Source organism: Cytobacillus sp. EB106-05-05-XG126 (assembly GCF_058791715.1).
The window spans coordinates 2071168-2121945 of sequence record NZ_JBYTDU010000001.1; the positions used below are offsets into that span (position 1 = coordinate 2071168).

Sequence of the window (50778 nt, forward strand, 5' to 3'; positions counted from 1 at the left end):
AGCGCCACCTCCTCCCAAAAGCTGCCGCTTTCGGTCGTGCGATGTATCGCTGCCGTAGCTTTCCTTGTCCTGTGGCAACGTCTGCATGACCCCCATCATGGGGGCCTCAAGCACAAGACGAGCTTGTGACCTCGAGGGGTTTTGCGCTGGAGCTGGACAGTTATCTGAATTCAATGATGTACATTCTGATAAGAAAAGCAAAGGGCTCAGCTCTTTGCTTTTCTTCTATCAATCTTTATTTCCCCTTAAATACAGGCTTTCTTTTCTCAATAAAGGCCTGGATTCCTTCTTTGTGATCCTCTGTTTGCCGCATTTTATGCTGGCCAAGCTTTTCGAGCTCAAGCACTTTTAGCAGGAGCGGCCGGTTTTTATCAGCAAGAATTTTCTTTGTCTTAATCATTGCTTCTGTCGGTCTGTTCAGCCATTGGCTTAATTTTGCATCAACTGCTGTGCTTAAATCAGCTTCTGCTATTTCGTGAATCAGCCCCATTTGCAGAGCTTCATCTGCAGTCAGCACTTTTCCTTCCCAGATTAAATGCTTCGCTTTATCTTCACCAATGCGCTGCTGCAGGAAGAAGTGAGCCCCACCGTCAGGAATTAAGCCGATTCCAATAAAATTCATGGCAAGCTTGCTGTTCCTGTCTGCCAATATATAATCAGTGGCAAGGGCCAGGCTCAGGCCCAAACCGGCAGCTGCCCCTGTAACAGCACTAATGGTCAGCTTCGGCATGCTATAAAGAGTTACAGCCAGCTCGCTGATGCAATCCATCACATCCGGGAAATCGCTTTCATTTGTTTCCAAAAGCATAGTCTTAATATCCCCGCCTGAGGAAAATGCGCGGCCCCTTCCTTTCAATACAACAATATCAATCTCATCCATTTGGCCAATATCTTTCATGGCAGTCAAGAGCCCTTTCAGCATTTCCACATTCAATGCATTCAATGATTCCGGCCTGTTCATTTCAACTGTCGCCACACGCCCATCAAGCTGAACACTGACAGTATCAGTTACAAAATCTGTTGTCAAAATCTTTCCCCTCCTTTAAATGCTTCTTTTATTATAAAGAGTATTATTATATTTAAAAAGCTTTTTGTCTAAAAATTTTTAATTTTGTCACTTGTTGGTCACTTCCTCGATACGCTCTCTCTGAAAGAACTGTAATTTACCCATTTAGCTAAGCCAAAAACTAATTTGATGATATTAAAAACAGCATCCCAAAAGGATGCTGCGAATGACCCATATTTACTTTGCATGACCTGTATATTCTTTTTGGACCTGCTCTCTTAAAGCCATTTTGAGGAATTTTCCTACAGAGGTTTTCGGTATTTCCTCAAAGAAAAGTATTTCATCCGGAAGCCACCATTTTGCAAATTGCGGTTTCAGGAATTCATAAAGCTCTTCTTTTGTGGTCTGCCCTTTAAATGGCTCTTTCAGAACTACGCATGCCACCGGCCTCTCCTGCCATTGCTCATTCGGGACAGCAACAACCGCTGCTTCAAATACCGATTCATGAGCCATTAAGGCATTTTCGATATCAACGGAAGAAATCCACTCCCCTCCACTTTTAATTAAATCTTTTGTCCGGTCAACGATTTTCATAAATCCTTCTTCATCAATGGTTACGACATCTCCCGTGTAGAGCCAGCCATCACGGAATGCTTCATTGGTCCGCTCATCTTTATAATATTCAGAAGCAATCCATGGCCCTCTTATAGCGAGTTCCCCCATTTCCTTTCCGTCCCATGCTGCTTCCCCATCCTTGCCGGCAATCTTCATTTCCAGCCCAGGTACAAGAATGCCCTGTTTGGCTTTTATATCCAGCCTCTCTTCTGCTGATAGCTCTTCCTGATAGCTTTTTAAAGTCGAAATAACAACAAGCGGGCTTGTTTCAGTCATTCCATAGGCATGCATGAATGGAATTTTGTGCTTTTGCTCGAAGGCTTTAATCATGCCTTTTGGCGCTGCCGAACCTCCACATAGCACCGATCGGAGTGAGCTCATATCATATTTATTTTCATCAAGTTCCTTTAATAATCCGAGCCAGATTGTCGGCACTCCGGCTGTTATGGTAACTTTCTCAGATTGAATAAGCTCTGCCAGAAGTTTAGGTGTAAAATATGGCCCCGGCAATACAAGAGTGGTTCCAAACCAGACAGCAGCAAACGGCAGCCCCCATGCGTTTACATGGAACATCGGCACTACCGGAAGAGCAATATCTTTCTCGCTTACAGCTGCACTGTCTGCCATCCCAAGTGCCATACTGTGAAGGACAATCCCCCTATGGGAATAGACGACCCCTTTAGGGTTGCCTGTAGTTGCCGAGGTATAGCACATTCCCGCTGCTGAATTTTCATCCAGATCATCAGGATATTCATAGGCACCGCTTGCTTCATTTATAAGCTTTTCATAGTGGTATACCGGGGAAAGAGAAGTCTCAGGCAATTCTTCTTCATCTGTCATAATGATGAACGCCTTGACCGTCTTCAGTTCATCCTTTACCTTCTCAATTAGCGGTACAATGTCAGGATCAATCAGCAGCACTTTATCTTCGGCATGGTTAATAATATATGTTATATGCTGAGGTGACAGACGGATATTAATCGTGTGGAGCACAGCTCCGCTGCATGGGATGGCGAAATAAGCCTCCAGGTGACGATGATGGTTCCATGCCAGTGTCCCGACCTTATCCCCTCTTTCCACTCCCAGCTTTTGCAGGCTTTCTGCCAGCTTCCTGGTCCTTTCTGCAATCTCCTTATATGTCAATCTCTGAATTCCGCCGGCCGTTCTTGATACGACCGTTTTCTTTGGAAAATACTTTTCTGCCCGCCTGATCATTTGCGTCATAGTCAAAGGTGTCTGCATCATCATTATAATTCCCCCTTTTTAGAAAACGCTTACATTTAGAATCATAGAGATCTATGATCTTTTACCTATTCATTCTCTTTATTTTCATGAATTCCTTTAATATTTTTCTCAATTTTCCGAAATATTTTTTTAAAAAAATCCCCGCCTATTCGGCTAGGGATTCATATTTATTAAATAGCTCTTTTAATATTTTCAATTTCTCATCTGTATAATATTCAAAACTGTCATTATACGATTTTGGATCCTTCGGGTTTGCAAAATGAGTGATTTTTCCTGTCCCGGGATCAATGAACTTACTGGAAGCCCCGCATCCAAGCCCGATAATTGTCTGCTGTTCTTCCATAATCATAATGTTATAAATGCTTTCCTGGTTTGGAAGGGCATAACCGACATTTTCAAGATTGCCGAGAATATTCTTCTGGCGGTAGAGATAATAAGGATGGTAATTATGCACTTTCGTCCAATCCTCAGCCATGTCCATCATTTTTTCAATCTCTTCACGATCGGCAACTTTATATTTTTGCTTGTTCTTTGTCATTTCCGAAGCTCGTTTAAAGGATAAAGTATGAACAGTCAGGGATTCCGGCATTAGTTTCTCTGTTTCACCCAGAGTATGCGCAAATTCCGGAACACCTTCTCCAGGCAATCCAATGATCAAATCCATATTGATATTGTTCATGCCCATATTACGGGCCAAATGGAATTTATCCACGGTTTCTTCTACTGTGTGGTGACGGCCAATTGCTTTCAAGGTCTCCTGAATATAGGACTGAGGATTGATGCTGATACGGTCAATATTCCATTTTTTAAGCACTTCAAGCTTTTCAGGTGTAATCGTATCCGGACGGCCTGCTTCCACAGTGACCTCCCGAATGTTTTCTACATCTGGAAAAGATTCATACATTTCCTCATAAAGCATATCCATCTCTTCTGCCGTAATGCTTGTCGGGGTCCCTCCGCCATAATAGACAGTGGTGATTTTCACATTATTTTCTTTCAGCCAATCACCAATTTTGCGCATTTCAAAATGAAGGCCGCCAAGAAATGAGTTAACAGAACCCTGCCTGCCATTAATTGCATAGGCAGGAAAAGTACAATACGCGCACTTTGTCGGGCAGAACGGAATGCCAATATATATGCTTACCTCATTTTTTAAGTCATAAAGATCCGGCACAACAGCAAGCTGCCGGTCTACAATATTCTGCATAAGCTGAATTTTTTCATCTGTAATCAAGTACTCTTCCTTCAGCTGCTGATGAGCTTCCTGGAGAGGTGTCTGATTCTGCATGGCACGGTGAAGCAATTTTGTGGGACGTACTCCGGTCAGAATACCCCACTTCTGGGTAATGCCAGTCCATTCCTGCAAAACAGTCAGGTATACATGTGATACTGCATTCTTCACTTGTCTGAAAGTCTCTTTGTCTGACTCAGCCGGAACAAATTCCTTTTCAAAATTGGCTGTAAGGTTCCTGTTGTCTTTATCAGTAAGCTCTGCAATGGCTTTAATGCGTTCTCCCTGCTCAAGCTGAAAAGAAATGGTCAGATCTGCTGCAGCATTCTCACCCAGCACCACTTCACATTCTTCAAAAAAGAGGTTCCCGATCAGCCGAAGCGGCCGATGGAACCGTTCATCCTGTATGCCTAAAATTGAAATGTTCAAATCTATCACCTTTTTTTAGAAAATATAATAAATCTGCCGGTGTTTCATCTCACTGACGGCAGTTGCAGAGTCTATATTATTCATGTTGACAAACTCCTTTTAGTGTACAGAAATGGGGAAACAAGGTCAATATCAGGGAAGAGAATCCCATTGGATCGCTTTATTTAATTCCCTCTCTTTTTCACTTTCTCTTTATCCCATGCCTGAATCAAAAAGAGAGCCAATCTGCCTGACTGGACTCTCTTTCATTCATTTTATTTTAGCAGATTCATTTTCTTCAGGAAATCGATCGGATGCTGTTTGCGGAAATGTTCTTTAACCATGTAGCTTACGCCGCTCTGGTCATTGGATCGTGTCAGCCAGTCTGCTGCTTTTTTAACTTCTGCCGGGGCATTGCCCATCGCCACACCCAGACCGGCGGCTTCAATCATTTCCAGATCATCTTCAGAATCTCCTATGACGACCATTTGATTTCTGGAAATTCCAAGGTGTTCACATAAATAGAGCAAACCATTCAGCTTTGAAACTCCGGAAGGAACAATGTCCATCCTCAGATCATTCAGTTTAATGACTTCCACATTTTCAAACATGCCCCAAATGGCTGTCTTAGCATCCTCAAGGTCTTCTTTATCTTCAAAGTACACTTCAATTTTTGGCGGTGTGACCGGCTCATCTAATATGGTGTCACTTAATGAATCCACAAACTGCTGGGAATAAAAAATGGGATCGCCGGTTGTAAAAACAGTTTTAGCAAGCATGTTGGTATTGAGCTTCGTTTTGTTGGCAAGGGAATATTTTTCGTGCACCAGCCTGATTTGACAGGTAAAGCCTTCAAGCAGGCGCACGATTTCAAACGTTTCATCTTCCTGAATCCTTTTTACAAAAATCGGCTTTTCCTGAGAAGCTGCAATATATGCCCCCCTGTGTGTGACCAGCAAAGAATTGATTTTCAATGCTTTAGCCACTTTTTTCGCGGATGGAAAGCTTCTGGACGTAACAAGTGTTACATAGATCCCTTTTTGCTGCACATATTCAATCGCTTCTTTTGTTGATTTATGAAGTCTTCCATTTGATTGGAGTAATGTTCCGTCTATGTTTAAAGCAAGCATTCTGTATATCATCCAATTTGCCCCCTATTCTCGGTGTAAAATTGTCCTATTACACTTTTATGAAGAGAAGGACTGGAATAGAACATGACATGGACAATGCAGAAATTTTTTATAGCTTATCTGTGTTAGTGAAGGCGTTTATCTGTTTTCATAGATCAATTGATTTGAAGAATTATTAATTAGTCATTTACAATTTGGATGCTCCGTATTAAGATGGAGTCAATAAAAACTGCATATCTTATTTTGCACTAGGGGAGCTTTTTGGCTGAGAAGAACAATCCGTTCTGACTCTTATCACCCGATCTGGATAATACCAGCGTGGGGAAGTGCAGGTGAACGGCTATCATTTCTAGTGTATTGATATCATTCAACTGCATTTCCTTATGGGAATGCAGTTTTTTATTTTCATTAGGCTCTTTTCGAGTAAATTGTTGTTTTTCGCCTATTAATGTTGTCCGTTGATTTCCGCTCCAGGCTGCTCGCTTTCCGCGGGGCGGGCGGTGAGCCTCCTCGACGCTGCGCGTCTGCGGGGTCTCACCTGTCCCGCTACTCCCGCAGGAGTCTCGCACCTTCCGCTACAATCAACTCAGTAAATCATATACAAAAAGCAACAAACCTTGCGAAAATAGCCTTTCATTAAAACTAAACTAGGAGGATGGAAAAATGCAGGAAAATTTTCTATGCGGAACAAGCGAGATTACAGGGTGCAGGTTTTCAATTTATCCAATGACTGACAGGTTTGTGGATGTTATATTATCTGCTCTAAAAGAAGTGAATACAAGCAAGGTATGGATGGAAACAGATGATGTGAGCACTTGTGTGAGAGGCAGGTGCATTCATGTTTTTGATGTGGTCAAAGCTATTTATCTTGAAACAGTTAAGCATGGTGACCATGTAGTATTTAATGGCACTTTTTCCAATGGATGCCCTGGGGATACTGCGGGCGATGCTTATCTTGCTGAAAATGAGGAACGGGCGAATGAAGAATCAGCAGCAGGAATCAGCCAGGAAGTCGCTGTCCAGTTTGCCCTTTATCCGATGGGGATTCCTGATTACATGAACGTCATTATGAACCAGGTCGAGCTCGCAAAGAATCGGGAAACTTTTACTAAAGGAGTGCATTATGCTTCAAGACTGGATGGAGATGCACACGCTGTTTTTAAAACACTGGAGGATGCTTTTGAAAACTGCAAGAAAAGCGATTCTACACATATTGTTATGACAGTGAATATGTCTGCCAACAGTCCATCCAAAAAGGAGACTGAGTAATATGCTTGAAAAGTGGAAGCTTCGAGAAGTCATAGTCCTGTCTGTACTCGCTGTCGTGTTTGCAGTTGTATATCTGGTATTCCTGCAATTTGGCAACGTGCTATATGGAATGTTCGGCTTAATTGGATATGATCTTATTTTTGGCATTTGGTTTATTGTTTCAATTATCGCAGCTTACATAATCAGAAAACCCGGAGCAGCCTTTTTATCGGAAACCATCGCTGCAGCCATTGAAGTCATGATCGGCAACGCAGTTGGTCCCCGCCTGATACTGTCAGGGATGATTCAGGGGATTGGAGCAGAAGCTGTTTTTGCGGCCACGAAATGGAATAATTACCGGCCATGGGTTTTAATTGCTGCCGGAATGGGCTCATCTGTTACTAGTTTTATTTGGGGCTATTTCATTTCCGGCTATGCTGCCCTCTCACCCGGTTATGTTACGGCTATGTTTTTTGTGAGGCTGATCAGCGGTGCTTTATTAGCTGGATTGCTAGGCAAATGGCTAAGCGAAAGCCTTGCGAAAACAGGGGCATTAAACAGCTTTCCTATTGGAAAAGAGCTAAAAAGGGGAAAACCGGAAAATGGAATTACAGCATAATAGGCACATATTAAAAACTGAACAGCTTTCCTTCAGGTATGAAGATGTGAAAAAACCTATTTTAAAAGATGTGCAATTCAGCCTTTATCCAGGGGAAGCAGTTCTATTGCTGGGCCCAAGCGGCTCGGGAAAAAGCACACTTGCTTTCTGCTTAAATAAATTATATCCGGAGGCCGTTGATGGCAAATTGGACGGGACCATTTCATTCAAGGGAAAGATGCTGGAGGAGTTCGGCCCTGGCGAAATTAATCAGCACATTGGCATTGTGTTTCAAGACCCCGAAAGCCAATTTTGCATGACCACAGTCGAGGATGAGCTGGCATTTGGGCTTGAGAATATGAAAACACCTCCTGAAGAAATAGAGAGTAAGATTGATGAAGCATTGGAGCTTGTTCATCTTTTGCCGTATAAACATTCCTTGATCCACACCCTTTCCGGGGGCCAAAAGCAAAAGCTTGCACTGGCATGTGTTTTATCATTAAAACCGGATATCCTGATTTTGGACGAACCGACAGCAAATCTGGACCCGGCTTCAAGCTATGAACTTACACGCATAATCAAAGAGCTTAAACAGAACCAGGCATTTTCCCTGCTAATAATTGAGCACAGGCTGGATGATTGGATTGATTTGACCGACCGGTGCTTGGTCCTAAACAAGGAAGGTGAAATTTTATTTAATGGAAGCACGGCAGAATGCTTTAATCAATATGCAGAAGAACTACTGCATGAGGGCATCTGGCTGCCAAGCGCGGTTAGAGCCGGCCTATTAGGAAAAAAAGAAGGTATTTACAAAGGGGAAAAGCTCCCGTTGTCTGATCGGGAATTAATCGCCGGATTAGCAAATCCCTTTTGTGCACTTCAGATTTTAGACAACCGGAAGAAAAAACACCAAGCTCATGAAGAGCAGATTATCCTATCAGCAGAGAATCTAACGTTTAATAAAGCTGGTAAGGACTTGCTAAGAAATATTAGTTTTTCTGTAAAAAAAGGCGAATTTGTGGCAATTGCCGGTTCAAATGGGTCAGGAAAAACAACACTTTCCAGACTGCTGGCTGGACTATATCCTCCTTCAAAGGGCAATATACTATTTTATGACAGCTCCCTTTCCCAATGGAAGGAGAAGGAGTTAAGACAGAAATTAGCTTACGTTTTTCAAAATCCCGAGCATCAATTTATTGCAGACTCTGTCTATGATGAAATAGCCTTCAGCCTAAAAATACAACAAATTCCTGATGCCGATATTCAAAAAACAGTTCAGGCTGCTCTGCTTCAAGTGGACTTGCTCCAATGTGCTGACTTGCATCCTTTTTCCTTAAGCCAGGGACAAAAGCGGCGGCTTAGTGTCGCATCGATGCTTGTGAATGATCAGGAGCTGCTCCTCCTTGATGAGCCAACATTTGGACAGGATGCCAGGACGTCCGGGGAGCTTATGAAGCTATTGGAAACAAAGATCCAAAGTGGAGGTTCCGTGGTGATGATCACGCATGACATGGAAATCCTCCATTCCTATGCGGACAAAGTGATTGTTCTTTCAGAAGGAGAGAAGATTTACGATGGTTTGCCAGATGCATTATGGAAGAAAGATGAGATTATGAAGATTGCTTCCCTAAAGGTTCCTTACCTAGAAAAACTCAGGAACGATATCGGGTCCATTACAAGGGGGAAAAAGGTTGTTCTTACATGAATTTAACCCAAGCATTAAAGCATTCACTGTCATAGTCTGTGTGTTAATTCTATCGGTTTTCTTTGATCCGGTTACACCTTTTCTGACCTTAGTGATGACTGCAGCAGCCACCTTTATTTTTGGAAGAGTTTCATTCAAAAGATGGATACTGCTTTTCACGCCATTTATCTTTATGGCTGCAATATATATTTGGTCAGCTCTGATTTTTTCTAAAACGATTGAAGGAGAAACCATCCTTTGGTCATGGGGGATATTCACATTGACTGAGGAGAGCTTTCTGCGTGCCCTCTCCCTTGGAATGAGAGTTTTAAGCTTTACCTCTCTGTCTCTTCTTTTCATTTTAACCACAAAGCCGACAGAGTTTCTGCTCAGTTTAATGCAGCAATGCCGGCTCTCTCCAAAGCTTGCATATGGAATCATGGCAGGCTATCGGTTCCTGCCATTAATGAAAGAAGAATTTGAGATTATCCGAAGCGCCCACCGGATCAGGGGAGTACCCAAAGCGCGAAAACTCTCGGAAAAAATGGCTGAGCTTAAGAGGTATGCAGTTCCTCTCCTTGCCGGAGCGATCCGTAAAGCTGAAAGGACAGCGATGGCTATGGAATCAAAAGGGTTTACCGGAGATAAAAACCGGGATTTTTATCATAAAATCTCTGTTTCCTGGAAAGATTGGGCATATTTTACCTTCTTTATAGGAGCAGTACTTGGCAGTGCCTATATTTCATGGCTATTCGGGTTTCTGCAGCTTTACAATGGCGAACTTTAGCAGACAATTCTTGATTTCCGTGCGGATAGAATCTTTTTATGTGCGGTAGGAGCAATTTTATGTGCGCGTTTAGCTCCATTTTATATGCTCAAAGATGATTTGGAGACATACCAGCAAATTTCTTGTGTTTAAAAATACCATAAAGTACCATAAATAACTATGAATAAATCTTATTTACTCTCCTAAAGCTATAATTGTAACAATCAAGAAAACTACACCAAGGAGATGATTTACATGGCAAGAAACAGCAATTCTAATCAGCTTTTAGTATCAGGAGTCAGTCAGGCAATTGATCAAATGAAGTATGAAATTGCAACAGAATTCGGTGTGAACCTTGGCCCGGAAACATCTTCAAGAGCAAATGGATCAGTAGGCGGGGAAATTACGAAGCGCCTTGTGCAAATGGCTGAGCAGCAGCTTGGCGGAGCACGCTAGTCCAAAAACGAAATCATAGTAAAATAAAATGCCGCTTCCAGCTAATCCCGGAAGCGGTTTTTCACCCTATTTAAGCATATTCAATATATCATCCACTGCCTCAAAAAGAGATAACGCCTGAATATCTGCACTTGTTGGATCAGAGCCGATAAAAACAGTTTTACAGCCTGCCTTCTTACCCGCCTCAATGTCCCGTTCATGATCGCCTACCATAATGCTTTTAGTCAGATCAAGATTGTGCCTCCCAGCCAAATCCACCAGCATGCCTGCATTTGGCTTGCGGCATTCACAGCCTGCTTTCGGCTTATGAGGGCAATAGGCGACCTCTTTAATATGTCCCCCTTTTACTGAGACAAGCTCCTGCAGCCTTTCATGAATTCTCTTTAGCTCCCTTTCTTTCAAAAAACCGAGTCCCACGCCGCCCTGATTGGTCACAACGAAAATTTCATAACCGGCTTTGGTCAGTTCTGCCACAGCTTCTGCTGCCCCTTCAAGTAAATATAACTGCTCAGGCTTGTTAACGAATTTCACCCTGTCTGATAGAACCTCGTTCAAAACGCCGTCCCGGTCCAAAAAAATGGCTTTTTTCAATGTGCTGCCCCTTTCATTAAATCGATATCTATCATAAAGGTACCCAAACCTTGTTCAGTTTAATATCGGAAGATGCTTTTTTCGTATAAAAAACTCCCGGATCAATTTCCGGGAGTTTTCTCATGGTATTATTCAGCTGCACCATAAAGGTCTTCAAGAGGCTTCATGATGATTTTGTTCATTTCTGCAATCATCATGCTCATGCGCTGTTCTGCTTCCATAAGCTTTGAAATCTGGGCGTGCTGCTGTACAAGCGCGACTGTCTTTTGAGCCTGTTCTACTTCTTCCTGTGTAATATCCTGGCCCATCATTTGTTTTTGCTGAAGTTCCATCTGGATTTTGCGGAAGTTATCAAACATTGCTTTTGCAGACGGATCTGCATTCACATCATCATATGCCTGCTTTAGAGCCTTATATTCATCGCTTTCCCGCACTGCTTTTTCTAATTCATAGGCTGAGTCATATAAATTTACTGCCATTAAAAACACTCCTTCCGATTCTTGTTCAAAATGGACAATTCACTCTCCGTTTCGAACATCCACTACACTATAACAAACTATGACAGTAAACGCGAGGCGATACCCTTTAATTAATCAATATAGCAATGATTCCCTGTACGAGACCAATAATACCCCCAAGCAGAAAACCTAAATTTGTAATCATGGCTAACTCGCTTTTGATGATGGAAAAGACCATATCTTCTAATCTTTCAACCGAAAAATTGCTGACCTGCTCCCGGACAATTTCTGCCAGACGAAGCCGTTCCATAACCATTTCTGTCTTTCCTGAAAGCCAATCAGAAAGCATCTGAACACTTTTAGGAGCCAGCTCTTCTATCAGTACTGTCCTATAAGGGTCCATAAAAGATGAGATAGGCTTTTTAAATACATTTTCCAGATTAATGACTCTGTGTGCAATATTCTTTAATACTGAAAGAATCTGTTCCTTTTCGAGCTGCTCTTCAATAACTGCAGCTTCCATCTCAAGGATTTTACGCCACTCTTTTTGTAAAAGGGTTGTAATCAGGTCGGCCGTACCCTCATTACTTAAAAACCTAACAATTTCCGGCTGAATTTTATCCGCAAGATTAATGTTGCCCATGAACATCTGCAGCATATTGCTGAGCACGCCGCTGCGTTCACGAACAAAATCATCAGCCATTCTTTGTATCCTCATTTTGCCTTCAATGCTGGAGAAATAATCAACCCCCTTTTGAAGGATCATTGAACTGATAGCCGGAATTTTTTCATCCGCTTTATCCAACAGGCCCTGAGGAATAACATTTTTAAGAGGCAGGCCTCGATATTCACTTATAATCTTTTCATATTTCTGCTCAATTAATAAGTTTATGCGGTACTCCGTTTTCGATTGGCCATCCGTGATTCCAAACGCTGCAAGAATGTCCTCTGCTGATTTTTCTGATTGCAGGATAGTTTCCATCTCTTTCTGAACAATCCCGGTCATATCATGCAAAAATTGATCATTGATGAACTTTTTCTTAATGCTTTCCGGTGTCAGAAGATGATTAACAACCAGCTTTCCCATCTGATCAGCCATTTCATCTCTTCGTTTAGGAATCAGCCCAGGGGTAAATGGAACCTTCCATTTACCTATGTACACGGCATTATAAGGTTTAAAGAGCATTTTAATAGCCAGGTAGTTAGTAAACCCGCCAATGAGAGCCCCAATTATCATCATTAATATTATTGTCATTGCAATTTCCATAGATATCTCTACCTTCCTTAAGTTACAGGCGCCTCTTGACGCACCATTTAATTGCCCAGAACATACGATATGGTATCAGCTTTTGCCTATTTTTTCATTATACAGTGAAAACTTCATCAATGGGAGTTTTGCACATTCTGCGGAATAAATTCAGCATTCAATTTGCAAACTGCATGAGGTTGTTCAGAATAGGCTCAAATAAAGATAAGCAAATGAGGAATGATCATGACAGTTTCTTTATTGCCTATTACGATTGTTCCGGTAAAAATGTTTCAGGAAAATCAATTTCGCATTCAACTTAGCCATTCTCTCGTACATTACTGGAATATTGATTTGCAAATGCCCCATTTGCTGCGGATCGGCATGCATGCCATTCAGGTAACCATCGAAGGAGCAAACATTACAAAAGATGAAATTATGTTCTGTGAACGGCTTTTTCAGGAATGCTGCCTGCCAATGGAAGATCTCCATTTTGTCGCCAGTTACTCCAGAAAGGACTTTACTATTACTGCCGGGCCGGTTATTGGACTGATGACGGATTTTAATGAAAGTGGCGAAGAGCCTGATTTCCGATCAATTCATTCTTTTTGCGAAGAATTGCATGAAGTTGTTTCCGGCCTGCGCGGATATTTCTATGTATTTCATTTTCGCGACTGCATTGAAGGAAAGCTGCAGGGTTATTGCCTGCGTGAGGGAAAATGGATAAAACGTCCCGTTCCTTTGCCTGGTGTGATTTATAACCGGATCCACTCCCGGATGCTTGAAGCAAGTTCTGCTTTTCAATCATTTAAAAATAACTTGATAAACTTTAACATCCCAATGTTTAATGACCGTTTCTTATCAAAAAAGGAAGTTCATAACCTCCTCTTTTCTGAGGACCATATGCATCCCTATCTGCCTGATACAGCCATTGCAGATGAACAAACCATCAAGGAAATGCTGGCCAGACACAGGGTAATATTCCTTAAGCCCATACATGGCAGCCAAGGACGGAATATTATCAGACTTAGTATACAGGACGAAGAAATCATGACAGAAGTATCGACCGGAAACGGCAGGGAAAATACGCTCACATTCAAAAATTATGACCGTTTTGCACAATGGTTCAAGCAGTACCAAAAGAAAACAATTTTTCTGGCACAGCAGGCCATACCTCTGCAAACTTATAAGAACAGGCAGCTTGATTTCCGCGTGCTCTGCCATAAAAACTTTCAGGATATCTGGAGGGCCACTTCTGCAGTGGCAAGGATTTCTGCCAAGCAGCAATTTGTTTCCAATATTGCAAGAGGCGGGGAAATTATGAAGCCCCTAAGAATCTTCACGATGCACTCTGATCAGAAAACAGCGGTTCAGCAGCTGGCGTTATTGAAGGAGCTTGCAGTTGAAACAGCAACCATCATCAGTCAGAAATGCGAAGGCCTTGTTGGAGAACTCGGGATTGATATTGGATTGGACTCTAATGGAAAACTCTGGATCATTGAAGTGAATTCTAAACCCTCCAAGAACTTTGAAGACAAAGAAAAAAGAATAAGACCCTCTGCCAAGGCACTGATCGAATATGCAACGGCTTTATCATTTATCCAAAAAGGAGGACTACAAAATGCTTTCATTCGGAATCATGACTTTAAACAAACGGAGTGAACAGCCATACTTTACGGAATTGGCGAAGAGAGCTAATGAATATAACATTAATTGCTTCAGGTTTGTGCCTACAGATATCAATCCTGTTTCAGAAAGGATTGCAGGTGATTCCTATAACCCTTCTTCAGGGGAATGGGAGCCGGCAGAATTTCCAGTGCCGGAGATTCTTTATGATCGCTGTTTTTACAGAAATGACTCCCGCTCGAAACAATGTATATCCATCGTGAATTGGCTAAAGGCAAGAAATGACATCCAATTCCTTGGCTACGGATTGCCTAATAAGCTTGAATTATATGAAATTCTCTCCTGTTCAAACATATCACCTTATTTGCTGAAGACGGCTCCATTTACCGGAGCTGACAGTTTCATAAACAGCCTCATTACTAATCAGCCCTGCATTTTAAAACCGGCAAGCGGGTCACAGGGACATGGAATCTATTATATTGAGAAAACGGGCAAAGATATTCTTGTTAAAACAGATAAAAGGAATGCCCAGGTTTCACGCAGCTTTGAAACTGAAGAAAAGGCAGCTGGATGGCTGAATAAATTGACCGCAAAACAGCAATACCTCATCCAGCCATTTGTGAATCTATCAAACAAGGACGGTCAGCCCTTTGATATAAGAATATTGCTTCAAAAGGACAGGAATGGTGCCTGGAAGGAGATGGGCCGGGGCATTCGCACAGGAAGAAAAGGAGGCATCGTCTCCAACTTAAGCGCTGGCGGCAGCAATATTTCTTTTAAGGAGTGGGTCACTCAATACCCACCTTCATTAAAGAGTTTTCTTTCCGATGAGCTTTATGACATTATCGATACACTTCCTGCTGCACTTGAACGAAAGCTTCCCCCGCTATTTGAGATGGGAATCGATATCGGAGTGGAAACTAACGGCTCTATTTGGATTCTGGATATTAACTCAAAGCCAGGAAGGAAAACCATCCTGAACAGCCAGCCTGAGAAGGAGGAAGAGTTATATACCGCTCCCCTTCTCTATGCCAAATTCCTGGCAGCCAATAAGGAAATGGAAAGGAGAACGAATCATGAGAAAACAATATCAAATTGAAATTTCCGATTCCGCCTCCAAAACAGTTTATATTCCAAATGAGCTGAACCTTCATACTCATTTGACGAAACTGGCATTTGGCACTCATTCGGCAGATTCTTCTTTCTTACTCCAGAAGACAAAGAAGAACTCGATCATCATAAGTAAAGATGTTGCCGAAGCACTGCATTTCCCTGATCTCAAGATTCCTCTGCATGCATTTGCCAATAAGGGTACTCTGTACCTCGGCCCGCTCGTAGGTATCTTCACATCAGGATTCACCTCTTTTCCTTTAAGGCCTGTTGGGGATCGGACCCTATTTTTTGCCAAACTGCTTTCGGTCAAAAAAACGGTAGGTGCCATTCCGTTTTTATTCGGTGACCAGCAAATTAACTGGGAAAAAGAAACCATCCATGGGCTTTTTTATCATGAGGAAGGCTGGGAAACCTTTGAAGTCCCTTTTCCGAATGTTGTTTATGATCGGCTTCCCAACCGAAGAAGTGAAGGGAGGAATGAGCTGAAGGAAGTTCGCGCCCGCCTTCAGAAAGACTATTTAATTCCCTGGTATAATCCTGGTTTCTTTAATAAATTAGATGTTTATGAAAGACTGCAGAACGATGATAATATTAGTCATTACCTGCCTGAAACCCACCCTTTTTCTTCTTTTTCTGTAATTGAAAGAATGCTGGCTGATTATGGCCATGTTTTCCTGAAGCCTATTAATGGAAGCCTTGGGCTTGGGATTCATCAAATTATTTATGATAAAAGGGATGGGAATTATTATTGCCGATATAGAGTTCGGGACGAAAATCGGCTGAGAAGATTTAACACTTTGGAAAATTTAATGCGGAATGTTTTTGCAGGACGAAGTTTAAGCCGGATGCTTGTTCAGCAGGGAATTCATTTGCTCCGTCATGAACAGAGAGCGATTGATTTCAGGGTTCATACCAATAAAGATGAGAATGGGGAATGGAAAGTTACCGCCGCAGCGGCAAAAATGGCGGGACCCGGCAGTGTTACAACTCATGTGAAAAGCGGAGGTGAAATCAAAGTCCTTGAAGAAGTATTTGAATCGGATGCAGAAAAAAAAGAGGCAATGGCGAAGTTAAGTGAGGCGGCACTTAATATCAGCAAGGCACTGGAACGGAACATGGAAGGTATCATCGGTGAAATCGGCTTTGACTTTGGATTGGATCGAAATGGCCATGTATGGCTGTTTGAAGCAAATTCAAAGCCCGGAAGATCCATATTCAAACACCCTCAGCTCAGGGAGTTCGACTTTCTTACCCGCAAGCTATCACTTTCATTCGCCGTTTTCCTTGCCGAAGCATCTATTATGAAGCCTCAGGAAATTGTGAGATGAAGGTTTATTATGACTGGGCCAGCAGGACCTGGTTCGGCAGCAGCAGTTGTACCCTTGGAAGCAGCCAACACCCTTTAAACATTATTAGCCCGCAGGCGGCACGAGATTTGCTTTCCTTTTCATTATCCTTGCGGAACGGTAATGCCGGACCGGTGATTGGCATTCTTACCGGAAAAGGAAAGGATCAGGCTATTGCCGGCAATGGTCCTATATTTAAGGCCCTCCAGAATAGCATATTGCAAAAGAGCGGGGTTTCCTATGTATTTACCCCAGAGAACCTGAAGGATAATTCCGTGAACGGCTATATTTATATTCCCAGTCAGGATAAGTGGATTGAAGCCATGTGCCCTCTTCCGCATCTTGTCTACAACAGGGTGCCATTCCGGAAACTTGAAAAAACAGAAGCCTTTCATAAAGCAAGCCGTTTTTTTAACGAGCAGGCTATTCCACTTTTCAATCCTGGCTTTCTTGATAAATTCGACATTTACCAGCTATTAAAAGACCATCCGCCATTAAAGGATTATATTCCTGAAACCATTCTTGTCACCGGACCAAAGCCTCTAAAGGAATTTATCCACAGTTATAATAATATCTACTTAAAGCCGGCAAACGGTTCCAAAGGCAAAGGAATATACCAATTAATCCAGCTGGAAAAAAGTATCACATTAAACGGTCTGCACGATTCATTCAGTTACGCTGATTTTGAACATTTCTGGTGCCAATGGGAAACTCACCTGATGGATAAACCTTATTTAGCACAGAAAGCGATCAGCCCTGCCAAATTAGAAGGCAAGCGGTTTGATTTTAGAATCTTAGCCCATTTCAGCCGAGGCAGCTATTCGGTTACAGGGATTGGCATTAGGCAGTCTCAGGACCAGGACATTACAACCCACATTCCGAATGGCGGGGTGATGATTCCATATGAAAGTGTCCGCACAAAAGAACATGATGCGTTTATTCATACTGCAGCATCGGAGGCAGGAAAACTTCTTGAGAAAACGAAAGGTTTTCATGGAGAATACTCTATTGATGCTGGATTAACTGATCAGGGCAACTATGTGATTTATGAAATAAATTCAAAGCCGATGAGTTTTGATGAAACCTGGATAGAAGAAAAAAGAATTGAAGAACTGACCCGCTTATTTCTCTCATTGTCCGGGTTCTAGAATGCTGTTAAAAATAGCCGTGCACCCACAGCGTGCACGGCTATTTTTATGCTATTTTTTTACAAGTGTCCCTGACAAAGAATTAATAAGTCGTTACAGGGCTTTTCGCTGTCTTAACCCGATTTTTTTTAGAGGCACTTCCGGCAAAAGATTTAAACTGGTCTTTAAGCTTTTGTCGTGACTCCGGGTTTCTCATTAAATAAGCTGCTCCAAGGGCCATGGCTGACATCATAAATTTGTTATTTCTTTTCATCCTTTTTGCCTCCTTTTAATGTTAAAATGTTTCTACATCTGTTCCATTCCCTTTTTCAGGAACGTTAAACGGGATATTACAACATCTGGAGGAATCCTAATGCTGACACACTTTCAATTCAAACCTTTATATGAAAACAAACAATTGCCGGGATGGACATTTTCTTTTTACTTCAAAAAGCAAAAAGTTACCGGCATCTATCATCCAGACGGAAAAATTGAATGGACATCCGGAGATCCTGCCGGACAGGAGGAGGACCTGAAATCCCAAATTCATGAATTGATGTTATTTCATGTGTATGAATAAGCATTTTTCACAAAGCTTGTTGCTTTTTGCAGATATAATGAGTTGATTGTAGCGGAAGGTGCGAGATCCTCGAAAATGCTCTCGCATTTTCTTCGTGCGGTGTTTTTTCAGGGAAGCTTATTCAACGTCCTGCGGGAGTAGCGGGACAGGTGAGACCCCGCAGACGCGCAGCGCCGAGGAGGCTCACCGCACGCCCCGCGGTTCGCTGAGCGGAAATCATCGGGCAGCATTTATAGGGGAAAAACAGCAATTTATACGAAAAAAAGCCAGGAATAAGAAAAAAATTAGAGAAATCATGCATGACGATAAAGCTCTTTTGGAAAAATAATCCCGCCAGGATATTACATCTAAAGGAGCGATTGACACATGGATAAAAAACGCAGGATTTCAGAGGACGTCCATTATGAAGGCAGGGACAAAGCTTATATGGATATAGACAGGATCATAAACGAGGGTCTTTCCGGAGGCTCCGTCCATGGGCGCGGCGGTGATGTTAATATCGAACAAGCCAGGGAACTGCATGAGGAAGAACCTCCATATGAGCCTGAGTAAAAATAAGAGGCACCTGAATTCAGGTGCCTTTTATAGAGATTAAATTGAATTTATTGTGCTGTTAGATAACTATCTAGCTCCAGGCGCCGAAAAGCGGGCGCCTGGAGCTTTTCTATTTATCTGCTTTTCACAATCATATTCACAGCTTCCTGGATTGCATCCTCCGCATTTTTGCCTTCATTGTTTGCTTCACGGATGCATGTCTCCAGGTTTTTAGCTACAATATATCCCATTGCACGGTCAACAGCAGAACGGACAGCAGATAATTGTGTAACAACATCCTTGCAGTGTTTTTCTTCTTCCATCATTCGGATCACACCCCGCACCTGGCCTTCCAGCCTTTTCAAGCGGTTTTTCATTTCAGGTGTATATTCCATGAGTCTCACTCCTCACACTCTCAATTCCCTTTATAGAAACATTCACAGATTAAGTTAATTTTTTCAATTAAATTATAACTGCTATAATATAAGAAACACAAAAAATTATCAAACCAAAGGGTAAAGATATGTTAAACAAATTACATGACCGGTATCCGGGCTCTCAACTTCAATTTAAAAAACCTGATTTTAGCTTTAATTCTGATTTGTACTGGTTTCATCATGAAGAGTCAGGCCAATGGCTTGGCATTCCAGTTCAAGAGGTATCTGGGGATAGTCTGATGGTATTGAAAACTTTGTTTGAATTCCATGACAGTTCCATTCACCTTGCCCCTGCTGCGCAAGCCTGGTTTCAATACTTATTTTTAAATGGGGATCACCCATCATACGCAAAAGATGTTCCATACAGGCTGGTTCAGTTCAAAATGTCTGAGGGCGAATGGATACGTGAGGATATGGAAGCTGCTTTTAGAGGTTTTTTCGAAAAGGACATAACGATTTTATGGAACGGGGAAGCCACAGGGGTCATCATTGAAGAGGGTAAAGACTCTCTTGCCGAAGAAGAATTCCTTGCTGTTTCCAATGCTTTAGAAAGTGATTTTTTTGTAAAAACAGCCTTTTACATTGGCATTCCGAATAAGGCGGGGACACAATTACACAAGTTTTTTAAAGAAGAACAGCTTCTATTCGCGCAGGCTTCCTCATTGCTTCCAGCTGAAAGAGTGCTGAATTTTGAAAAGCTCTTCCCCTCCCTTATCACTGGGCATCTGGATGTATTTTTAAAAAAGAGCCTGCTTTCACGCCTTTCTTTACTGGAAGAAGACCCTGAACTCCTGCACACCATAAAAGTGTTTTTACAGAACAGCTCCAACGTTTCATTAACGGCGAAAAAATTGTATATCCACCGGAATACTCTGCAGTACAGGCTTGATAAGTTCACAGAGAAGACCGGCATTCAGTTAAAGGACTTTAACAGCGCGCTGACTGTTTATTTAGCCTGTTTGCTGATTGAGCAAACCTGACTTGAGCACATTGCATAAAAACGCTTTCAGTTTTTTGTGCAGTTTGGCCATATGGGAAAACCCTCGTATCCATTAAACTGTAATTAAGAAAAAGATTATTGGGAGGTTACCCTGATGGCAGAATTAAAACTCGATAATATTTATAAAATTTATGATAATAAAGTAACAGCTGTAGAAGATTTTAACCTTCATATTAAAGATAAGGAATTTATTGTTTTTGTCGGCCCTTCCGGCTGCGGTAAATCCACAACTCTCCGTATGATTGCAGGTCTTGAGGAAATTTCAAAAGGCGACTTCTATATCGATGAGAAGCGTGTCAACGATGTTCCTCCAAAAGATCGTGATATTGCAATGGTTTTCCAGAACTATGCACTTTATCCGCATATGTCCGTGTACGATAATATGGCTTTCGGCCTTAAGCTTCGCAAGTTTCCAAAAGATGAAATCGACCGCAGAGTAAAAGAAGCAGCAAAAATTCTGGGGCTGGAGCCTTACCTTGACCGCAAGCCAAAAGCATTATCTGGCGGACAGCGCCAGCGTGTAGCTTTAGGCCGTGCGATTGTCCGTGATGCAAAGGTATTCCTCATGGACGAGCCTCTATCAAACCTTGATGCAAAGCTTCGTGTTCAAATGCGGGCAGAAATTGCCAAGCTTCACCAGCGTCTTCAAACAACTACTATCTATGTAACACATGACCAGACAGAGGCTATGACAATGGCTACCCGCCTTGTTGTAATGAAGGATGGAGTAATTCAGCAGGTTGGCGCACCAAAAGAAGTTTATGAAAAGCCTGAAAACGTTTTTGTAGGCGGTTTTATCGGCTCACCTGCCATGAACTTCTTTAACGGTACGCTTGAAGACGGCAAATTTATTATTGGCAAAACTCAGATTGCAGTCCCTGAGGGTAAAATGAAGGTTCTTCGGGAACAGGGATATACAGGCAAAAACATTATCCTTGGCATTCGTCCGGAAGACATTCACGATGAGCCGGTATTTATTGATGCATCTGCCGGTTCAAAAATCAATACCCGCATTGACGTTTCCGAACTGACTGGTGCTGAAACAATGATTTACTCAAGCATAGAAGGCCAGGATTTCGTAGCACGCGTAGATTCCCGCACAGATATTAAGCCGGGCCAAAACCTTGAGCTTGCTTTCGATATGAACAAAGCGCACTTCTTTGATGCAGACCATGAAAGAAGAATCCGTTCTGAAAAAGAATAACATTGAAGCCCCGTCAAAGCTGACGGGGTTTTTTAATACTGTCAGCATTCGCCAAGCCGTCACCAGGTGCTGCCGCCATCTATTTTCGTTCTACTCTTTGATAAATTTCACCGAATCATGGCCGCATGATGGACACTTCAGCAAGTGGGGACATTCCTCCTGCTGATAATCCCGGGGATAGCCATCTTCCATTTTCATCTGGTCAATTGGCATATAGGCACTATAATCATCGTAAAAATCCATTACTCTTCCACTGTCCTCCATCCTGCTTCCGCAGGAGCTGCAGGCTGATTCGATTTTTTCAAAGCCGTTGCAGACTGGGCAAATAGCCATTCCAATCCTCTCACTTTCGTTTTCTTTGCTGATATTTATTATGATTTGTCTGTTTAATCTTCGTTATGTAAGACTCTTAATCAGTGAATTTTATCAGGAAAAAATTCCCGATTTCTTGAAAGAATAAACTTTTATAAATCAAACATAATAGAGAGTAAACACAGCGGCATCAAGCATCCGCAGTAAAAACCGATGGGTTACGCCAGGCAGTGGAGCAGGATAAAATCCTTGCGCTGGTGCAATTCCAGCTAACCCAGCCAAAAACCAATACACTTATATTTCGAGGAGGAAATCACATGAACAACCAATCATCTAGCAGAAGCAATTCCTCAAACCAGTTACTAGTACCTGGAGTAGCTCAAGCGCTTGATCAAATGAAGTACGAAATCGCTACTGAATTTGGTGTAAACCTTGGTGCAGAAACAACTTCCCGCGCTAACGGATCTGTTGGGGGAGAAATCACAAAACGCCTTGTTCAAATGGCTGAACAACAGCTTGGCGGCGGTTCTTTCTAATAAAGCAAGATAACAATTGAATAAATATGGCTTTGGCCCTCCTTCTTGAAAGGGGGGCCATTTTATTTAGACCATCTTTTCGGGCACAACCCAATTCTCATATTGTTCTTCCGTGATATACCCTGTTTTTAAGGCTGCTTCTTTCAAGGTTGTATTCTCTCTGAATGCGAGTTTGGCAATTTCCGCTGCCTTTTCATAACCTATATGCGGATTGAGTGCCGTTACAAGCATTAGTGATCTCTCAACATGGCCATTAATCACTTCTTTATTAGCCTCCAGTCCCATCATGCATTTTTCATTAAAAGAGGCCATTCCATCTGCAAGAATACTGATGCTTTGAAGAAGATTATAGATAATAACAGGCTTGAACACATTCAATTCAAAGTTCCCCTGACTTGCTGCGAATCCAATGGATGCATCATTTCCAAATACCTGGCAAACCACCATTGTAAGGGCTTCGCTTTGTGTCGGATTTACTTTGCCAGGCATGATTGAACTGCCTGGTTCATTTGCCGGGATCGATAATTCCCCAATTCCGCTGCGCGGCCCGCTTGCCAGCCAGCGGACATCGTTGGCTATTTTCATCAAATCTGCTGCCAGCCCCTTCAATGTCCCATGAACATGGACAATTTCATTATGGCTGGTCAGGGCCTGAAATTTATTGTCAGACGAACGGAATGAATAGCCTGTAAGTCTGGATATTTCGTTTGCCATTTCAGGTCCAAATGACTTCTCTGCATTAATGCCCGTTCCGACTGCTGTACCGCCAATGGCTAAGTCAAGCAGATACTGCATTGCGTCCATCAGCATCTTTTCATTCTTTTCAAGCATGGCACGCCAGCCGCTGATTTCCTGACCCAATGTAAGAGGTGTTGCATCCTGCAAATGAGTCCTGCCTATTTTGACGATTGATTTGAAGGCCTCTTCTTTCGATTTAACCGTCCTTATTAATTCCTTTAATGACAGAAGCAACTTTTGCTCCGCCTCCGTATAAGCAGCGATATGCATGGCAGTCGGAAATGTATCATTAGAGCTTTGAGACATATTGACATCATCATTTGGATGCACTTTACTATCCCGTACCCCTTTCTCGGCCAGTAGTTCATTCGCCCTTTTGGCAACAACCTCATTTACATTCATATTTGATTGTGTGCCGCTCCCTGTCTGCCATACAGCCAGAGGAAAGTGGCTGTCAAACTTATGGTTTAGAACTTCATCACAAGCTGCTGTGATAGCTTCCATCTTGTCATGGGAGAGCTTCCCAAGCCTGTTGTTGACTACTGCTGCAGAACGCTTTACCTTGGCAAAAGCATAAATTACTTCCATCGGCATCTTTTCAATGCCGATTTTAAAGTTATCCTTGCTCCGCTGTGTCTGGGCTCCCCAATATTTATCAGCTGGCACCTTCACTTCGCCTAGAGTATCTTTCTCAATTCTAAAATCAGCCAATTTCATACCTCCTTAAATGATTATTATGATTCCTTTATATTCTTTTCCCTTATTTTCAAAATTTAATGATAAAAATGAGCAAAACAAAAGCGGAAGCTCCTTGCTCACCCCCGACATGCACAAGACGAGCCGCTCGGGAAGGTGTTCTTTACCTTTCTGCGCGGCTCGTCTTGTGGCCCCGAGGGGGTAGGCGCTGGAGCTAGATGCAAACACTCTTCCACAGAGTTATTCTCACCGTTCAATCTTATAGTTTCCTCTACAATAAAAAAACTGCCTGGCTGGATCAGCCGGCAGCTATGCTTTTACAATTGTATACCCAATAAAGTATCCAAGCACCATAATACTTGCTATCACTAAGGTAATAGAAAATTCCTCCATAAAAATCTCCTCCAGATATGTGTGATAGCTTAAGATTATCATGAATACCGGATTACAATTTCTTTATACCAGTACTATTGTGTGTCTGAGTAATGAATTTTTTTTGAACAAAATTCCTAGTGGGATAAAACCATTAATAAAAAAGAAGCGCCATCCGGCGCTTCCCTCTATCCTGCAAGTGTTGACCCCTGCTGAAGCTGATACATTTGATAATATTTGCCCTTTTGCTCCATTAACTCATCATGGTTACCTTTTTCAACGATCCTGCCCCTATCCAGAACGAGGATTTGATCAGCATTTCGGATTGTCGAAAGCCGATGGGCGATGATAAAGGTGGTTCTTCCTTTTTTCAGCACGTCCATGGCTTCCTGGATAATTAATTCTGTCTCAGTGTCTATGCTTGATGTTGCTTCGTCCAGAATCAGGATGGCCGGATCAAAAGCAAGGGCACGAGCAAACGAAATGAGCTGCCTCTGCCCGCTGGAGAGCGTGCTCCCCTTCTCGATAACCGGCTCATCAAAACCTTTTTCAAGATGCTGAAATATCTTATCTGCTCCGACATCCTTCAAGGCTTTTTCCACTTTCTCCCGCGATATTTCAGGATCATCAAGGCTGACATTGGAAGCAATGGTCCCGGTGAACAAAAATGGATCCTGGAGGACGATGCCCATATGCTTTCTGAGCTCCTGCCTTGGAATCTGTTTTATGTCCATTCCATCGATCCTAATCTTCCCTTCCTGGCAATCATAAAAACGGAAAAGAAGATTCATGATCGAACTTTTCCCTGAGCCGGTATGGCCAACCAGCGCAACTGTCTCCCCGTGCTTTGCTTCAAAATTAAGATCCTTCAGCACATATTCCTTCTCCTTATAGCCGAAGTGAACATGATCAAAAGTAACATTCCCTTTATAGCGGGATATTTTATTATCACTGATATCAATGCCTTCTTCATCAAGCAGTTTGAAGACTCGTTCACCGGCAACCAATGCCTGTTCGAGATTGGCCAATTGGTTGACAATGCCCTGCACAGGCTGAAACAGGCGGTTAATATAGTCAACAAAAGCATATAGCATCCCAAGTGAAATGACAGCTGCCGCATTGAGCGACTCTCCTCCGAAGTACCAGATAAATGCAACAAAAACCACATTTCTCAGCACACCCACTAAGTTATGCGATGTAAGTGAATTCAGGCTCAGAAGTTTATTTTGGAAGGTAAAATGCTCTGTATTCAGCTTTTCAAAATCCTTCTGTATATCTTTTTCGCGGCCAAACGCCTGGATAACATTCATTCCCTGAATCGATTCATTCACCATGCCATTTATATCACTTACCCTGGAACGGATTACATGATTGTATTTTGATGCATACTTACGGTACACAATCGCCCATACATATAAAATCGGGAGCAGGATTAAACATATCGCAGCAAGCTTGGCATTTAAAATAAACAAAGCGATATAAATACCTGAAATATATATGGCACTTGTAAAAAAGGTTGCCAATACGGTCACATAAAGCTCACGGATGGCTTCGGTATCATTGGTTATGCGAGCAACCACCTTGCCTGCCGGAAGATTATCAAAATAACCGATTGGAAGCCTTTGAATCTGCCCGAAGACATCCTCTCTCATTTGCTGGATAATCCTATTTGCTGACTTTTGCAGAAAAAAACGCTGGCCGTACTGAAAAAATGCAGCGATAACCAGTAATCCAAAGTAAAAGGCCAAAAGCTGAACAATCTTAGGAATCTCGGGTGAATAGAATAGCATTAATTCTTCACCAGTCAATGCCTTCCCTGCATAGGTTTCGGTTTGGCCGCTTTTTTCAATATAGAGTTTGCCCTCTTTGAAGGTTCGCTCTCCATCAAAAGCAATATCACCCCTGATAAAGACGAATTGGCTGCCAGCCTGCAAGATGCGGGCCTGATCAATTTTCCGCTCACCCTGATCAATATTTTGCTCCTTTTTGTAAAACTGGCCATCATACTCCACAGCATCTTTTCCGCCTTCTGTCTGATACCAGACAGATTCTATGCCAAGGATATGGTCATCAATCATCTTCTTCGCGATGAAAGGCCCTGCCAGATCTGCTGCCACAGCGACTGTAAGCATCAGCAATGCCGCAATAATCGTTTTTTTATAATGAAGTGCATACTTGAATAACCGCTTTCCTGTGGTCATGAAAGCACCTCCTCTTCAGCAGATGTTTGAGCCTGCTGCCTCAAAAATTGTTCCTTGTACCATCCATCCATAGCCATCAAGTCCTCATGAGTGCCTTCTTCTGCTATCATGCCTTCATCAAGGACGATAATATGATCGGCGTGCTGGACTGCTGACATTCTGTGTGTCGTAATGATTGTCGTTTTTCCTTTGCGCTCAGTCCGGATATTATCAATAATTTTCTTCTCTGTTTTAGCATCAACGGCTGATAAAGAGTCATCAAGTATCAGAATTTCCGGATCCTTCACAAGGGCACGTGCAATCGAAATCCGCTGTTTTTGCCCTCCTGATAAGGCCACTCCTTTTTCACCGACCATTGTTTCAAGCCCTTCCGGCAGAAGTTCAAGGTCTTTTCGAAAAGCTGCCAAATCAATCGCTTTTTGCATATCCTCTTCAGTTGCATCCTCTTTTCCAAAAAGGATGTTTTCTCTAACAGTCCTCGAGAAAAGAACATGATCCTGTGGAACATACCCGATCCATCCTCTCGTTCTTTCAAGCTCCTGTTCTTCAATCGGAACATCAGCAATCGCAAGCTTCCCTGTGCCTGACGGATATTCTCTTAATAGCTGCTTTATAAAAGTGGTCTTTCCGCTTCCTGTTTTTCCTACAATGCCCAGCGTTTCCCCGCGTTCAATATGCAGCTTAATCCCTGTGAGATTAGCCGTTTTTGAGGAAGGATATTGGAAATGAACATCCTTGAAGATAACATTCTCAGGGACTTCAACGATAGACGGGTTTTCAGGATTCACAATATCCTGTTTAGCGGACAATGTTTCCTGTACACGGTCAAGGGATGCATTTCCCCTTTGCATGACATTAATTAATTCTCCAATAGCAAACATTGGCCAAATCAGCATGCCTAAATACACATTAAAGGACACGAGCTGGCCCAGGGTGATGGTTTGGTGGAAAACAAGAAAAGCACCGTATCCAAGTCCTATCAGATAGCTTAGGCCCACAATCACCTTTATCGTCGGCTCAAATAGTGAATCAATTTTGGCCACTTCAATATTTTTGCTGTATACATCTTCAGTGAGTTCATGGAAACGCTGCTGATCCGCTCTTTCCTGAACATAAGCGCGCACCACCCGAACTCCCGAAACAGATTCAAGAACCCGGTCATTTAGTTCCCCGAAGGCATCCTGTGCGCTCATAAACCGCGTATGAATCTTCTTCCCGTAAATTTTTATCAGATAGGCCATGATAGGCAAAGGCAATATTGCTGCAAAAGTTAGTTTCCAGCTTACCAGAAATCCCATCGTAAACAATATTGTCAGCATGAAGACGCTGGAATCCACCAGTGTTAATATTCCGAAACCGGCCGTTACCGAAATAGCTTTTAAATCATTTGTTGCCCTGGCCATTAAATCACCGGTCCGGTTTTTCTCAAAAAATGTTGGAGTCATTTTCAATAGGTGACCCATAAACTGTGAACGCAGTTTTCTTTCTACCAGGAATGCCCCTCCAAAAAGCTGGTACATCCAGATATAAGTGATTGCATAGGACACGATTGTGATGATTGCCAATAAACCAAGGTACTCCATTATTTTAGCACTGCTCATTTGACCAAGATGAATATCATCAATTGCCATTCCTACAAGCCTTGGAGGCATAACATCAAGGATTCCGACAATGATCAGCAGAGAAATGGCAATTGTATATCTTTTCCAGTTCTCTTTAAAAAACCAGCTTAATTTTCCTAAAATCGAAAACAACGATCTCTCCCCTTTCCGGTATGAAGCTCACGTTTCTAAAAGGAGCTTTCATACAAAAACCAGCAGCAAATACATAACTAGCCTCCATCCAGATCCTCCGGCAAAATTGTTTTTCTCTTCATTCTTAATGCATTCATAAAATTTTCCTCCCTTTTTTATGGCTGCCGACAACAGCCGCTATTAAAATATATGGAAACAGGCAATGCCTGAATTTCCTATTGGTGATATTTGAGAATTAGACGAAAAAAAGACATACCGCGGCATGCGATATGTCTTAAGAGACAAAAGAGCCCACGTTACGAAATGTAACCTGTGCTCCTTCAAAATGTGCAGGCAAATCCTGTTTACATTTTAATATTGTTCTAAAGGAGAGGTTACAGATTTTAATTTTTGTGTTGTTGTTTGATGATGATGAATTAAGATCATTTTGTAGCCCTCCTTTTCATTTTTTTCCATATTGGTAAGATTATCACCGCTTACACTAAAAGTCAATCAGTTTTTTACCTACTTTTAAAAATTTTCTGTTATTTATTATAAAGGCTCTTTTCGTATAAAGTGCTGTTTTTCCTCTATCAATGTTGTCCGTTGATTTCCGCTCCAGGCTGCTCGCTCCAATCAACTCAGTAAATAAAATACAAAAAATCAATAAACCTTGTAAAACAGCATTTAAAAAAAGGATCCGCCGGGATCCTTTATGAAGCCAATCTTCTTTTTTGCCTGTTGATGAAGTCGATGGTTATCCTGTTAAAGGCATCAGGTTTGTCGATGTTGCATACATGTCCTGCATCTGTAATGATTTTGACTGTAGCTGTTTTAGCTTTTTGGGCAATGCTTTTTACAGACTTAATAAACAAGTGGTCTTCCTGTCCCATAATAAAAAGCGTAGGAATGTGAGAAATGCTGGATTGGATTCTTCCCAGGTACGGATTAACCGATTTTGTTAAGGACAGCCAGTTGATGAATTCTTTTTGGCACATTTTTGCTGCCTGCCTTACAAAGGCATGTCTTGATTCAAGGTGGTTTCTTTTTGGCATGATAATCCACGCAAAAAGCTTATAAAGCAGCATATATGGCAGGATATACTTAGTCAAATTCGCAATGGCTATCAAAAACCTTGTGCGCCAATTCAATTCAGTAATGGCACCGCCCAAAATCATGGAAGCTACTCTTTCCGGATGATTCTGCGCGATTGTCTGGATCACTATAGTCCCCAGCGAAATTCCGACAAAGTGGGAGTCTGTAATATGAAGATGATCGAGCACATCCACTATATCCTGAGAAACCTCTGTAAAATGATCTCCTTCTTCCCAGGTGCCCTTTCCTGATTGACCATGTCCCCGCAGATCTACCAGCAGAACATTGAAATGCTTTTTGTACTCTCTCATTTGTTTATACCAAATTGCAGAGCTGCCCCCTGCACCATGAACAAAGGTAACCCATGGCAGGGACTCATCTTTCACATACGTACGGTAATATAGCATATATACTCCAATCCACATTCAAGTGTCATTTTTCTTAGTTTTGTTTTTAAGAAGTTTCATTCTATTGTAAAGGATTTCAGCGAAAAATGCTTATAATATCACAAAAAATTCACTAGTTTCTTTTCAAGTATTTTCTGCCAAATATTCATCCTTTCCCTATTAAAGACATTAAAAAACCAGCTAACTATGTCAGCTGGTTCTTCTCCTGCTATTCTTCAATTATTGCTGCAGTCCCATAGGCTATGATTTCTGCAGCATTCTGCATAACCGCTGAGGTTTGCAGCCGCATTCCAATGATTGCGTTGGCCCCTTTTGCCTTTGCATCTTCAACCATTCTGCCAATTGCCTTCTGTCTGGCTTCATCCATCATTTCAGTATATTCGCCAATTTCTCCGCCTACAATTGTTTTTAATCCTGCCAGAATATCTTTTCCTATATGCTTTGTCTGGACGGTACTCCCCCTTACAAACCCTTTAATCTCTTTAATCTCTTTTCCGGATACCGTATCAGTAGTCACGATAATCATTTTGTTCTTCCTCCTCTTTTTCTCTTTTTCTCTCAGCTATCAGCACAATAAATAATGCAAAAATCATTAAAGCATATAAAATATAAAACATAATTGCAGCCTTCATATTAATAAACAGCATGACAATCCCGAGAAGCTGGCCGCCACCGGCTGCAAGAAGCAGCATCTGTTTTAATTTTTTCATCCTTCCATCCCTCAATTAATCTTTTTTCTGCCAGATCTTTCTGACGAAAATCAAGTAAAACAGCGTCGGCATTGGCGCCTGAATTAAACCGATAATTCCCCATAGCCAATAATTGTGGCCGTGCTTTCTTGCATCAAGAAATAGGAACGTACTCTGTGCTATTAAGATGACTCCCACAATAATCAGCAACGGAAGAGATATTTCTTCGCTGTTCATGTGCCATTCACCTGTTTCACGAAGCTGACTGTGCTATAGGCCATAATAAAAACTGTGACAACTCCCTGCAGAATAAAAAATACAGACGGAACCTGATACAGCATGAATAATACAGAAGTTACAATGAGGAGTGCTGCAACAGTGAAGATAGCTAACTCCCTGATCAATTTCCTTTTCATTTCCTGTTTTTGCTCTGCAACTAAGTTTTCAAAAAATTGCAGATCAGGTGTATATACCGGGATGTTTTCTTCCAGCATTTCCCATCCGTCTTCAATTTCCTTAACTGCAGCCAATAATTGCTCATCTTGATGATCTTGTTCCAGCTGCAGCACTTTCCTGTTCACCATGTAGCTTCAACTCCTCTCTTACAGACATGATTCCATTGTGCACTCTTGATTTGACAGTGCCTGAAGATATGTTCATCATTTTTCCTATTTCCTCATACGAGTAGCCATAATAATGTTTAAGAACAATAGGTATCCTAATCTCGTCTTTTAGTTTTCCCAAAGCAGATAAGACATCATTCCATTCTTCATTTCGGCTTTCAAGATGCCATTTCAAGCGTCTGAAAACCTCTTCCTGTGCTTTCCAGCTCTTCTCTCTTTTCGACTTTCGCTTCTGATCAATATACAAATTTGTCGCAATGGTTATCAGCCAGGAGGAAAATTTTGATTTGCCATTAAAAAGTCCGATTTTTTCAACACATTTGGCCATTGTTTCCTGAGCAAGCTCTTCAGCTGCATCGGGATTCATTGTAATTTTGATTAAGTATTTAACCAGAAAGGGATAGTTATTTTTAAAAAGCATGGCAAAAGCGAGCTGATCACCTCGTTTGGCACTTGCTATAAGGTCTTTCTCCTCCATCAGCTTCTTTCCTCTCTTCTTATCATCCCATTGTTTCCTGTTTATTTCACTCATAAGACGTTCAAGAGATGAAAAGGTTCATTATTCTTTAAATTATTTTTTATACATAAAAAGCCCCTGTTATAGGGGCTATTCTGCCTTTTATTACATTATACTGCACCAGTCTGTTCCAAAGAATGTGCTTCACCTGTTTTTTCTGATTTTTTCGTTAATCCCGGGAGAACGATGCTGTAAAAAACACTGACAAGTGCTAAACAGCCGCCTACCATCCAATAAAGCATTTCCACTCTGAGGAACCCCGGAAAGCTGACAGCAATAAATCCGAGTGTTATGGATTGTGAAAGCATCATCAGCGGACTTATCCATCCCTGTACTCTTCCCATCATCTTCGGATCAACAATACTTGGCATCCAGCCGCCAATTGCGATGTTCACTAAAGGGAGTCCGAAAGCTGCAGCAAATAATAAAGATAGGAAAATAAACGTGTTTTCTGCAAAAGAGGCAGCAATGATGAAGCTTCCGGATAACAGCAATCCGGCAATGATCAGCTGATAAAGTTTGAATTTTTGAGTAAGCAAAGAGGCCACAAAGCTGCCAATAAGAACGCCAACCCCAAATGTTATTCCGAGCAGGACTGAGTATTCCTCATATGATTGCGGCTCGAGTTTGTATTTCAGCATAAAAATAGGCATGACTGAAAATCCGCCGTTTACCACTCCGAAAACGAAGAAGCCAACAAGTAAAGCAGATAATAATTTGTGCTGGAGAATATATTTTATCCCCAGATTAAAGTCCTTGAAGACAAGCGGAATATTCAAGTCTTTAAGCCCATGTGCGCCATTTGGCAGACGGACCTCTTCGGGTATACGGCAGGATCTTATTAATATTGCACTGATGATAAAGGTAAGTGCATCAGCCACAATCGCACCGTATACTCCCACTGTCCAGTATGCAAAAATGCCAAGGCCGTTTCCGAACAGCATGAAAAGACTCATCACAACCTGATTAAGGCCTGCAGCAGTTGTATAATCTTCACTTTTCAATATGCCTTGAATCATTGCATGTTCAGCGGGAAAGAAAAACTTCTGAATGGCACTCCTCAGGAACAATACTGCAAATACCAGGGGCATCCAGCCAATAATAATAGTCAGTAAAAGCACAATTGATAATAATGCGCTGACCCAATCACAATGATAAGCTATTTTCTGGCGATCCATTCTATCCGCAAACACTCCAACTAAAAAAAACACCGCCAGGGTCGGAACAGAGAACATCAATTCAGTTAATGTGGCATAAAAAGGCTGTTCCGAGAAACGATCCAGCAAATAAAACATAAATGCTGTTAAACCAATCGTGCTGCCCATCTGAGAAGTAAAGTTGGCGAAAAATAATTTCACATAATTGGCATTTTTAAAAATTCCTTTGAATTTCTTCATCCCTTTTACCTCAGTTTCCCTGTTTATATCTCTACTATAGATTGCCACAAGCAGTTGATAAAGCGGCTTTTGATGGTTTTTATCTCCTTCTGCAGACTGATGGTGCCTCAACCCCTAAATACGTATGAATTAAAAAGGTAATTATTCACTCTTGAAACCCGGGTGGTTTACGGTTGTGATTACCGGGGTAATTCCATAGTACAACCACATCATTAATCCATTAATATATAAAATACTTTTTTAAAAGGAGATTTTTAAAATGAAAGAAATTATTTCTAGTAATGTATTAGTTCGAAACAAGTTCACTATGAAGAAAATGCTTGAAATTTACCAGGCGTCAAAACAATTTGAAGGCACCACTTATCTCTACAGCAAACACAAAGCGGTGGATGCCTCAAACCTTTCTAAATTAGTGTCTTTCCTTTTAACAGTGAAACCGCAAACGAGTCTGAAAATCATTGTGGAAGGAACTGAAGTCCAGAACCATCTGGAGCATATCAAAGACATGTGCAGCAACCATGTTTCTGTACTTCGCATGTCAGAAAAACGTTTAATCAATACAGCTGAAACAATTCAGCTATAATTGACTATTTTATTGCAGAGTGAATGGAGTGAAAATAGATGATACGTACAATTTTTATGGTAGTTGGAGCGATTGTGGTAATTGGAGCACTAATCAGCTGGTTATTCTAAATTATTTCTTTTAAAAAAGGCCGATTGGCCTTTTTTTTGGCTCTTTTCGTATATATTACTGTTTTTCAGCCATCAATGTTGTCCGTTGATTTCCGATCCAGGCTGCTCAGCGAACCGCGGGGCAGGCGATAAGCCTCCTCGATGCTCCGCGTCTGCGCTCCCGCAGGACTTTGAATAAGCTTCCTTGAGTAAACACCGTACGAAGAAAATGCGAATGCATTTTCGAGGATCTCGCACCTTCCGCTCCAATCAACTCAGTAAATAAGAGGAAAAAGCAACAAACCTTGCGAAAACAAACTTTATTTATATGCAATGGCAATTGGCTGATAAAATCCAGACTCTTCAGGGAGGAGCCATTTGACCTTCCGAAAACCAGCTCTATGCAGAAAATTATTTAACTCTTCTCTTCGATATGCCTTATACTGAGAAAGTCTTTCTGACACAGACCAGGTCCCGTCTTTTTCAATCATTGTAAAATGCCTCAAATTATATATTTCAGAATTCTGATGCCAATCCCAAAGCTGAAAGGTTATGGTGTGATCCCTTTTTGCAGGCAATGTGGATGTTGGCCTTTCTTTATGTATTTCATCATAATTCCTGATAGAAAAGAGAAAAATGCCTTTCTCGCTGAGTATACTGTAAACCTCTTTAAGTGCCTTGATGCATTCTTTTTCGGTGATAAGGTGCGGCAAAGCGTTATCCATCGAGATAATGGCCTGAAAAGATTCACTGTGCACAGATGACAATGCCCTCATGTCTGCCTGAAAAAATTGGATGTTCAGCTGTCTCAGCTCTGCTTCTCTTTTTGCCCTTAAGATAGACTTTCCGCTAATGTCTGATGCAGTTATTTTGTACCCCTTTTTGGCGAGAGCTAATGCCTGAGTCCCTATTCCGCAAGAACAATCCAATAAAGATGATGTTTTTTTTATGCCTTCTGCCGATAAAAGATGATCCAGTACATCACCCTGTCTGGCAATGGAACGATCCCAATTCTCAAATATTAAGTGATACTCTTCCGCTAATTCATCATAAAATTGTTCTGCCATGATAGATGACCTCCTTAAAAAAAAGAGTACAGCTTTTCACTGTACTCGTAAAATGTATTAATCATGCTTCTTTTCTTCATCTTTCTTATTATCTTTATCTTTTCCTTTCCCTTTTTCCCATTTCTCTTTCCATTTCTCTTTTTCTTTTTCAATTTTTTCTTTTATCTTCTCTGTTTCTTTTTTTATGTTGTCTTCCCATGCTTTTCTTTGCTGCTCCCTTTGCCTCTGTTCCATCAGGCCGGCAATATGAGGGACATTAAATGACTCTGCTTCCTGATTTTTCAGGGCTTTCGACATGATTTCCCGGAATATCGGAGCCGTGCCTTCACTGCTGGAGGTAGTAAGATAATTATTCGCATCTGTCTTATCATGGCCTACCCACACAGCACCAACCAGCTGTGGGGTGTAGCCGACAAACCATTGATCCTTAACTCCGTCAATGCCTTCGATGGTCATTTGTGTACTGCCTGTTTTCCCTGCAACTTCTCTGCCAGGTATTTGGGCAGCCTTCCCTGTACCATGCTGAACTACCCCGAGAAGCATGGTTGTCATTTTATCTGCAACATCCTTGGAAATGACTCTTGTATTCTCACCTTTCCACTCTGCTACTGTGACTCCATTTTTATCAACTATTTTTGTAATGGAGTGTGCTTCCGGCCTCTCGCCGCCATTTGCAAATACAGCATAGGCCTGTGCCATGGTCAGAGGTGAAACTCCAACACTTGTGCCCCCAAGAGCAAGTGCAAGATTTTGATTGATGGCTTCTTCAGGTATGCCAAACCTCTTCGCCGCATCTACCCCTTTGTCCACACCAATCTCATCCAAAAGCCATACAGCAGGCACATTCAAGGAGTCCTTGACTGCTTCATACATTGGCACATTTCCCCGGAACTGGCCATTATAGTTATTCGGCTCATAATCTTTCCCGAATGTCATTCTTTCATCTTTAAGTTCATCGGTGATCTTCCAGCCCGATTCCAGTGCTGCTGTGTATGGCACAATCGGCTTCATTGTCGATCCCGGCTGGCCTACTTTATGAACGGCACGGTTATGTCCAAGAAGGGTATGTTCACCTCTTCCGCCTGCAAGGGCACGGATTCCGCCATTCTTTGGATCCAGAAGTACGGCTCCGCTTTGAACCTGCTGATCTCCAGTACCTTTAGGAAATAATTGATCATTTGTGTAGGTTTCTTCTACACTGCTCTGCATATCCTGATCAAGCTCAGTATATATTTGATACCCTTCACTTAAAAGCTCATCAAGCGAAATATTATATTTATTAATCGCCTCTTCCAGAACCACGTCTACATAATATGGGTATTTCCCTTTAAAGGGATCACCGCCGCTGTCTTCAAAAACAAGCTTTTCATTTTTTGCCTTTTCCCATTCCTTTTCAGTAATAAAGTTGTGTTCCTTCATACGATCAAGGACGGTATTCCTTCTCTCAATTGCCTTTTCTTCATTTTGGTAAGGATTGATGGCTGATGGGGCTTTAACCAGCCCTGCCAGCAATGCTGCTTCACTAATGGAGAGATCCTCAACATCTTTTCCATAGTACTTCATCGCCGCACGTTTGATCCCCCATGCGCCTTCCCCGAAATAAACCTGGTTTAAATACATTTGAAGAATTTCGTCTTTGCTGTATTCCTTTTCAATCTCAAGGGCCAGGAAGAATTCTTCCAGTTTTCTTTTGTATGTTTTTTCTGCAGACAGCAGCGCATTTTTGGTCAGCTGCTGGGTAAGTGTACTGCCGCCCTCGACTATTCCGCCTGCTTTCACGTTTGTAAAGAAGGCCCTGCCTATTCCTTTTAAATCGATGCCCCCGTGTTCATAAAAACGGTGGTCTTCAATGGCAATAACTGCATTTTTCATATGATCAGGAATTTGATCTATGGAAATGCCTTCATTTTTATTTGCTGAGATCTTGCTGGCTACTTCCCCATCAGCGTCATAAATGACTGTGGATTGTGCAAGCCCTGCTTCGAGTGCACTGATATCCGCATCCTTATATGAAAAATAGACGAAGCTTAAGAAAGCCAGGACCACAGTAGATGCAAGCAATATGGATACTTGTGTCAAGTGAAGCTTATTCCAAGTTGACTGAAACTTTTTAATAACTGAAGTTTTCTTTCTCATATTTCCTCCAAATTCTTGCTGATGATTAATTTGCATTTGTGCGGAAGTCTTCAGATTACACCGATATCAGCATAACTTCAAAGAATATGTTTTTATATAGTATTTGTTACCATGCAAATTTCTGAAGTTCATATAGAAATACCCTGAAATTCCCAATGTTACTCTTCACTATGCTGAAAATGTGCATTAGAATTTACGGAGTCCGGTCATTTTTTATGGGGGTATTGTGTTTTCAAGCTGTATTTTTATGATTTACTCTTCTCAGCAAAGGGTATAGAACCAATAAGTTTCCTTACCATAAGAAGGAGTGAACACTGATGAATTTTAACAAAATTGTATTGGGCTATGATGATACAGACGGAAGCAGACAGGCTTTGAATATGGCAATCGGATTAGTTAAACAAAACCCTGATGCTCAGCTGCTGGTTGTTCAGGTCTTTGAAGAAACAGTTGAAAATATTCCCATAAACAATGAAAAAGCGGTAGAGCCTGTAAGAACGAATGGCTATCTGCTTGAAGGAATTCAGATCCCTCCTCTTCCTGTTTATCATGATGAATCCTCTTCCAATACACACGCAAGAGTAAAGCATAGCGTAGACAATACTTTTTACAATGCAAGGGAAATTCTTGAGCCTTACAGCATTAATGCGAAGTTCGATGTTATTGAGGGAAATTCTGCAGAAAGCATTTGTGAATATGCAGCGGCCGAAAACGCAGATTTAATTATTGTGGGAAGCTCAGGCAAGGGCGGAATTAAAAAGATGTTCCTGGGCAGCACCAGTTCAAAAATTGCCAGGAATGCTCCTTGCCCCGTGCTTATAGCTAAGGATAAGGAAAGTCCGCAAATCCCTTAAAATAGAAAAGCAGCCCGGAGGCTGCTTTTTTATGTGAATTCAGCTATTATTGGCGAAGGTCTTTATTCTCTGCTGCCAGCTCCTCAAATCGTTCTTTAGAAGACAATTCATCGAAACTGCTGTAAATTCTGAAATGGTCCTGATCAATAATCCGGTAGTGCTGGCTGATGATATTCTGCTGAAGGATCAGACCGTTGCTTCTCTTCAATTCCCTCCACCAGAGTTTTCCGCCAAGAGTCTTTTCCTTCCTGTAATCAATTCCTTCTCTTGCAATAGTCTCCAGAACTTCTAATGGTTCATTTCCAAACAAAAACCGGACCGTTTCCGTTTCTCTGAATAAAGCACAAACGGCTACCACTGTCGACCAGCCTGCCTCTGCCCGCCCTTTCTCAATTTGAACAAGCGTCTTTTTTGAAACACCAATAATTTCCGCCATTTTATCCTGTGTGTATCCTGCCTCTGTACGTATAAGACGGATCTTATCTGAAACTTTCAGTATAATTTCATCTCTAGTCAATGCAGCTTCATTCCCTTTTTGTTGTTGGTGTAAATTTACACCTGCCTCTATATTATAAAAGAAATAATAACCATTTTACAAATAAAAAACTGCCTTTTTCTTTAACTATACCAATTATCACAAAATAATGACTGTGCTTTTAGTCACAAGTTGGCCTTATTCCTCAGGGTAAAAATTACTGATATTTTCCATTAAATTAACAGAGGATTTTGCCGGATTCTATCGAAATCTATTGGTTAACTGTTATTATGCAAAAAAGTGGAGGATAAAATGACGATTGAAACAAATAATGCCATATTGGAACTTCTGCTGACGGAAAAAGAAAACCTTTTAAGTGAATGGAATGAGAAAATCCTCATAAATAAGGATGACCCTTTTAAAGATAAAATTAAGGATAATGGCGATGCCATGTTCCAATTAATTATTCAAATCTTAATAAAAGACGGGCAAGAACTGGAAAACTATATTCAGAAACTGGCCTACACTGTCGCTGAACAGCGAGTAAAAGCAGATATTAATATTGGAGACTTTGTTTTTAATGTCAACTTGGGAAGAACAATCGTCCTCAATATATTTAATCGTTCCGAAATACATTTTCATGAACTCCAGAGACAGTACGAAAGAATCGGTTATTGCTTCGATAAATTCTTATATCATGCTGTGTCCAGATATACGGATGCCAAAGATCAGATTATTAAGGAAAAAACACAATTTATTGATTCCACCCATAAAGATAGATTAACTCTTCTGGGCCAAATGACTTCAAGCTTTATTCATGAGTTCAGAAATCCGCTTACCTCTGTACAAGGGTTTATTCAGCTTTTAAAATCCGAAAATCCCTCCATGAAGTATTTGGATATCATTTCAAATGAACTTGAGCAGCTGAATTTTAGAATTTCACAATTCCTTCTCCTCTCTAAAAAGGAACTGATCGGAAAAGAAAAAATTACATTCTCTCTAAATGAATTAATAGATGAAGTCCTGATATTCTTATATCCCAGTATCCTGGATGGAAAGGTTACAATCCTTCAGGATATAAAAGATGATATCTTTTTGGTTGGCTATGCGGATGAAATCCGCCAAGTCTTCATTAATATTATCTTCAATGCCATTGATGTGCTTACACAGTACCGCAGCGACCCTGTCATCCATATTAAAAGCAAATGGACTTCAGATGGGCACATAAGATTGGATATTTCGAATAATGGGCCAAGAATTCCTGATCATCTTATCAATTCCATTTTTGAGCCATTTGTTACAACAAAAACACTCGGAACAGGGCTGGGTCTATTTGTCTGCAGGGAGATAATTGAAAAACATCAAGGGACTCTGACATGTGATACCGAATCAGACTGGACCGTTTTCAGCATAACTTTGCCAACTGAAAAGCTGACTGAAGATATGAGCTGACTCCGAATCCTGGGAACAGCTTTTTCGTCTTCCATACTAAAAATGCTTATATGATTTAAACAATAAATTATTATATTTATAGTTTGCCGGAGGGGGTTTGTCACTTGTTTTCTTTAAAGGTAGATGAGGATATAGAATTGCAATTGTTCCAGCTTCATCATTCAGAAGAGCTTTTCAGCTTGGTGGACCGGAACCGCAGCCACTTAAGAGAATGGCTTCCATGGGTAGATAATATGGCTTCACCTGTTCAGTATCATTCGATCATTCCTATATGGCTGAAACAGTTTGCCGATAATAACGGATTTAATGCCGGAATCCGTTATCAGGGAAAACTTGCAGGCTCTATTGGTTTTCACCATATAGACTGGAACAACAGACAAACCAGCATTGGATACTACCTTGCTGAAAATTTTGAAGGCAGAGGAATTATGACACGAAGTGTGCAAGCCATGGTCAATCATGCTTTTTTTGATTTAAAACTGAACCGCATCGAAATACGCTGCGGAATCAGAAATGGAAAAAGCCGTGCGATCCCTGAACGGCTTGGCTTTCGGCAGGAAGGAATCATCCGGGATGGCGAGTATCTTTATAATCGATATCACGATCTTGCCGTATATGGACTTCTGGCAAGAGAATGGAATGTTTAAACAAAAAGCCTGCTCAGGCTTTTTTATTTTTCCCTGCATACAAGATCTTGGATTAATTATTTCTCCTGATTACATCTCTTAAATAAGGGTAATTTCAATTAAAGTAAATCCTTTATTCATGGTTTATTTGTAAAATTCATGAATAAGGGAAAAGTACTTATTATAAAGGAGGTGCCGGCCCCTTACATATCGTGTAAGGGATAATATGATCACCCTTAACCTTTTCTTATTATTTTTATTAATCGCATTAACTGCTTTTTTTGTTGCATCTGAATTTGCCATTGTTAAAGTGAGGACTTCACGAATTGACCAGCTTATGCTGGAGGGAAATCCTAAAGCCGCTTCTGCAAAACAAGTTATAAGCAGTCTGGATGAATATTTATCTGCCTGTCAGCTTGGAATTACAATCACCGCACTGGGTCTCGGGTGGCTGGGTGAACCGACTATTGAGAGACTGCTTCATCCTGTATTTGAAAGTCTTAACTTGCAGGCTTCCCTAACTCATTTCCTATCCTTTGTCATTGCTTTTGCTGTTGTGACATTTCTCCATGTGGTCATTGGAGAGCTTGCGCCAAAGACCTTTGCGATTCAAAAGGCAGAAGCTATTACTTTAACTTTTTCAAAGCCATTAATATTATTTTACAGGGTTATGTATCCGTTTATCTGGGTTTTAAATGGTTCTGCCAGAGTTGTTACAGGATTATTCGGACTGAAACCAGTTTCAGAGAGTGAAATGGCCCATACAGAGGAAGAACTGCGGATTATCCTATCTGAAAGCTTAAAGAGCGGTGAAATTAATCCCTCTGAATACCAGTATGTGGACCGGATATTTGAATTTGACAATAGAATCGCCAAAGAGATTATGGTTCCCCGGACCGAAATTGTTACCATTCCGGAAGATTCATCACTGGAAGAAACCCTCGATCTCATATTAAATGAGCGTTATACCCGCTACCCGGTTACGGCGGGCGATAAGGATAATATTCTCGGAATCATTAATGTTAAGGAAATTTTAACTGACTGTGTAAGAAAAAAATGTGAAGGCAAACACCCCTTACTGCAATATATTAAACCTGTCATCAGGGTGATTGAAACCATTCCCATTCACGATTTGCTCCTTAGAATGCAAAAGGAGCGTTCACATATGGCGATTCTTCTTGATGAGTACGGCGGAACAGCTGGAGTGGTCACAGCAGAAGATATCCTGGAAGAAATCGTAGGTGAAATCAGGGACGAATTTGATGCCGATGAGCTTCCGCTTGTTCAAAAGACAGGGGAAAACCATTATATCCTTGATGCAAAACTGCTGATTTCAGAAGCAAATGATCTCCTGGGAACAACATTATCTGATAATGATGTTGACACTATCGGCGGTTGGATTATGACGAAGAAGTATGATGCTGTTCAGGGAGACTTTGTTGAAGAAGAAGGATACAGATTTATGATTAAAGAAATGGATGGACACCATATTTCTTATATAGAAGTTGTGAAAATATAAACTGCATTTTCTTAGAACCGGGAGCGCACTTTTTGCTCCTGGTTTTTACTGCCAAGGCGTGCTTTTGCTGAAACTTTTCTGCCTCTATAAAAATTTTTATTTTTCCGAATCTTTTTACTTCATATTTAATGAATAATTTCATAAAATAAATGTAATCCTTTTTTCCAAACTGCTACGTTTGACTGTACGGTTTCCGCTAACGTATAATTGACTCTAACTATATCTCTTGTTGTAAAGCATTATTATGGAGATATAAGTATTCAAAACAGAGGTGATATGATGGGGCTTACTATCGTATCGGCGAATTAGCCAATATTGCTAACGTTTCTAAAAGAACGATTGACTACTACACTAGCATTGGCCTAATAAAAGCGAAACGCTCAAAATCAAATTATCGCATATATTCAGAAGAGGTTTTGTCTGATCTAAGATTTATTGAAGAATGCAAAATACTGCATCTTCCACTTGAAGAGATTAAGAGAAAACTAGAAATGAAAACGAAAAGGGAGATTCAGAAAGGGGAAGTTGAAAAGCATATTAACGCAGTCACATTACAGATGAAACAGCTGCAGCAGGAAATAGCTGTGCTCATGCCGCTCATCAATACAATGAATGAGGAGCAGAAAGATGGCTTCTCCAGAAAGCTGACTGCCGAAAGTACTGCATTGCTCCGTTCCCTTTCCGGCTTAACAAGCTAATCCCATTTTTCACAAAATCAGGAGGTGACACCCTGCCCGTTTAGGCGGGATAAGGGGAACTTATTTGGACATATTAAACTTGGTTTTTATAGCCATTTTAATTGCTTTAACGGCTTTTTTCGTTACTTCGGAATTTGCCATTGTTAAAATACGAAGTTCCAGAATTGATCAGCTAATTGAAGAAGGCAATAAAAATGCAATTGCTGCGAAGAAAGTGATTTCCAATTTGGATGAATACCTTTCAGCCTGCCAGCTGGGAATTACCATTACAGCACTCGGTCTTGGCTGGCTGGGTGAGCCGACAATTGAACACCTTCTGCGTCCGGTGATAAATAGTTTCGGTCTGCCGTCATCCATTTCGCATGTTATCTCATTCAGCATTGCTTTTGCTTTTATCACCTTCCTGCATGTAGTTGTGGGAGAATTGGCCCCAAAGACTCTGGCGATACAAAAAGCAGAAGCGGTAACTCTTTTAACAACACGTCCTTTAATCTGGTTTTACCGGGTTATGTATCCGATCATTTGGGCGTTGAATGGTTCTGCCCGCCTATTGACCAGCATGTTTGGATTAAAGCCTGCTTCTGAACACGAATTAGCACATTCTGAAGAAGAACTTCGCATTATTTTATCAGAAAGCTATGAAAGCGGCGAAATTAACCAATCTGAGTTTAAGTATGTAAATAAAATCTTTGAGTTTGATAATCGGATCGCGAAAGAAATCATGGTTCCGCGTACTGAAATTGTTTCTCTCTCAAAAGATGATACACTTGAAGATTTTCTGCAAATCGTTCAGGAAGAGAAATTTACTCGATATCCCATTATAGATGGAGATAAGGATCATATCATTGGCATGGTCAATATTAAAGAAGTCATGACAGATCTCATTATGAACCGGGAATTATCATCAAGCACTCTTGAATCATACATTCGTCCCATTATCCGGGTCATTGACAGCATACCTATCCATGAGCTGCTGCTTAAAATGCAAAAAGAACGCATCCACATGGCCATCTTAATGGATGAATACGGCGGTACCTCGGGGTTAGTGACTGTTGAGGATATCATTGAAGAGATTGTTGGCGAGATCCGTGATGAGTTCGACATGGATGAAGTACCGATGGTCAGAAAGACGCAAGAAGGCCAATATATCATTGATTCAAAAGTTCTTGTCAGCGAAGTCAACGACTTGCTGGGTACCGATATTAATGATGAAGATGTTGATACCATTGGCGGATGGATATTGACTGAGAATTACGAAGCCAAACAAGGTGATATTATCGAGTACGAAAAATATCGATTTAAAATTCTGGATATGGAAGAGCACCATATTAAGTATGTTGAAGTGACAGCAGTACCTGAAACAGAAGAGCCGGCACCTGCAAAAGAAGTGCCCTTTACTGAATCAGAAGTATTGTCTTAAATAATAAAAGGAACAGCCTTCTTGAGTGCTGTTCCTTTTATTTGTCCTTATTGCTCCCGCGGAAATCTAATCGTGAATTTGGTCCCTTCCCCCTTTTCACTGCTGACAGTAATTTCTCCGCTGTGCAGCTGAACAAGCTGTTTGACAATGGAAAGACCGATGCCAAACTCACCAAATGAATGATTGGTCCTGGATAGATCCGCTTTATAAAATCGCAGCCAAATTGACTCAATTTCTTTCGGGTCGATGCCTATACCCGTGTCTTCTATTAAGATCAATGTCTGATCAGGATCTTCTTTGCCCCTTAAAAATATGGAGCCCTGCTCGGTGAATTGAATGCTGTTCTTCACAATATTCACCAGAATCTGAATCAGCCGGTCATAATCCGCATACACCGAAACCCCTTCTTCAGCCTCTATATATATCCTGTTACCTTTTTCCCCTGCCTGAATTTCCAGCTGTTCCTTAACAATTTCAAAGGCTTCCATGAGATCAATATCCATTTTATTCAGCTGCAGCTGGTTGGAACGAATCTTTTCATAATCCAGATTTTCATTCACCAGCCGAATAAGCCTCTTTGCCTCCCTGTCTATCAGGATCATCCCTTTTTCTGTATCCGCCTCCGGGATCAGACCTCCCTTAATACCTTCAGCCAAACCGCTTATGGTGGTCAAAGGAGTCCGAAGCTCGTGCGAGACATCAGCGATGAATTTCCTTCTTCTATTTTCCAGTCTTCTGATTTCTTCATTAGATTCCCTCAATCTTGCTGCCATATCATTAAAGTCTTTGGCCAATTCCCCAATTTCGTCCATATAGGTGTAAGGCACATTGATATCATAGTTCCCGGATGAAATCATAGAGGCAGCATTCCTAAGCTCAGTTATCCTCTTGATCAGATTTTTAGAAAGAACCAGACTTAAAAGGATGGTCGCAGAGAGTGAAATAAAAATGGTATATAATAAAAATCGATTTAATTCGCTGACAACCTCCATAGCCCCTGTTATTGGGGACAGAAGCAAAACTCCGCCAACAAGATTGCCCCCCTGCATATATGGCATGGCAACTAATGTTACCTCCTGGCCGAAACGTTCTATATCATGCTTTACAGTTACTTTTTTTCCTTTCGAAATTCCAGCCCATTCGGATTTGGTCAGCTGAATCATCGGATCCGATTTAAGTTCAGGATACAAGACCCTTCCTTTATGATCGAAGAGAATGTATTTGATGTTTCTGGCATCGAGCAGCTGGCTGTATTCTGTTAGAAATTGTTCATCCCCCTCTATCCTGACTGTTATGTCTGTCAGGATCTGCTCTCCATAGGAATCGAGCTCTTCCACTTTATTTTCAAAAATATAATTCTCCACAAACTGGGAGAATAGAAGGCTTAATAACAGGAAGGCCAGTATTAGGATGCTGACATGACTGATCAGCAGCTGATAAAAATACTTAACCTTCATTTTCCGCTGCCGTTTCATCGAATTTATAACCTACACCCCATACAGTATGAATAAAGGGCTGCTCATCCGTGCCTATTTTTTTCCGGAGCCTTTTTATATGTACATCTACGGTTCTTTCATCTCCATAAAACTGATAACCCCATACACTATCGAGCAGCTGCTCTCTAGTAAAAACCTGTTTGGGATGTTTTACAAGGTAATACAGCAAGTCAAATTCTTTTGGGGTCAAATTCTTTAAAAGCTGTCCATTATAATATGCCTCTCTGGATTCTTTGCTGATTTTGAAATATTCACTGGCAACAAAGTGATGTTCATCTGTTCCTGCTTCAGCCTGAAATCTGCGTGTCACGGCTTTTATCCTGGCCATCAGCGTCAGCGGGCTGAATGGCTTGGTCACATAATCATCGGCACCCATTTCAAGTCCAAGAACCTGATCGGATTCGCTGTCTTTTGCCGTCAGCATAATAATCGGAACCTTGCTCAGTTCCCTTATTTTCAGGCAGAGCGTCACTCCATCCATGACCGGAAGCATCCAATCAACGATAATTAAGTCCCATTTTTCTTTATTAAAATGCTCAAACCCCCGCTGGCCATCGTGAACAAACACACCCTGATACCCTTCTTTCATAAAGAACATCTCCAGCATTGAACAGACACTTTCATTATCTTCCACAACCAGTATTTTCAATTTCCCTTCACCGCCCATGAACAGTCTTTTATTCTTAATGTAATCGATTTGAGTGTTTTTTTTCAATGAATTTCTCTAACAATAATGTTTTTCTAAAATCTTTCTTCAAAGAATATTGTGTTTTGCTTATAAATTCAGTCCGTTGATTTCCACTGCAGGCACGCAGTGAACCCGCGGGGAGGAATGCGAGCCTCCTCGGCTTCGCCTGCGGGGTCTCACACTTCCCTCTCCTCCCGCAGGACATTAAATAAGCTTCCTCGAAGGAACACCGCATGAAGGAAATGCGTCAGCATTTTCGAGGAGCAAGTGCCCACAGCGAAGATCAACTCAGTAACTCAAACTAAGTTATGTACTATCAACAATACTTTACGAAAGCAGCCTTTTCTATAAAGTCAGCCAAATTCTTTATTATTATCAATATCTTGGGAAATGCTAATTACGACTTATCATTTTGAAAGGAGTGCAGTATAAGATGAATAAAAAATTTCTTTTATTTGTATCTTTTTGCTTTATTTTAATAGGGGCCGCGATTTCGGTTAATGCTGAATCTGCGCCAAGGGGAAAGTCACCGGCACAGGAGCAAATACATGAACACCATCACAGAATGATCGATGAATCTTTAATGAAATCTCTTCTGGAACAAGGATTCACTAAAAGAGAAATCTTCATAGCTGCCCACATTGCGAAGTTTTCAAATAAACAGGTTGCAGAGGTATTGACTTTTTATAAAAAAAATAACTCCTCCTGGGAAAAAACAGCTCAGCAGTATGGAGTGGATTTAGACAAAATAAAGAAGCACCATCATCACATGGATAAGTTCCTTGAAGCGAACAAGGGGGTTGTTCTGCAAAAGGTCTCCGAGTACTCCGGCAAATCGGCTCAAGTGCTGCAGGGGTATCTTGACAAAGGAGTTCCACTTCGTTTCCTTGTTTCAGGTGCAGCCATGGCAAAGGCGGCAAATAAGGATTTGGGTGAAATCATCCAATTGAGGGAACAGGGAAAATCATTACACGAAATAAAAACAGAATTAAATGTTGATAAAGAACAAATCCATGCAGAAATGAAAAAACTGGTTGATGAAATTCACAAGGAAATCAGTAAGGCAAAATAATAAGATAAAACCGCAGAGTCAACTTCTGCGGTTTTGTTTTATATAAAACAGACTTATAATGAAAGAAAGAGGTGAAACAAAATGACAGATGAAAACCCGGTATACCCTGCCGACCTGGATGAAGAAACTTTATTCATGGTTTCCCAGACTTTTAAAGCTTTATCCGATCCAACAAGGCTTAGAATTCTTCACTTATTATTTCACGGAGAGTATTCTGTAAATGAAATTGCCGAAAATCTCTCCCTGCTCCAGTCTACCGTTTCTCACCAGCTTCGCTTTTTGAAAAACCTGCGCCTTGTAAAATTCCGCCGTGAAGGAACAACTCTCTTTTACAGCCATGATGATGAACATGTTATTAGTTTATTGAACCAGGCTATTGAACATAGCCAGCATTCATGAATAAGCTGTCCTTAAGGCCTTATTAATTGCAGCTTTCATTATGGCCTGGACAGCCTTTTCTTTCTCCCTCCACTTGTATCGTGCTATGTTCAATCCCATATTTATCATGCAGCACAGATTGAGCCGCATGAAGGACTGCATCGTGTCCGCCCTCATTTTCAATTACAAGATGGCAGCTAAGAGAAGGAAAACCGGAAGTAATCGTCCAAATATGAAGATCGTGAACGTCTTTTACATGTGCAAGTCCGAGGAGCGCACTTTTAATGTCCTCTGGATTCAGGTGGGAAGGTGTCCCCTCCATTAAAATGTGGAAAGACTCTTTTGCCACTCTCCATCCGCTTACAAGAATGAGAACTGCTACTATTACACTTGCAATTGGGTCGGCAATGCCCCACCCGAAGAAATAAATTAACAGTGCAGCGGCAATTGCTCCAACAGAACCAAGCAGGTCACCTAGAACATGCAGAAAAGCACTCCTGACATTTAAATTATGCTCCTTATCCCCGCTCATTAATATGAATGCTGCTGCAATATTGACGAGAAGACCAATCGATGAAATCACGAGCATTCCCATACTTTGAACAGCCGGCGGCTCAAGAATGCGGTGATAGGCCTCATAGAAAATATAGAGAGAAATTAGGAGCAGTGTAATGCCATTTATTGAAGCAGCAATAATTTCAAATCGTTTATAGCCGAATGTTTTTGAATTTGTCGCCTTTTTTTCGCCTATTTTGATAGCCAGAAAACTCAAGCCAAGCGCAGCTGCATCACTCAGCATGTGTCCGGCGTCCGATAGCAGCGCAAGGCTATTAGTCCATATTCCGCCAATCACTTCTACAATCATAAATGAAGCAATTAAAATAAATGCCCACATCAAAGCCTTTTTATTGCCAGTGTGATGGTGATCATGTGAATGTCCATGTCCATGCCCGTGCCCATGACTGTGTCCCATATAATGCACCCCTTTTATATGAATATATGCTCATATATATTATGTATGACTTTGGCTTATTGTTCAATAATTTTTACTATTCCCTTTTAATTTAGACTAAATGAATAGACTCAAACATCTGCAGGCGATTTCAACAGGAACAGCAGAAAATTGAAAGAATTATTCCAGGCAACTATAGAATTCATAAAAGGGCTGCCTGACTATACAGGCAGCCCTTTCCCTTATGCAAGATAAACAAAATAACCCATAAATGCAATACATAGTCCATACATGATGGGATGGATCTCTTGTGGCCTTTTAAGTGCCAGCATTGTAATTGGGTATAAAATAAAACCGAGTGCAATCCCTGTTGCTACACTGAAGGTCAATGGCATCATTAAGATGGTCACGAACGCAGGAATTGCGATTTCCAGTTTACCCCAATCAATATGTTTTACCTCCATGGCCATCAGTGCTCCAACAATGATCAGTGCCGGCGATGTTACTTCGGCCGTTATCACACTGAGCAATGGAGAGAAGAATAATGCAACCGCGAAGCATGCAGAGATGATTACTGATGTAAAACCTGTTCTTCCTCCAGCTGCAATCCCTGAACTGGACTCAATCATGGAAGCAGTTGTAGAAGTTCCAAGCACAGAGCCTACTACAGTTGCACTGGAGTCTGCCAGAAGCGCTTTGCCGGCATTAGGAATTTCATTATTTTTCATCAGGCCAGCCTGACTTGCGATAGCTATTAAAGCTCCTGCTGTATCAAAAAAAGCAACAAATAAGAATGTAAATATTACTGCCAGCATTTCCGGAGTAAAGACTTGATCAATATGCAGAAAAACCTCACCAAATGTCGGTTCAAGGCTCGGAATAGCACCGACGATTTTTTCCGGTTTATCAATAAGGCCAATTAACATTCCGGCAGCAGCTGAGATGACCATCCCATAAAAAATGGCCCCTTTAATACCCCTTACCATCAATACGATTGTTAATATAAAACAGAAAACAGCCAGCAGCGTGACTGGGGATTTAATATTGCCAATCGCCACAAATGTCGCATCATTTCCGACAACAAGTCCAGCATTTTTCAATCCTATGAAAGCAATAAAGAATCCGATTCCGCCTGCAATTGCATGCTTTAAATCCTTCGGTATAATGTTAATAATTTTTTCGCGTATTTTTAATAAACTTAAAATCACAAATAAGACTCCTGAAATAAATACACCTGTTAACGCTGTTTGCCACGGAATACCCATTCCGATGCAGACAGAAAAAGTGAAGAAAGAATTGAGGCCCATGCTTGGGGCAATCCCAATCGGATAATTGGACAGCAGGCCAATTAATAAAGAGCCAATAATAGCCGAGAGTGCCGTAGCAGTAAAAACAGCCCCTTTATCCATTCCGGCCTGGCTAAGGATAATTGGATTTACAATTAGAATATATGCCATTGATAAAAACGTGGTTAAACCTGCAATTGTTTCCTGTTTGTATGATGTTTCTCTTTCATGAAACCGGAAAAAAGATGACATGCCAATCCCTCCTTTTTTTTGGAAAATAAAAAAGCTCCGCAAGATGCGAAGCTGCCATAAAGAAAAACAGAAGAAATAGCATGCCTATTCAAACAAGCTATATCCCCTGTAGTCAAGCTATTTACGGCAGCCCGGTAGAAACGCTCAGACCCTATCTCTGAACATATACAGGTAAAATGTAAAACGCAGCACATCAATCAGTGTACTGCCCAAACATTATATATTGATATAATGAAACCAATTCTAGCAAACTCAAATTTGGACGTCAATTCTTTAATTTATTCTGAGAATTCTCTTTTATCTTGAAGCTGGTTAATAAGATTTAACGTTAATTTTTTGAGTTTATGGGTAAATAATAAGAAAAACCGGCATGAGGAGGAAGGTCGTAATGTTCATTGTATATGCAAGCTTGATTCTTATAGCAGCATCTCTGATTTTTCTGGGCATCTATGCTTTTAAAACTTATAAGGATGCCAAACCCGCAATTAAGAAGCTGACAGCAATAAGCACTGTCATGCAGCTAAAGGCAGATCAAGTGAAAAATGGGGTTGACGAACTGACAGCAACCCAGAAAGAAATCCAAAGAGATATCAATTTTAAGAAACAAACATTTAATAATACAGTGGCTGCTGTTAAAGAAACACCGAAAAAAATTAAAAAGTGGTGGAACATTAAAATACCTTTTATCCATCAGATAAAGTGAAACTTCAATCAGTGGGGGTTTTCCTTATCCCCCACTGATTGTTAGTCGCGTTCTAGTGTCGCTAAGA

Annotated in this window: 51 protein-coding genes and 2 riboswitches; of the genes, 24 read left to right on the forward strand and 27 right to left on the reverse strand. The window is 41.2% G+C overall.

Annotated elements, in window-relative coordinates; all coding sequences use genetic code 11:
• Nucleotides 1-235: 235 nt before the first annotated feature.
• The 4 genes from AC3WTL_RS10265 to AC3WTL_RS10280 all read right to left on the reverse strand — a co-directional run bounded on the left by AC3WTL_RS10265 (nt 236) and on the right by AC3WTL_RS10280 (nt 5647).
• Nucleotides 236-1027 carry an enoyl-CoA hydratase gene (locus AC3WTL_RS10265; protein ID WP_197214579.1) on the reverse strand — a complete coding sequence of 264 codons (792 nt, stop codon included), beginning with the start codon at nt 1025-1027 and terminating at the stop codon, nt 236-238.
• Between the two features lie 216 nt (nt 1028-1243).
• Complete coding sequence (locus AC3WTL_RS10270; RefSeq protein ID WP_248346607.1) at nt 1244-2869, reverse strand: long-chain fatty acid--CoA ligase; 1626 nt, start codon at nt 2867-2869, stop codon at nt 1244-1246.
• Between the two features lie 142 nt (nt 2870-3011).
• Complete coding sequence (locus AC3WTL_RS10275) at nt 3012-4526, reverse strand: coproporphyrinogen III oxidase (RefSeq protein ID WP_248346605.1); 1515 nt, start codon at nt 4524-4526, stop codon at nt 3012-3014.
• A gap of 254 nt (nt 4527-4780) precedes the next feature.
• Nucleotides 4781-5647: a Cof-type HAD-IIB family hydrolase gene (locus AC3WTL_RS10280; RefSeq protein WP_048010728.1), complete on the reverse strand. Its 867-nt coding sequence runs from the start codon at nt 5645-5647 to the stop codon at nt 4781-4783.
• A gap of 228 nt (nt 5648-5875) precedes the next feature.
• Nucleotides 5876-5977: riboswitch (TPP riboswitch) on the forward strand.
• A gap of 321 nt (nt 5978-6298) precedes the next feature.
• On the opposite strand from AC3WTL_RS10280, the gene AC3WTL_RS10285 reads away from it, so the two are divergent.
• The 5 genes from AC3WTL_RS10285 (at nt 6299) to AC3WTL_RS10305 (ending at nt 10387) form a co-directional block, all read left to right on the forward strand.
• Nucleotides 6299-6904, forward strand: coding sequence for a Ykof family thiamine-binding protein (locus AC3WTL_RS10285; protein WP_248346603.1), 606 nt, complete (start codon nt 6299-6301; stop codon nt 6902-6904).
• A gap of 1 nt (nt 6905) precedes the next feature.
• Nucleotides 6906-7502: an ECF transporter S component gene (locus AC3WTL_RS10290; protein ID WP_197198745.1), complete on the forward strand. Its 597-nt coding sequence runs from the start codon at nt 6906-6908 to the stop codon at nt 7500-7502.
• Complete coding sequence (locus tag AC3WTL_RS10295) at nt 7486-9186, forward strand: ABC transporter ATP-binding protein (protein ID WP_492369352.1); 1701 nt, start codon at nt 7486-7488, stop codon at nt 9184-9186. Before AC3WTL_RS10290 ends, AC3WTL_RS10295 begins: the two co-directional genes overlap by 17 nt.
• A complete protein-coding gene (locus tag AC3WTL_RS10300; protein ID WP_197207754.1) occupies nt 9173-9952 on the forward strand; it encodes an energy-coupling factor transporter transmembrane component T family protein in 780 nt (259 codons plus the stop codon). Before AC3WTL_RS10295 ends, AC3WTL_RS10300 begins: the two co-directional genes overlap by 14 nt.
• 234 nt (nt 9953-10186) lie before the next feature.
• Complete coding sequence (locus tag AC3WTL_RS10305) at nt 10187-10387, forward strand: alpha/beta-type small acid-soluble spore protein (RefSeq protein ID WP_009331452.1); 201 nt, start codon at nt 10187-10189, stop codon at nt 10385-10387.
• A gap of 66 nt (nt 10388-10453) precedes the next feature.
• On the opposite strand, the gene AC3WTL_RS10310 is transcribed toward AC3WTL_RS10305, so the two are convergent.
• From AC3WTL_RS10310 to AC3WTL_RS10320, 3 genes are all read right to left on the reverse strand, one after another.
• Nucleotides 10454-10978 carry a D-glycero-alpha-D-manno-heptose-1,7-bisphosphate 7-phosphatase gene (locus AC3WTL_RS10310; protein WP_048010734.1) on the reverse strand — a complete coding sequence of 175 codons (525 nt, stop codon included), beginning with the start codon at nt 10976-10978 and terminating at the stop codon, nt 10454-10456.
• Nucleotides 10979-11106: 128 nt separating this feature from the next.
• Nucleotides 11107-11457: a YlbF/YmcA family competence regulator gene (locus tag AC3WTL_RS10315; protein ID WP_076262456.1), complete on the reverse strand. Its 351-nt coding sequence runs from the start codon at nt 11455-11457 to the stop codon at nt 11107-11109.
• A 106-nt stretch (nt 11458-11563) separates the two neighbouring features.
• A complete protein-coding gene (locus AC3WTL_RS10320) occupies nt 11564-12703 on the reverse strand; it encodes a DUF445 domain-containing protein (protein WP_222497477.1) in 1140 nt (379 codons plus the stop codon).
• A 225-nt stretch (nt 12704-12928) separates the two neighbouring features.
• On the opposite strand from AC3WTL_RS10320, the gene AC3WTL_RS10325 reads away from it, so the two are divergent.
• From AC3WTL_RS10325 to AC3WTL_RS10340, 4 genes are read left to right on the forward strand one after another with little or no spacing between them, the layout of a single operon-like run.
• A complete protein-coding gene (locus AC3WTL_RS10325; RefSeq protein WP_252221133.1) occupies nt 12929-14344 on the forward strand; it encodes a YheC/YheD family endospore coat-associated protein in 1416 nt (471 codons plus the stop codon).
• Nucleotides 14304-15407, forward strand: a complete 1104-nt coding sequence (locus AC3WTL_RS10330) for a YheC/YheD family endospore coat-associated protein (RefSeq protein ID WP_492369353.1) — start codon at nt 14304-14306, stop codon at nt 15405-15407. The genes AC3WTL_RS10325 and AC3WTL_RS10330 overlap by 41 nt, the downstream gene beginning before the upstream one ends.
• A complete protein-coding gene (locus tag AC3WTL_RS10335; RefSeq protein ID WP_492369354.1) occupies nt 15385-16749 on the forward strand; it encodes a YheC/YheD family endospore coat-associated protein in 1365 nt (454 codons plus the stop codon). The genes AC3WTL_RS10330 and AC3WTL_RS10335 overlap by 23 nt, the downstream gene beginning before the upstream one ends.
• Entirely contained in the window at nt 16746-17915 is a 1170-nt protein-coding gene (locus tag AC3WTL_RS10340; protein WP_492369355.1) for a YheC/YheD family endospore coat-associated protein, read from the forward strand. Before AC3WTL_RS10335 ends, AC3WTL_RS10340 begins: the two co-directional genes overlap by 4 nt.
• 82 nt (nt 17916-17997) lie before the next feature.
• Here the strand turns inward: AC3WTL_RS10340 and AC3WTL_RS10345 are convergent, their stop codons facing one another.
• The gene (locus AC3WTL_RS10345) at nt 17998-18168 is read right to left on the reverse strand and encodes a hypothetical protein (RefSeq protein WP_169799746.1); all 171 of its coding nucleotides are present in this window, start codon (nt 18166-18168) and stop codon (nt 17998-18000) included.
• 99 nt (nt 18169-18267) lie between these two features.
• On the opposite strand from AC3WTL_RS10345, the gene AC3WTL_RS10350 reads away from it, so the two are divergent.
• Together AC3WTL_RS10350 and AC3WTL_RS10355 are read left to right on the forward strand one after the other, a co-directional pair.
• Nucleotides 18268-18474, forward strand: coding sequence for a YheE family protein (locus AC3WTL_RS10350; RefSeq protein ID WP_197207761.1), 207 nt, complete (start codon nt 18268-18270; stop codon nt 18472-18474).
• A 366-nt stretch (nt 18475-18840) separates the two neighbouring features.
• Entirely contained in the window at nt 18841-19026 is a 186-nt protein-coding gene (locus AC3WTL_RS10355; protein ID WP_492369356.1) for a hypothetical protein, read from the forward strand.
• Nucleotides 19027-19142: 116 nt separating this feature from the next.
• Here the strand turns inward: AC3WTL_RS10355 and AC3WTL_RS10360 are convergent, their stop codons facing one another.
• Nucleotides 19143-19403, reverse strand: coding sequence for a metal-sensitive transcriptional regulator (locus AC3WTL_RS10360; RefSeq protein WP_035326844.1), 261 nt, complete (start codon nt 19401-19403; stop codon nt 19143-19145).
• Nucleotides 19404-19531: 128 nt separating this feature from the next.
• On the opposite strand from AC3WTL_RS10360, the gene AC3WTL_RS10365 reads away from it, so the two are divergent.
• Both AC3WTL_RS10365 and AC3WTL_RS10370 read left to right on the forward strand, forming a co-directional pair.
• Nucleotides 19532-20425, forward strand: a complete 894-nt coding sequence (locus AC3WTL_RS10365) for a PucR family transcriptional regulator (RefSeq protein ID WP_492369357.1) — start codon at nt 19532-19534, stop codon at nt 20423-20425.
• A 114-nt stretch (nt 20426-20539) separates the two neighbouring features.
• Nucleotides 20540-21649 (forward strand): ABC transporter ATP-binding protein, encoded by a 1110-nt coding sequence (locus tag AC3WTL_RS10370; protein ID WP_076262477.1) that lies wholly within the window; start codon nt 20540-20542, stop codon nt 21647-21649.
• Nucleotides 21650-21739: 90 nt separating this feature from the next.
• On the opposite strand, the gene AC3WTL_RS10375 is transcribed toward AC3WTL_RS10370, so the two are convergent.
• Nucleotides 21740-21982, reverse strand: coding sequence for a hypothetical protein (locus AC3WTL_RS10375; RefSeq protein WP_048012079.1), 243 nt, complete (start codon nt 21980-21982; stop codon nt 21740-21742).
• Nucleotides 21983-22278: 296 nt separating this feature from the next.
• Here AC3WTL_RS10375 and AC3WTL_RS10380 point away from each other — a divergent pair, with 296 nt between their 5' ends.
• On the forward strand, nt 22279-22497 hold the full coding sequence (locus AC3WTL_RS10380; RefSeq protein WP_035326833.1) for an alpha/beta-type small acid-soluble spore protein: 219 nt from the start codon (nt 22279-22281) through the stop codon (nt 22495-22497).
• Nucleotides 22498-22563: 66 nt separating this feature from the next.
• On the opposite strand, the gene fumC is transcribed toward AC3WTL_RS10380, so the two are convergent.
• The 10 genes from fumC to AC3WTL_RS10430 form a co-directional block, all read right to left on the reverse strand.
• Nucleotides 22564-23946: a class II fumarate hydratase gene (fumC, locus tag AC3WTL_RS10385; protein WP_492369358.1), complete on the reverse strand. Its 1383-nt coding sequence runs from the start codon at nt 23944-23946 to the stop codon at nt 22564-22566.
• A 545-nt stretch (nt 23947-24491) separates the two neighbouring features.
• Entirely contained in the window at nt 24492-26504 is a 2013-nt protein-coding gene (locus tag AC3WTL_RS10390) for an ABC transporter ATP-binding protein (protein WP_492369359.1), read from the reverse strand.
• Nucleotides 26501-28258 (reverse strand): ABC transporter ATP-binding protein, encoded by a 1758-nt coding sequence (locus tag AC3WTL_RS10395; protein ID WP_252221121.1) that lies wholly within the window; start codon nt 28256-28258, stop codon nt 26501-26503. Before AC3WTL_RS10395 ends, AC3WTL_RS10390 begins: the two co-directional genes overlap by 4 nt.
• Nucleotides 28259-28950: 692 nt before the next feature.
• Nucleotides 28951-29739 carry an alpha/beta fold hydrolase gene (locus AC3WTL_RS10400; RefSeq protein ID WP_197214562.1) on the reverse strand — a complete coding sequence of 263 codons (789 nt, stop codon included), beginning with the start codon at nt 29737-29739 and terminating at the stop codon, nt 28951-28953.
• A gap of 208 nt (nt 29740-29947) precedes the next feature.
• Nucleotides 29948-30265, reverse strand: a complete 318-nt coding sequence (locus AC3WTL_RS10405) for a YbjQ family protein (RefSeq protein ID WP_048011864.1) — start codon at nt 30263-30265, stop codon at nt 29948-29950.
• On the reverse strand, nt 30246-30449 hold the full coding sequence (locus AC3WTL_RS10410; RefSeq protein WP_048011863.1) for a hypothetical protein: 204 nt from the start codon (nt 30447-30449) through the stop codon (nt 30246-30248). The genes AC3WTL_RS10405 and AC3WTL_RS10410 overlap by 20 nt, the downstream gene beginning before the upstream one ends.
• A 15-nt stretch (nt 30450-30464) precedes the next feature.
• A complete protein-coding gene (locus AC3WTL_RS10415; RefSeq protein ID WP_048011862.1) occupies nt 30465-30665 on the reverse strand; it encodes a hypothetical protein in 201 nt (66 codons plus the stop codon).
• Nucleotides 30662-31012 carry a YxlC family protein gene (locus AC3WTL_RS10420; RefSeq protein WP_492369360.1) on the reverse strand — a complete coding sequence of 117 codons (351 nt, stop codon included), beginning with the start codon at nt 31010-31012 and terminating at the stop codon, nt 30662-30664. Before AC3WTL_RS10420 ends, AC3WTL_RS10415 begins: the two co-directional genes overlap by 4 nt.
• Nucleotides 30966-31529, reverse strand: coding sequence for an RNA polymerase sigma factor SigY (sigY, locus tag AC3WTL_RS10425; RefSeq protein WP_492369361.1), 564 nt, complete (start codon nt 31527-31529; stop codon nt 30966-30968). The genes AC3WTL_RS10420 and sigY overlap by 47 nt, the downstream gene beginning before the upstream one ends.
• Before the next feature lie 149 nt (nt 31530-31678).
• Nucleotides 31679-32965 (reverse strand): MFS transporter, encoded by a 1287-nt coding sequence (locus tag AC3WTL_RS10430; RefSeq protein ID WP_492369362.1) that lies wholly within the window; start codon nt 32963-32965, stop codon nt 31679-31681.
• 259 nt (nt 32966-33224) lie between these two features.
• Between AC3WTL_RS10430 and AC3WTL_RS10435 the strand changes: the two genes are divergently transcribed.
• Nucleotides 33225-33548 carry an HPr family phosphocarrier protein gene (locus AC3WTL_RS10435; RefSeq protein WP_197207770.1) on the forward strand — a complete coding sequence of 108 codons (324 nt, stop codon included), beginning with the start codon at nt 33225-33227 and terminating at the stop codon, nt 33546-33548.
• 409 nt (nt 33549-33957) lie between these two features.
• On the opposite strand, the gene AC3WTL_RS10440 is transcribed toward AC3WTL_RS10435, so the two are convergent.
• Together AC3WTL_RS10440 and AC3WTL_RS10445 are read right to left on the reverse strand one after the other, a co-directional pair.
• On the reverse strand, nt 33958-34704 hold the full coding sequence (locus AC3WTL_RS10440; RefSeq protein ID WP_252221119.1) for a class I SAM-dependent methyltransferase: 747 nt from the start codon (nt 34702-34704) through the stop codon (nt 33958-33960).
• 57 nt (nt 34705-34761) lie between these two features.
• Entirely contained in the window at nt 34762-36840 is a 2079-nt protein-coding gene (locus tag AC3WTL_RS10445; protein ID WP_492369363.1) for a transglycosylase domain-containing protein, read from the reverse strand.
• A 317-nt stretch (nt 36841-37157) separates the two neighbouring features.
• On the opposite strand from AC3WTL_RS10445, the gene AC3WTL_RS10450 reads away from it, so the two are divergent.
• Entirely contained in the window at nt 37158-37694 is a 537-nt protein-coding gene (locus tag AC3WTL_RS10450) for a universal stress protein (RefSeq protein ID WP_252221118.1), read from the forward strand.
• Nucleotides 37695-37740: 46 nt separating this feature from the next.
• Here AC3WTL_RS10450 and AC3WTL_RS10455 read toward each other — a convergent pair whose 3' ends face one another.
• A complete protein-coding gene (locus tag AC3WTL_RS10455) occupies nt 37741-38211 on the reverse strand; it encodes a helix-turn-helix transcriptional regulator (RefSeq protein WP_248346587.1) in 471 nt (156 codons plus the stop codon).
• A 270-nt stretch (nt 38212-38481) separates the two neighbouring features.
• On the opposite strand from AC3WTL_RS10455, the gene AC3WTL_RS10460 reads away from it, so the two are divergent.
• The 5 genes from AC3WTL_RS10460 to AC3WTL_RS10480 all read left to right on the forward strand — a co-directional run bounded on the left by AC3WTL_RS10460 (nt 38482) and on the right by AC3WTL_RS10480 (nt 43884).
• Nucleotides 38482-39621 (forward strand): histidine kinase N-terminal domain-containing protein, encoded by a 1140-nt coding sequence (locus AC3WTL_RS10460; protein WP_492369364.1) that lies wholly within the window; start codon nt 38482-38484, stop codon nt 39619-39621.
• Nucleotides 39622-39725: 104 nt separating this feature from the next.
• Nucleotides 39726-40268: a GNAT family N-acetyltransferase gene (locus AC3WTL_RS10465; RefSeq protein ID WP_048009315.1), complete on the forward strand. Its 543-nt coding sequence runs from the start codon at nt 39726-39728 to the stop codon at nt 40266-40268.
• Between the two features lie 205 nt (nt 40269-40473).
• Nucleotides 40474-41766, forward strand: a complete 1293-nt coding sequence (locus tag AC3WTL_RS10470; protein ID WP_492369365.1) for a hemolysin family protein — start codon at nt 40474-40476, stop codon at nt 41764-41766.
• Between the two features lie 296 nt (nt 41767-42062).
• Nucleotides 42063-42464, forward strand: coding sequence for a MerR family transcriptional regulator (locus AC3WTL_RS10475; protein WP_492369391.1), 402 nt, complete (start codon nt 42063-42065; stop codon nt 42462-42464).
• Nucleotides 42465-42528: 64 nt separating this feature from the next.
• Nucleotides 42529-43884, forward strand: a complete 1356-nt coding sequence (locus AC3WTL_RS10480; protein ID WP_163143333.1) for a hemolysin family protein — start codon at nt 42529-42531, stop codon at nt 43882-43884.
• A gap of 47 nt (nt 43885-43931) precedes the next feature.
• Here AC3WTL_RS10480 and AC3WTL_RS10485 read toward each other — a convergent pair whose 3' ends face one another.
• Together AC3WTL_RS10485 and AC3WTL_RS10490 are read right to left on the reverse strand one after the other, a co-directional pair.
• Nucleotides 43932-45341 carry a sensor histidine kinase gene (locus tag AC3WTL_RS10485; RefSeq protein WP_492369392.1) on the reverse strand — a complete coding sequence of 470 codons (1410 nt, stop codon included), beginning with the start codon at nt 45339-45341 and terminating at the stop codon, nt 43932-43934.
• On the reverse strand, nt 45331-46029 hold the full coding sequence (locus AC3WTL_RS10490) for a response regulator transcription factor (protein ID WP_163143345.1): 699 nt from the start codon (nt 46027-46029) through the stop codon (nt 45331-45333). The genes AC3WTL_RS10485 and AC3WTL_RS10490 overlap by 11 nt, the downstream gene beginning before the upstream one ends.
• A gap of 472 nt (nt 46030-46501) precedes the next feature.
• Between AC3WTL_RS10490 and AC3WTL_RS10495 the strand changes: the two genes are divergently transcribed.
• Together AC3WTL_RS10495 and AC3WTL_RS10500 are read left to right on the forward strand one after the other, a co-directional pair.
• Nucleotides 46502-47140 carry a hypothetical protein gene (locus AC3WTL_RS10495; protein ID WP_197214556.1) on the forward strand — a complete coding sequence of 213 codons (639 nt, stop codon included), beginning with the start codon at nt 46502-46504 and terminating at the stop codon, nt 47138-47140.
• 81 nt (nt 47141-47221) lie between these two features.
• Nucleotides 47222-47539: an ArsR/SmtB family transcription factor gene (locus AC3WTL_RS10500; protein WP_035326772.1), complete on the forward strand. Its 318-nt coding sequence runs from the start codon at nt 47222-47224 to the stop codon at nt 47537-47539.
• 22 nt (nt 47540-47561) lie between these two features.
• Here the strand turns inward: AC3WTL_RS10500 and AC3WTL_RS10505 are convergent, their stop codons facing one another.
• Complete coding sequence (locus tag AC3WTL_RS10505) at nt 47562-48491, reverse strand: cation diffusion facilitator family transporter (protein ID WP_492369366.1); 930 nt, start codon at nt 48489-48491, stop codon at nt 47562-47564.
• A 221-nt stretch (nt 48492-48712) separates the two neighbouring features.
• Complete coding sequence (locus tag AC3WTL_RS10510) at nt 48713-50008, reverse strand: NCS2 family permease (RefSeq protein WP_197214555.1); 1296 nt, start codon at nt 50006-50008, stop codon at nt 48713-48715.
• 89 nt (nt 50009-50097) lie between these two features.
• Nucleotides 50098-50199, reverse strand: a riboswitch (purine riboswitch).
• A gap of 197 nt (nt 50200-50396) precedes the next feature.
• Here AC3WTL_RS10510 and AC3WTL_RS10515 point away from each other — a divergent pair.
• Nucleotides 50397-50711 carry a DUF948 domain-containing protein gene (locus AC3WTL_RS10515; RefSeq protein WP_048009322.1) on the forward strand — a complete coding sequence of 105 codons (315 nt, stop codon included), beginning with the start codon at nt 50397-50399 and terminating at the stop codon, nt 50709-50711.
• Nucleotides 50712-50778: the final 67 nt, after the last annotated feature.

Coding starts and splice junctions, on each gene's coding strand:
- AC3WTL_RS10285 (WP_248346603.1), top strand. CDS start 6,299: ATGCAGGAAAATTTTCTATGCGGAACAAGCGAGATTACAGGGTGCAGG.
- AC3WTL_RS10435 (WP_197207770.1), top strand. CDS start 33,225: ATGAAAGAAATTATTTCTAGTAATGTATTAGTTCGAAACAAGTTCACT.
- AC3WTL_RS10400 (WP_197214562.1), bottom strand. CDS start 29,739: ATGCTATATTACCGTACGTATGTGAAAGATGAGTCCCTGCCATGGGTT.
- AC3WTL_RS10430 (WP_492369362.1), bottom strand. CDS start 32,965: ATGAAGAAATTCAAAGGAATTTTTAAAAATGCCAATTATGTGAAATTA.
- AC3WTL_RS10350 (WP_197207761.1), top strand. CDS start 18,268: ATGCTGACACACTTTCAATTCAAACCTTTATATGAAAACAAACAATTG.
- AC3WTL_RS10340 (WP_492369355.1), top strand. CDS start 16,746: ATGAAGGTTTATTATGACTGGGCCAGCAGGACCTGGTTCGGCAGCAGC.
- AC3WTL_RS10420 (WP_492369360.1), bottom strand. CDS start 31,012: ATGGTGAACAGGAAAGTGCTGCAGCTGGAACAAGATCATCAAGATGAG.
- AC3WTL_RS10335 (WP_492369354.1), top strand. CDS start 15,385: ATGAGAAAACAATATCAAATTGAAATTTCCGATTCCGCCTCCAAAACA.
- AC3WTL_RS10270 (WP_248346607.1), bottom strand. CDS start 2,869: ATGATGATGCAGACACCTTTGACTATGACGCAAATGATCAGGCGGGCA.
- AC3WTL_RS10305 (WP_009331452.1), top strand. CDS start 10,187: ATGGCAAGAAACAGCAATTCTAATCAGCTTTTAGTATCAGGAGTCAGT.
- AC3WTL_RS10375 (WP_048012079.1), bottom strand. CDS start 21,982: ATGGCTATTTGCCCAGTCTGCAACGGCTTTGAAAAAATCGAATCAGCC.
- AC3WTL_RS10515 (WP_048009322.1), top strand. CDS start 50,397: ATGTTCATTGTATATGCAAGCTTGATTCTTATAGCAGCATCTCTGATT.
- AC3WTL_RS10505 (WP_492369366.1), bottom strand. CDS start 48,491: ATGGGACACAGTCATGGGCACGGGCATGGACATGGACATTCACATGAT.
- AC3WTL_RS10360 (WP_035326844.1), bottom strand. CDS start 19,403: ATGGAATATACACCTGAAATGAAAAACCGCTTGAAAAGGCTGGAAGGC.
- AC3WTL_RS10315 (WP_076262456.1), bottom strand. CDS start 11,457: ATGGCAGTAAATTTATATGACTCAGCCTATGAATTAGAAAAAGCAGTG.
- AC3WTL_RS10485 (WP_492369392.1), bottom strand. CDS start 45,341: ATGAAGGTTAAGTATTTTTATCAGCTGCTGATCAGTCATGTCAGCATC.
- AC3WTL_RS10380 (WP_035326833.1), top strand. CDS start 22,279: ATGAACAACCAATCATCTAGCAGAAGCAATTCCTCAAACCAGTTACTA.
- AC3WTL_RS10320 (WP_222497477.1), bottom strand. CDS start 12,703: ATGGAAATTGCAATGACAATAATATTAATGATGATAATTGGGGCTCTC.
- AC3WTL_RS10470 (WP_492369365.1), top strand. CDS start 40,474: ATGATCACCCTTAACCTTTTCTTATTATTTTTATTAATCGCATTAACT.
- AC3WTL_RS10325 (WP_252221133.1), top strand. CDS start 12,929: ATGACAGTTTCTTTATTGCCTATTACGATTGTTCCGGTAAAAATGTTT.
- AC3WTL_RS10345 (WP_169799746.1), bottom strand. CDS start 18,168: ATGAAAAGAAATAACAAATTTATGATGTCAGCCATGGCCCTTGGAGCA.
- AC3WTL_RS10295 (WP_492369352.1), top strand. CDS start 7,486: ATGGAATTACAGCATAATAGGCACATATTAAAAACTGAACAGCTTTCC.
- AC3WTL_RS10290 (WP_197198745.1), top strand. CDS start 6,906: ATGCTTGAAAAGTGGAAGCTTCGAGAAGTCATAGTCCTGTCTGTACTC.
- AC3WTL_RS10415 (WP_048011862.1), bottom strand. CDS start 30,665: ATGAACAGCGAAGAAATATCTCTTCCGTTGCTGATTATTGTGGGAGTC.
- AC3WTL_RS10445 (WP_492369363.1), bottom strand. CDS start 36,840: ATGAGAAAGAAAACTTCAGTTATTAAAAAGTTTCAGTCAACTTGGAAT.
- AC3WTL_RS10510 (WP_197214555.1), bottom strand. CDS start 50,008: ATGTCATCTTTTTTCCGGTTTCATGAAAGAGAAACATCATACAAACAG.
- AC3WTL_RS10370 (WP_076262477.1), top strand. CDS start 20,540: ATGGCAGAATTAAAACTCGATAATATTTATAAAATTTATGATAATAAA.
- AC3WTL_RS10410 (WP_048011863.1), bottom strand. CDS start 30,449: ATGAAAAAATTAAAACAGATGCTGCTTCTTGCAGCCGGTGGCGGCCAG.
- AC3WTL_RS10280 (WP_048010728.1), bottom strand. CDS start 5,647: ATGATATACAGAATGCTTGCTTTAAACATAGACGGAACATTACTCCAA.
- AC3WTL_RS10495 (WP_197214556.1), top strand. CDS start 46,502: ATGAATAAAAAATTTCTTTTATTTGTATCTTTTTGCTTTATTTTAATA.
- AC3WTL_RS10450 (WP_252221118.1), top strand. CDS start 37,158: ATGAATTTTAACAAAATTGTATTGGGCTATGATGATACAGACGGAAGC.
- AC3WTL_RS10405 (WP_048011864.1), bottom strand. CDS start 30,265: ATGATTATCGTGACTACTGATACGGTATCCGGAAAAGAGATTAAAGAG.
- sigY (WP_492369361.1), bottom strand. CDS start 31,529: ATGGAGGAGAAAGACCTTATAGCAAGTGCCAAACGAGGTGATCAGCTC.
- AC3WTL_RS10390 (WP_492369359.1), bottom strand. CDS start 26,504: ATGACCACAGGAAAGCGGTTATTCAAGTATGCACTTCATTATAAAAAA.
- AC3WTL_RS10440 (WP_252221119.1), bottom strand. CDS start 34,704: ATGGCAGAACAATTTTATGATGAATTAGCGGAAGAGTATCACTTAATA.
- AC3WTL_RS10365 (WP_492369357.1), top strand. CDS start 19,532: ATGTTAAACAAATTACATGACCGGTATCCGGGCTCTCAACTTCAATTT.
- AC3WTL_RS10355 (WP_492369356.1), top strand. CDS start 18,841: ATGGATAAAAAACGCAGGATTTCAGAGGACGTCCATTATGAAGGCAGG.
- AC3WTL_RS10330 (WP_492369353.1), top strand. CDS start 14,304: ATGCTTTCATTCGGAATCATGACTTTAAACAAACGGAGTGAACAGCCA.
- AC3WTL_RS10500 (WP_035326772.1), top strand. CDS start 47,222: ATGACAGATGAAAACCCGGTATACCCTGCCGACCTGGATGAAGAAACT.
- AC3WTL_RS10460 (WP_492369364.1), top strand. CDS start 38,482: ATGACGATTGAAACAAATAATGCCATATTGGAACTTCTGCTGACGGAA.